Origin of the sequence: Streptomyces viridifaciens (assembly GCF_001888885.2) — a bacterium.
Taxonomy (GTDB): Bacteria; Actinomycetota; Actinomycetes; order Streptomycetales; family Streptomycetaceae; genus Kitasatospora; species Kitasatospora aureofaciens.
On sequence record NZ_CP090841.1, the window covers coordinates 624,174 to 681,034 of the forward strand.

General features: G+C 73.9%; 49 protein-coding genes and 4 pseudogenes (2 of these 53 cut by a window edge). 20 read left to right on the top strand and 33 right to left on the bottom strand.

What is annotated here, in order from left to right:
• The 14 genes and pseudogenes from BOQ63_RS10190 to BOQ63_RS10255 form a co-directional block, all read right to left on the bottom strand.
• A protein-coding gene (locus BOQ63_RS10190; RefSeq protein WP_030283376.1) for a Wzz/FepE/Etk N-terminal domain-containing protein crosses the window boundary here: on the bottom strand, window positions 1-880 show its 5' portion. Its footprint begins 650 nt before the window's first position; only the first 880 of its 1,530 coding nucleotides appear in the window; its start codon is at window positions 878-880; the stop codon falls past the left edge of the window.
• Window positions 877-2,262, bottom strand: a complete 1,386-nt coding sequence (locus BOQ63_RS10195; protein ID WP_030283374.1) for a Wzz/FepE/Etk N-terminal domain-containing protein — start codon at window positions 2,260-2,262, stop codon at window positions 877-879. The genes BOQ63_RS10190 and BOQ63_RS10195 overlap by 4 nt, the downstream gene beginning before the upstream one ends.
• Complete coding sequence (locus tag BOQ63_RS10200; protein WP_072654108.1) at window positions 2,259-3,527, bottom strand: glycosyltransferase family 4 protein; 1,269 nt, start codon at window positions 3,525-3,527, stop codon at window positions 2,259-2,261. The genes BOQ63_RS10195 and BOQ63_RS10200 overlap by 4 nt, the downstream gene beginning before the upstream one ends.
• Complete coding sequence (locus tag BOQ63_RS10205; RefSeq protein WP_030283370.1) at window positions 3,517-4,833, bottom strand: nucleotide sugar dehydrogenase; 1,317 nt, start codon at window positions 4,831-4,833, stop codon at window positions 3,517-3,519. The genes BOQ63_RS10200 and BOQ63_RS10205 overlap by 11 nt, the downstream gene beginning before the upstream one ends.
• A gap of 76 nt (window positions 4,834-4,909) precedes the next feature.
• Complete coding sequence (locus BOQ63_RS10210) at window positions 4,910-6,406, bottom strand: sugar transferase (protein ID WP_030553518.1); 1,497 nt, start codon at window positions 6,404-6,406, stop codon at window positions 4,910-4,912.
• 648 nt (window positions 6,407-7,054) lie between these two features.
• A complete protein-coding gene (locus tag BOQ63_RS10215) occupies window positions 7,055-7,813 on the bottom strand; it encodes a class I SAM-dependent methyltransferase (RefSeq protein WP_072654109.1) in 759 nt (252 codons plus the stop codon).
• A 3-nt stretch (window positions 7,814-7,816) separates the two neighbouring features.
• Window positions 7,817-8,575, bottom strand: coding sequence for an SDR family oxidoreductase (locus tag BOQ63_RS10220; protein WP_030283364.1), 759 nt, complete (start codon window positions 8,573-8,575; stop codon window positions 7,817-7,819).
• The gene (locus tag BOQ63_RS10225) at window positions 8,563-9,432 is read right to left on the bottom strand and encodes a TauD/TfdA family dioxygenase (RefSeq protein ID WP_030283362.1); all 870 of its coding nucleotides are present in this window, start codon (window positions 9,430-9,432) and stop codon (window positions 8,563-8,565) included. Before BOQ63_RS10225 ends, BOQ63_RS10220 begins: the two co-directional genes overlap by 13 nt.
• On the bottom strand, window positions 9,429-10,700 hold the full coding sequence (locus BOQ63_RS10230) for an aspartate aminotransferase family protein (protein ID WP_072654110.1): 1,272 nt from the start codon (window positions 10,698-10,700) through the stop codon (window positions 9,429-9,431). Before BOQ63_RS10230 ends, BOQ63_RS10225 begins: the two co-directional genes overlap by 4 nt.
• A 62-nt stretch (window positions 10,701-10,762) precedes the next feature.
• The gene (locus BOQ63_RS10235; protein WP_318299357.1) at window positions 10,763-13,186 is read right to left on the bottom strand and encodes an SDR family oxidoreductase; all 2,424 of its coding nucleotides are present in this window, start codon (window positions 13,184-13,186) and stop codon (window positions 10,763-10,765) included.
• A gap of 16 nt (window positions 13,187-13,202) precedes the next feature.
• A pseudogene (locus tag BOQ63_RS10240) lies at window positions 13,203-13,262 on the bottom strand (hypothetical protein); the annotation flags it as partial.
• Window positions 13,263-13,895: 633 nt separating this feature from the next.
• A pseudogene (locus BOQ63_RS10245) lies at window positions 13,896-14,957 on the bottom strand (AMP-binding protein); the annotation flags it as partial.
• Window positions 14,954-15,523: a DUF6309 family protein gene (locus tag BOQ63_RS10250; protein WP_030283355.1), complete on the bottom strand. Its 570-nt coding sequence runs from the start codon at window positions 15,521-15,523 to the stop codon at window positions 14,954-14,956. The pseudogene BOQ63_RS10245 and the gene BOQ63_RS10250, both read right to left, overlap by 4 nt.
• 20 nt (window positions 15,524-15,543) lie before the next feature.
• Window positions 15,544-16,341, bottom strand: coding sequence for a phytanoyl-CoA dioxygenase family protein (locus tag BOQ63_RS10255; protein ID WP_223885889.1), 798 nt, complete (start codon window positions 16,339-16,341; stop codon window positions 15,544-15,546).
• A 383-nt stretch (window positions 16,342-16,724) separates the two neighbouring features.
• On the opposite strand from BOQ63_RS10255, the gene BOQ63_RS10260 reads away from it, so the two are divergent.
• The 3 genes from BOQ63_RS10260 (at window position 16,725) to BOQ63_RS10270 (ending at window position 18,490) form a co-directional block, all read left to right on the top strand.
• Complete coding sequence (locus tag BOQ63_RS10260; RefSeq protein ID WP_030553527.1) at window positions 16,725-17,396, top strand: TetR/AcrR family transcriptional regulator; 672 nt, start codon at window positions 16,725-16,727, stop codon at window positions 17,394-17,396.
• 123 nt (window positions 17,397-17,519) lie between these two features.
• Window positions 17,520-17,714 (top strand): DUF1918 domain-containing protein, encoded by a 195-nt coding sequence (locus tag BOQ63_RS10265; RefSeq protein ID WP_030283350.1) that lies wholly within the window; start codon window positions 17,520-17,522, stop codon window positions 17,712-17,714.
• A 53-nt stretch (window positions 17,715-17,767) separates the two neighbouring features.
• Window positions 17,768-18,490, top strand: a complete 723-nt coding sequence (locus tag BOQ63_RS10270) for a DedA family protein (protein WP_150475794.1) — start codon at window positions 17,768-17,770, stop codon at window positions 18,488-18,490.
• Here the strand turns inward: BOQ63_RS10270 and BOQ63_RS10275 are convergent.
• Entirely contained in the window at window positions 18,487-19,227 is a 741-nt protein-coding gene (locus tag BOQ63_RS10275) for a PIG-L deacetylase family protein (protein WP_030283344.1), read from the bottom strand. The genes BOQ63_RS10270 and BOQ63_RS10275 overlap by 4 nt on opposite strands.
• Window positions 19,228-19,424: 197 nt before the next feature.
• Here BOQ63_RS10275 and BOQ63_RS10280 point away from each other — a divergent pair, with 197 nt between their 5' ends.
• Both BOQ63_RS10280 and BOQ63_RS10285 read left to right on the top strand, forming a co-directional pair.
• Complete coding sequence (locus BOQ63_RS10280) at window positions 19,425-20,444, top strand: MDR family NADP-dependent oxidoreductase (protein WP_150475795.1); 1,020 nt, start codon at window positions 19,425-19,427, stop codon at window positions 20,442-20,444.
• Window positions 20,445-20,460: 16 nt separating this feature from the next.
• A complete protein-coding gene (locus tag BOQ63_RS10285; RefSeq protein ID WP_030283339.1) occupies window positions 20,461-20,856 on the top strand; it encodes a MerR family transcriptional regulator in 396 nt (131 codons plus the stop codon).
• 70 nt (window positions 20,857-20,926) lie between these two features.
• On the opposite strand, the gene BOQ63_RS10290 is transcribed toward BOQ63_RS10285, so the two are convergent.
• The 5 genes and pseudogenes from BOQ63_RS10290 to BOQ63_RS10310 all read right to left on the bottom strand — a co-directional run bounded on the left by BOQ63_RS10290 (window position 20,927) and on the right by BOQ63_RS10310 (window position 26,610).
• On the bottom strand, window positions 20,927-22,273 hold the full coding sequence (locus tag BOQ63_RS10290) for an MFS transporter (RefSeq protein WP_454131076.1): 1,347 nt from the start codon (window positions 22,271-22,273) through the stop codon (window positions 20,927-20,929).
• A gap of 41 nt (window positions 22,274-22,314) precedes the next feature.
• Window positions 22,315-22,704 (bottom strand): annotated as a pseudogene (locus BOQ63_RS10295) (GNAT family N-acetyltransferase); the annotation flags it as partial.
• Window positions 22,701-23,873 (bottom strand): type III PLP-dependent enzyme, encoded by a 1,173-nt coding sequence (locus BOQ63_RS10300; protein ID WP_030283333.1) that lies wholly within the window; start codon window positions 23,871-23,873, stop codon window positions 22,701-22,703. The pseudogene BOQ63_RS10295 and the gene BOQ63_RS10300, both read right to left, overlap by 4 nt.
• A gap of 365 nt (window positions 23,874-24,238) precedes the next feature.
• Window positions 24,239-25,552 (bottom strand): DUF6271 family protein, encoded by a 1,314-nt coding sequence (locus BOQ63_RS10305; RefSeq protein WP_030598034.1) that lies wholly within the window; start codon window positions 25,550-25,552, stop codon window positions 24,239-24,241.
• On the bottom strand, window positions 25,552-26,610 hold the full coding sequence (locus BOQ63_RS10310) for a phytanoyl-CoA dioxygenase family protein (RefSeq protein ID WP_030553536.1): 1,059 nt from the start codon (window positions 26,608-26,610) through the stop codon (window positions 25,552-25,554). Before BOQ63_RS10310 ends, BOQ63_RS10305 begins: the two co-directional genes overlap by 1 nt.
• 512 nt (window positions 26,611-27,122) lie before the next feature.
• Here BOQ63_RS10310 and BOQ63_RS10315 point away from each other — a divergent pair.
• On the top strand, window positions 27,123-29,060 hold the full coding sequence (locus tag BOQ63_RS10315) for an FUSC family protein (protein WP_223885890.1): 1,938 nt from the start codon (window positions 27,123-27,125) through the stop codon (window positions 29,058-29,060).
• Window positions 29,061-29,076: 16 nt separating this feature from the next.
• Here BOQ63_RS10315 and BOQ63_RS10320 read toward each other — a convergent pair whose 3' ends face one another.
• Window positions 29,077-30,480 (bottom strand): amidase, encoded by a 1,404-nt coding sequence (locus BOQ63_RS10320; RefSeq protein ID WP_030553539.1) that lies wholly within the window; start codon window positions 30,478-30,480, stop codon window positions 29,077-29,079.
• Between the two features lie 271 nt (window positions 30,481-30,751).
• Between BOQ63_RS10320 and BOQ63_RS10325 the strand changes: the two genes are divergently transcribed.
• The gene (locus tag BOQ63_RS10325) at window positions 30,752-32,101 is read left to right on the top strand and encodes a cytochrome P450 (protein WP_050366389.1); all 1,350 of its coding nucleotides are present in this window, start codon (window positions 30,752-30,754) and stop codon (window positions 32,099-32,101) included.
• Between the two features lie 104 nt (window positions 32,102-32,205).
• Window positions 32,206-32,925, top strand: coding sequence for a rhomboid-like protein (locus BOQ63_RS10330; protein WP_050366390.1), 720 nt, complete (start codon window positions 32,206-32,208; stop codon window positions 32,923-32,925).
• A gap of 19 nt (window positions 32,926-32,944) precedes the next feature.
• Here the strand turns inward: BOQ63_RS10330 and BOQ63_RS10335 are convergent, their stop codons facing one another.
• Complete coding sequence (locus BOQ63_RS10335; RefSeq protein ID WP_030283320.1) at window positions 32,945-33,526, bottom strand: DUF421 domain-containing protein; 582 nt, start codon at window positions 33,524-33,526, stop codon at window positions 32,945-32,947.
• 58 nt (window positions 33,527-33,584) lie between these two features.
• Window positions 33,585-34,415, bottom strand: coding sequence for a LysR family substrate-binding domain-containing protein (locus tag BOQ63_RS10340; RefSeq protein WP_072654116.1), 831 nt, complete (start codon window positions 34,413-34,415; stop codon window positions 33,585-33,587).
• A gap of 58 nt (window positions 34,416-34,473) precedes the next feature.
• On the opposite strand from BOQ63_RS10340, the gene BOQ63_RS10345 reads away from it, so the two are divergent.
• The 3 genes from BOQ63_RS10345 to BOQ63_RS10355 all read left to right on the top strand — a co-directional run bounded on the left by BOQ63_RS10345 (window position 34,474) and on the right by BOQ63_RS10355 (window position 38,053).
• Window positions 34,474-34,893: a DUF5997 family protein gene (locus BOQ63_RS10345; RefSeq protein WP_030283316.1), complete on the top strand. Its 420-nt coding sequence runs from the start codon at window positions 34,474-34,476 to the stop codon at window positions 34,891-34,893.
• A gap of 186 nt (window positions 34,894-35,079) precedes the next feature.
• Window positions 35,080-36,777 carry a DUF885 domain-containing protein gene (locus BOQ63_RS10350; protein WP_046386084.1) on the top strand — a complete coding sequence of 566 codons (1,698 nt, stop codon included), beginning with the start codon at window positions 35,080-35,082 and terminating at the stop codon, window positions 36,775-36,777.
• Between the two features lie 535 nt (window positions 36,778-37,312).
• On the top strand, window positions 37,313-38,053 hold the full coding sequence (locus BOQ63_RS10355; protein ID WP_030553553.1) for a hypothetical protein: 741 nt from the start codon (window positions 37,313-37,315) through the stop codon (window positions 38,051-38,053).
• An 89-nt stretch (window positions 38,054-38,142) separates the two neighbouring features.
• On the opposite strand, the gene BOQ63_RS10360 is transcribed toward BOQ63_RS10355, so the two are convergent.
• From BOQ63_RS10360 to BOQ63_RS10370, 3 genes are all read right to left on the bottom strand, one after another.
• Complete coding sequence (locus tag BOQ63_RS10360; protein WP_079183544.1) at window positions 38,143-39,366, bottom strand: glycosyltransferase; 1,224 nt, start codon at window positions 39,364-39,366, stop codon at window positions 38,143-38,145.
• A 179-nt stretch (window positions 39,367-39,545) separates the two neighbouring features.
• Window positions 39,546-40,313, bottom strand: coding sequence for an SDR family NAD(P)-dependent oxidoreductase (locus BOQ63_RS10365; RefSeq protein ID WP_030283302.1), 768 nt, complete (start codon window positions 40,311-40,313; stop codon window positions 39,546-39,548).
• Window positions 40,310-40,792, bottom strand: a complete 483-nt coding sequence (locus BOQ63_RS10370; protein ID WP_030283300.1) for an SAM-dependent methyltransferase — start codon at window positions 40,790-40,792, stop codon at window positions 40,310-40,312. Before BOQ63_RS10370 ends, BOQ63_RS10365 begins: the two co-directional genes overlap by 4 nt.
• Window positions 40,793-40,876: 84 nt before the next feature.
• Between BOQ63_RS10370 and BOQ63_RS10375 the strand changes: the two genes are divergently transcribed.
• A complete protein-coding gene (locus tag BOQ63_RS10375; protein ID WP_072654120.1) occupies window positions 40,877-41,206 on the top strand; it encodes a hypothetical protein in 330 nt (109 codons plus the stop codon).
• A gap of 21 nt (window positions 41,207-41,227) precedes the next feature.
• Here the strand turns inward: BOQ63_RS10375 and BOQ63_RS10380 are convergent, their stop codons facing one another.
• The 3 genes from BOQ63_RS10380 to ftsH form a co-directional block, all read right to left on the bottom strand.
• Complete coding sequence (locus BOQ63_RS10380) at window positions 41,228-42,172, bottom strand: ADP-ribosylglycohydrolase family protein (protein ID WP_072654121.1); 945 nt, start codon at window positions 42,170-42,172, stop codon at window positions 41,228-41,230.
• The gene (gene nadE, locus BOQ63_RS10385; RefSeq protein WP_150475797.1) at window positions 42,169-43,008 is read right to left on the bottom strand and encodes an NAD(+) synthase; all 840 of its coding nucleotides are present in this window, start codon (window positions 43,006-43,008) and stop codon (window positions 42,169-42,171) included. The genes BOQ63_RS10380 and nadE overlap by 4 nt, the downstream gene beginning before the upstream one ends.
• Window positions 43,009-43,101: 93 nt before the next feature.
• Window positions 43,102-45,243, bottom strand: coding sequence for an ATP-dependent zinc metalloprotease FtsH (gene ftsH, locus BOQ63_RS10390; protein WP_150475798.1), 2,142 nt, complete (start codon window positions 45,241-45,243; stop codon window positions 43,102-43,104).
• 509 nt (window positions 45,244-45,752) lie between these two features.
• Between ftsH and BOQ63_RS10395 the strand changes: the two genes are divergently transcribed.
• Window positions 45,753-46,340 (top strand): DUF1707 SHOCT-like domain-containing protein, encoded by a 588-nt coding sequence (locus BOQ63_RS10395; protein ID WP_072654123.1) that lies wholly within the window; start codon window positions 45,753-45,755, stop codon window positions 46,338-46,340.
• A gap of 87 nt (window positions 46,341-46,427) precedes the next feature.
• Here BOQ63_RS10395 and BOQ63_RS10400 read toward each other — a convergent pair whose 3' ends face one another.
• The gene (locus BOQ63_RS10400; protein WP_072654124.1) at window positions 46,428-47,066 is read right to left on the bottom strand and encodes a mycothiol-dependent nitroreductase Rv2466c family protein; all 639 of its coding nucleotides are present in this window, start codon (window positions 47,064-47,066) and stop codon (window positions 46,428-46,430) included.
• Window positions 47,067-47,124: 58 nt separating this feature from the next.
• Complete coding sequence (locus tag BOQ63_RS10405) at window positions 47,125-48,693, bottom strand: alpha/beta hydrolase (RefSeq protein ID WP_072654125.1); 1,569 nt, start codon at window positions 48,691-48,693, stop codon at window positions 47,125-47,127.
• A gap of 508 nt (window positions 48,694-49,201) precedes the next feature.
• Between BOQ63_RS10405 and BOQ63_RS10410 the strand changes: the two genes are divergently transcribed.
• Entirely contained in the window at window positions 49,202-49,945 is a 744-nt protein-coding gene (locus BOQ63_RS10410) for an NUDIX domain-containing protein (RefSeq protein ID WP_223885891.1), read from the top strand.
• A gap of 240 nt (window positions 49,946-50,185) precedes the next feature.
• Here the strand turns inward: BOQ63_RS10410 and BOQ63_RS10415 are convergent, their stop codons facing one another.
• Window positions 50,186-50,863, bottom strand: coding sequence for a DUF6461 domain-containing protein (locus tag BOQ63_RS10415; protein WP_046386810.1), 678 nt, complete (start codon window positions 50,861-50,863; stop codon window positions 50,186-50,188).
• 171 nt (window positions 50,864-51,034) lie between these two features.
• On the opposite strand from BOQ63_RS10415, the gene BOQ63_RS10420 reads away from it, so the two are divergent.
• The 6 genes and pseudogenes from BOQ63_RS10420 (at window position 51,035) to BOQ63_RS10445 (ending at window position 55,052) form a co-directional block, all read left to right on the top strand.
• Window positions 51,035-51,634: an ArsR/SmtB family transcription factor gene (locus BOQ63_RS10420; RefSeq protein ID WP_030283280.1), complete on the top strand. Its 600-nt coding sequence runs from the start codon at window positions 51,035-51,037 to the stop codon at window positions 51,632-51,634.
• Window positions 51,635-51,660: 26 nt separating this feature from the next.
• Window positions 51,661-52,020, top strand: a complete 360-nt coding sequence (locus tag BOQ63_RS10425; protein ID WP_223885892.1) for an MFS transporter — start codon at window positions 51,661-51,663, stop codon at window positions 52,018-52,020.
• Between the two features lie 82 nt (window positions 52,021-52,102).
• Entirely contained in the window at window positions 52,103-52,393 is a 291-nt protein-coding gene (locus tag BOQ63_RS10430; RefSeq protein ID WP_072653749.1) for a transposase, read from the top strand.
• A complete protein-coding gene (locus BOQ63_RS10435; RefSeq protein ID WP_150475799.1) occupies window positions 52,390-53,280 on the top strand; it encodes an IS3 family transposase in 891 nt (296 codons plus the stop codon). The genes BOQ63_RS10430 and BOQ63_RS10435 overlap by 4 nt, the downstream gene beginning before the upstream one ends.
• A gap of 36 nt (window positions 53,281-53,316) precedes the next feature.
• Window positions 53,317-54,240: pseudogene (locus tag BOQ63_RS10440) on the top strand (MFS transporter); the annotation flags it as partial.
• Between the two features lie 494 nt (window positions 54,241-54,734).
• A complete protein-coding gene (locus BOQ63_RS10445; protein ID WP_157846587.1) occupies window positions 54,735-55,052 on the top strand; it encodes a transposase in 318 nt (105 codons plus the stop codon).
• 666 nt (window positions 55,053-55,718) lie between these two features.
• On the opposite strand, the gene BOQ63_RS10450 is transcribed toward BOQ63_RS10445, so the two are convergent.
• A protein-coding gene (locus tag BOQ63_RS10450) for an IS256 family transposase (RefSeq protein ID WP_072654127.1) crosses the window boundary here: on the bottom strand, window positions 55,719-56,861 show its 3' portion. The gene runs 129 nt beyond the window's last position; 1,143 of the gene's 1,272 nt are visible here — the last part of the coding sequence; its start codon lies beyond the right edge, outside the window; the stop codon is at window positions 55,719-55,721.

Sequence of the window (56,861 nt, forward strand, 5' to 3'; positions counted from 1 at the left end):
GGCGCAGCTCGGCGATGACGGAGGCGCCGAGGTTCGCCGCGATCTCCCGGCGCAGTACGGGGCGGTCCGCCACCACCGCGCCGACGGCGGCCACCGCGATTCCGAGGACGAGCCCGAGGACGAGCCCGATCGCGGCGTCGGTCGCGGCGGTGGTGGGCAGGGACTGCCGCACCGCGCGCGGGGCGTCCACGATCCGGGTGCCGGCGACCAGCCGGGGCGTGCCGACCTGCGCCTCCGCCGCGCGCTGGCCGAAGTCGGTGATGCGGGAGGTGAGTTCGGCCCGGTTGGCGTAGAGCGACTCCAGGTTCGCGGACGCGTTCGGCCCGGTCTGCTTCGCGGCGTCGCCGATCGACTGGTTGACCTGGGCGAGCTGGTCCCGCAGCCGGTCGCGCTGGTCGAGCAGGGCCTTGGCCTCGGCGTCCGCGGCATCCTTGATCCGCTTCACGTGGTCGGCGACGAAGGCGTCGGCCAGCGCCTCGGCCCGGGCCACCGCTTCCGCTTCGCTGCGGCCGGTCACGGTGATCTGCAGCAGGTTGTTGGTCAGGCCGGTCCCCCCGTAGGTCCGCATGAAGTCCTCCGTTCTGTCCGGGGAGCCGAGGGACTTGAGGGCCTGGTCGGCGATCTCCGTGGTCTGGAGCAGGGCGACGTCGGTGCGGATCAGCGTTCCGGGGTCGTTCGGCTGGTCCGCCTGGTGGGCGACCAGCACCTTGGTCGCCGCGGTCGGCGGCGGCGGCCGCAGGAAGGCCACGGCCGCGCCGAGCAGCAGCCCGAGCAGCGCCAGGGAGCACCAGAGGCGGCGGCGCCTGCGCACGGCGACCACCAGCGCCTGGAGGTCCAGCAGCGGTGCGGGCGACGACTCGGCGGTCGTACTCGTCGTCACCCCGAACCTCTCCCCGGGTCGTCGCCGAGCGCGAGCACGGGCTCGGCGACCGTGGGCGCCGGCTCGTCGCCGTCCGGGCGCCGGCCCCGGGACCGCGCCGGACGCTCCCGGACCGGGCCGGCGACGACGACTCCGGCGAGTTCCTGCCCGGCGTCCTCACACGCCCCGGCGATTCCGGCGAGCTCCTCCGCCGTCCAGTTGCCCGCGCTGAGCACGACCAGCGCACCGGACTCGTCCTCGCGCTCCGGCAGCAGCGGCCGGGCGACCGGGACCCCGACCACCCGCAGCAGCGGATCGCTCCCCGCCTCGTCGGCGAGCTGCCCGGCGGCCCGGCGGGCCGTCTCGTCGCCGTCCGGGACGAGCACCAGCAGTCGCCCGGCGTCCGGGAGCTGCTCCCGGAGGCGGGCGCACACCCGCCGGCGGCGGAGCTGCCGGCTCGCCTCGCCGCCGGAGGTCTGCGGGGCCGGCAGGTCCCACCGGACGTCGAGGCCCAGCAACCGGCCGGTCAGGGCCCGCGGGCCACGCCCCCGCGGCCGGTGGGCGCCGCGTTCCGCGGGGACGTCGACGGTGCCGAGCAGCACCGAGCCCAGCGCCGCGGCGATCTCCGGCCCGGTGCGCAGCCGCCGGCTCGTCCGGGCCGCGGTGAGATGGCCGACGACGGCGAGCAGGAAGAACAACAGCGCGCCCGCGGCGACGAGTTGGGTCCTCGTCGGCGGTGCCTCGCCGGACGGCCGGGGCGCCGAGCCCATGACGACCATGTTGGCCTTGTTGGCGGCCGGGTCGGCCTGGTCCAGCTTCTTGATGGCGTCCTGGAGCGTGGTGCGCAGCTTCTCCAGTTCGGTGCGGGTCTGCACGCTCTCCACGGTCTGCCCCGGGTCGGCGGCGGCGGCCAGGTCGGTGATGCGGCGGCTGGCCTGCACCACCAGCTGCCGCAGCGCCTCGGGCTGGGCCGCCTCGGGGTCGGCGCTGTCGCCCGCGATGCGCCCGGCGAAGGTGACGAACTGCTGGGCCACCTGGTCGGAGAGCTGCTGGGCGCGCTCGGGAGTCTCGGCGGTGCCCGAGATCCTGATGATGTTCCCGTCCGCGGCCGTGGCGCTCACCTTGTCCCGCAGTGAGCTGCCACTGACCCCTGCCCAGCCGAGCGTGGCGGCGGCCCGGTCGACCACCACCGAACTGGTCGCGATCTCCGCCTGGGTCAGCAGCTCCCGGTCCTGCCACACCCCGGGCAGCAGGACCGAGGCCGACGCCGTGTAGCTCGGCGGGAACAGCAGCGAGCTGCCGTAGCCGACGAGCGCGCCCAGGACGGCGAGGACGGCGAGCAGCCGCCGGCGCCGGCGCAGGATCCGGCCGATCGTGACCAGGCGGATCGTGTCGTCGCTCAACGGCGCGCCCTGGGACGGCAGGCGGCGGCGTAGGCGGCGAGCAGCGAGCGCTGCGAGTTGCGCCAGGCGAGCGGCCCGTTGATCCGCTCCTGGCCCAGCTTGCCCATCCACGCCCGCCGTTCCGGATCGTCCATCAGCTCCGCGATCAGCCGGGCGAACTCGCCCTCGTCGTTCGCGGGGGCGTAGACGGCGGCGTCCCCGGCGGAGACCCGCGCCTCCCTGAGGTCGAAGGAGACGATGGGCCGGCCCATCACCATGTACTCCAGGACCTTGTTCATGGTCGACACGTCGTTGAGCGGGTTGCGCGGGTCCGGGGACAGGCACACGTCCGCGGTGGACAGGTAGCGCACCAGGTCGGCGTCCGGGACGCGGCCGGTGAACTGCACCAGCTCGGAGAGCCCCAGCCGCCGGGACAGCTCCACCATCGCGTCGAAGGTGTCGCCGCCGCCGACGAACACCGCGTGCCAGTCGCTGCGCCCGTACTCGTCGCGCAGCTTCGCCAGGGACCGCAGGGCGTAGTCGACGCCGTCCTGCGGGCCCATGACGCCGAGGTAGCACAGCAGGTGCGGCTTGCCGCGCTTCAGCTCCGGCTCCGGCGGCACCGGCCTGAACCGCTCGGTGTCGGGCGCGCTGCGCACCACGAAGACGTCCCCGGGCCGCCGGCCGCCGCGGCTGAGGGCGACGTCCCGGTAGCTCTCGTTGGTGGCCAGCACCACGTCCGCGGCCCGGTAGGTCCACCGTTCCAGCGCGCGCACGGCGCGGAAGAGCAGGTCCTCGCCGCGGTCGAAGCGGGAGAGGTACAGCTCGGGCACCAGGTCGTGCTGGTCGAACACGAACCGCGCACCGCGCCGCTTCAGCCACAGGGCGGGCAGGAACAGCAGGTCGGGCGGGTTGCAGGCGTGGACCACGTCGACCGACCCGACCCTGCGGGCCAGCCGGGCGGTGTGCCACAGCGCCGATCCGTACTCCTGGAGGTAGCCGGCCGGGCCGCCGGTGGCCGCGCGCAGCGGGTAGCGGTGGATCCGTACCCCGTCGACCACCGCCTCCGGCTCGGTGTCCCGCTTGCTCCCGCGCGGGCAGATGACGTCGACCGTCCAGCCGGCGTCGCGCAGCGTCGTGCACTCCTGCCACACCCGGCGGTCGAACGGCACGGACAGGTTCTCCACCAGGACCAGCGCGCGACGGGTCCGCCTGCCGCCGCCGACCGCGTCACCGAACGATGCGTCACCGAACGATGTGTCACTGAACTCTTCGTCACCAAGCAAGGCCCGCGTACCCCGGTTCGGCCCGGCGCGCGTCGGCGTCGGGGAGGTGGACGAGATCGACGATCACCGGGTCGTCGCCGTGCGGCAGCGCCGACAGCACGGCCGGGTCCCTGGTCCCGACCACGCACACCTCGGCGTGGTCGAGCACCTCGCCGACGGACTGCGCGAGCAGCTGCGCGAGGTGCGGCAGCCGGGTCTCGATGTACTCGCGGTTGGCGCCGAGCAGCCGGGAGAGGTTGACGTTGGGGTCGTAGATCCGCAGCTCGTAGCCCTTGCCGAAGAGCCGCTCGGCCAGTTCGACGAGCGGGCTCTCCCGGAGGTCGTCGGTGCCGGGCTTGAAGGACAGGCCGAACAGGCCCACCCGGCGTTTGCCGGTGCGCTCGACCAGCTCCACCGCGCGCTGCAGATGGTCGGAGTTGGAGGGCAGCACGTGGGACAGGATCGGCACCGAGACGTCGGCCCGCTGCGCCGCGTGGACCAGGCTGCGCAGGTCCTTGGGCAGGCAGGAGCCGCCGAAGGCGAAGCCGGGCCGCAGGTAGGCGGGGCTGATGTTCAGCTTGCGGTCGGCCAGGAAGACGTCCATCACCTGGTGCGAGTCGACCCCGAGCGCCTGGCAGACCGCGCCCAGCTCGTTCGCGAAGCCGATCTTGAGGCCGTGGAACGCGTTGTCCGCGTACTTGATCGCCTCGGCCGTCGGCACCGGCACCCGGAACACCTCGCCGGGCAGTCCCTCGTACAGTGCCGCGACCACGTCGCCGCTGGCCGGATCGAGTTCGCCGATGACGGTCTTGGGCGGGTCGAAGAAGTCCCGCACGCTGGTGCCCTCGCGCAGGAACTCCGGGTTGACCGCGACCCCGAAGTCCGTCCCGGCGGTGCCGCCGGCGTGCTTCTCCAGGATCGGCACCAGCAGGTTCAGGCAGGTGCCGGGGAGCATGGTGCTGCGGAACACGACGGTGTGCCGCCCGCCCCGCCCGGCCACCGCGGCGCCGATCTGCTCGGCGACCCGTTCCAGGTAGGTGGTGCACAGGCTGCCGTTGGGCTCCGACGGCGTGCCCACGCAGACCAGCGACACCTCGCTGCCCATCACCGCCTCGCGGACGTCGCCGGTGGCGCGCAGCGCTCCGGTCCGCACGACCTCGGCGATCAGTTCGCCGATCCGCTCCTCGACCACCGGGGCCCTGCCGTCGTTGACCAGGTCGACCTTCACCTGGTTGACGTCCACCCCGATGACCTCGTGGCCCAGGCCGGCCAGGCACGCGGCCGACACGCAGCCCACGTAGCCGAGCCCCAGGACACTGATCCTCATGAGCCGTTCCTCCCCTCGGGCAGGCCCTGCGGGCCGGCCATCCGCGCGCCGACCGGACGACGACGCCCCCCGGCCATCAGTAGGCCCCCTGGCCCTGGAGCACCGCACGCAGCGTCTTCCACAAGATCACCGCGTCCAGTGCGAGCGACCAGTCCTCCACGTACCGCAGGTCCAGCCGGACCGCCTCCTCCCAGGGCAGGTCACTGCGTCCGCTGATCTGCCACAGGCCGGTGAGCCCGGGTTTGACGAGCAGCCGGCGCCGGATGTCCGGGCCGTACGCGGCGGACTCCTCCGGCAGCGGGGGCCGCGGCCCGACGAGCGACATCGAGCCGGTGAGCACGTTGAGCAGCTGCGGCAGCTCGTCGAGCGAGTACCGTCGCAGCACTCCGCCGACCCGGGTCACCCGCGGGTCCCGGCGGAGCTTGAACAGCAGGCCGGCGCCCTCGTTGCGGTCGGCCAGCCCGGCCCGGGCCCGGTCCGCCCCGGCCACCATGGTGCGGAACTTGACCAGGGTGAACTGGCGGCCGTCCTTGCCGACCCGGTGCTGCCGGTAGAACACCCCGCCCGGGCTGTCCACCAGCACGAGCAGCCCGACGGCCACCATCAGCGGCGCGAACAGCACCAGCAGCAGCGCGGCGCCGAGCCGGTCGACGACCGCCTTGACCGCCCGCGGGCCCCCGGTGAAGGCGGGCATGCTGACCCGCAGCATCGGGATGCCGAGCACCGCGTCGACGTGCAGCCGAGGGCCGGCCACCTCCATCAGCACGGGCGCCACCACCATCTCGGCGTCGCCGCCCTCCAGGTTCCAGGCCAGCCGCTGCAGCCGGTCCGGCGACCAGTACGGGTCCGGGGTGATCGCGACGACCCGGTAGCCGTCGCGGCGGACGTGGTCGGCGACGTCCGTCAGCCGGCCGACGACCGGCACCCCGTCCAGCCGGTCACCGCCCGGGCCGAGCGCGTACGGCGTGCACACCGCCTCCACCCGCCAGCCGAGGTGCGGGAACTTGCGGGTCCGGGTGATCAGGTCGCGCACGGTGGCCGGGCTCCCGGCGGCGAGCACCGGGCGCAGGCACCGTCCCCGGTTGCGCTGCTTGTGCAGCCCCAGCCGCAGCACGTACCGCTCGGTCATGGTGACGAGCGTGATCGCCGGGATCGCGACGAAGATCCAGAGCTTGATGTTGTGCGAGGTGAGGGCGATCCCGCCGAGCGCCAGCACGACTGCCGCCGTGAACAGCGAGCGCCCGAGCCGGCGGAACTCCTCGGCGCCCTGGCCGAGTACGGCCGGGGCCCACCCGCGGGTCGTCGCCAGCGCGCCCAGCACCAGCAGTTCGGTGCCGAAGGCGAGGATTCCCCACTTCTCGTGCCAGTTGGCCGCGTCCCGGACCCCGAAGAAACCGCCGATCGCCGCCACCACGAAGGCGGTGGCCACGGTGTCGCTGATGATCACGGTACGGCGGTACTGCTGCTCCCAGTCGAGCTCGGGCTTGCTGAATCTCCCGTTCCTCGGGCGCCCGGGCGCCGGTGGAAACGGGCCGGCTAACTCCCCCTCCTCCTGCTCAACAGTCCCGTCCAGGTCGCCAGTGGGTTCGACGTGCTCGCTCCACACGATTCCTCCCCCCGGGAGGCCCGCGCCTCCCGCACCTGTGCGTTCCTCCCCCCGGAAGGCTGCTCCGCCTCCCGTGCCGCGCTGTTCCTGGTTCAGGGAGGCCCCGCCTCCCGCGCATGCCAAAACCGGCCGCTGCCGCGCTACTTGAACATCCGGACAGGCCCAGGGCCCGTTCCGGGCACCGAGCACCGCTCATCGAACACAAGCCGCCGGGGACGCGACCACGGACCGTCCGCAGCACCGGACCCGTAGTTCATGACTCGTCGCGCCTCGCGTCCTACCGTGCGAAGTGAAAATCAATCTAGAGCATCGGGGGGCACCGACGAGGGGGATATGTGAAACACGTGCACGATATTTGAAGCAGGCCGCACCAAATGATCACCACGGGGCCGTCCGGGAGCCGCGGACATACGGTGCGACCTGTGCAGACGCCCGGGCCGGGCCCGCGGACACCAGGTGAACGGGGGAAGTCCCGTGATCGGGCCGGGAGTTGGCGGTGGCGCCGCCCTCCACCGGCGCCACCGGCCCGTCACTCCCCCACGGCGTCGAGCAGGGCGCGCCGCCGGGGGCCGCGCTCTCCCGTCAAGCTCTTCGGGCAGCGCCGGCGGCGGGTCCTCAGTCGCTCCGCTCGCGGTGCCGCCACCGGACCGGGTCGACGGGCATCGCGCCGGGTCGGCCGGCACCCGGGGCGGTGCGCGCCGGAGGGCGGTAGCCGGTGCAGCCGAGCACCAGCATCTCGTCGGCCCCCGGCTGGAACTCGTACCGCACCCGCTCCAGCCTGCTGTCGATCCCGGCGCCCGCCAGCTCCTCGCGCAGCCGTTCCAGGCCGGGGTGGCGCTCGCCGGTGTCGTACACCGTCACCGGGAAGAGCCGGACCTCCCGGCGGGCCACCCGGGCGAGTTCCAGCAGGGCGGCCCGCTGGAACTCCTCGCCCAGCCGGTTGCCGTAGGAGAAGACCAGGTGCGAGCTGAGCACCAGGTCGAAGGAGCGGTCGGAGAAGGGGAGTTCGGGCAGCGCCCCGGCCACGTAGCGCTCCGGGCGGGCGGCGATGTCTGCCCGGAACAGCCGGGAGTTGGCGGTCCACTGCCGGATCTGGTCGTCCGCGTCGCTGTACCAGGACCGGTTGAAGCCCGCCGTCTGCTCCGCCAGCAGCTCGCGCTTGAAGGTGCTCTCCCGCTCGACCAGCAGGCCCAACTCCTCGCGGTGCACCGCGTACTCGCGGTCGACGGCGACCGCGTCGACGCCCCGCTGCCCGGCTTCGGCGACGAAGCTCGCCGCGCCGCCCGGGCAGTCCAGGATGCGCCGGCCGAGGTCGCGGTCCGTGAGCGCGAACATCGCGCGGTACTCGGCGAAGGAGCGGGCGCTGACCAGCACGGTTCATCCCCGCCCGACGAACGGCATGGTGGTCGGCAGCACCACCAGCGACTGGATGCTGGTGTCCGGCGGCTGCGAGGCCATCAGCAGCAGGGCCTCGGTGAAGCGGTCCACCGGGATGGTCGCCTCCACCGCCATCGTCCCGTCGGCCTGCATCGCGGCGGGCTGCGGACTGCCGTCCGGCGGGGCGATGTTGCCGACGTCGATCTGCCCGCAGGAGATGCCGTACGGGCGGCCGTCCAGCGCGAGCACCTTGGTGAGGCCGAGGACGGCGTGCTTGGCGGCGGTGTACGCCGGGGAGTTGGGGCGCGGCACGTGCGCCGAGGGCGCGCCGTTGTTGATGATCCGGCCACCTTGCGGGGTCTGGGTGCTCATCAGCCGGAAGGCCTCCCGGGCGCACAGGAAGCTGCCGGTGGCGATGGTGTCCAGGACGCGGTTCCAGTCGCCGAACGGCGTCTCGGTGATCGGCCGGCGCGGGGCGGCGGCGCCCGCGTTGTTGAACAGCAGGTCGAGTCGGCCGTACCGGTCGCGGACGGCGTCGAAGAGCCGGGCGACCTCCTCGGGGCTGCGGATGTCGGTCGGGACGGTCAGCACCCGCGCCGGGTCGACGTCCGCGAGCGCTGCGGTCTCCTCCAGGGCGTCCTTGCGCCGCCCGGCGAGCACCACCGTCCAGCCCGCCTCCAGCAGGGCCAGCGAGGAGGCCCGGCCGAGCCCGCTGCCGCCACCGGTGACCAGGGCGATCCTCCCGTTCAGGGCGTCCATGTCTCCCCCTCGTTCAGCCAGATCCGCAGCATCCGCCGGGCGTGCCGGCCGGGTTCGTCCACGTAGGCCGAACGCCCGTGCAGCACCCGGCTGTTGCGGATGATCAGCAGGTCCCCGGCGGCCATCGGCAGGCCGAAGGCGATCTCCGGCCGGTACAGCACCTCGTCCAGCACGCCCAGCGCCTCCCACTGGCGGTCCGTCAGTTCCGGCCCGCCCCGGTCCGGCGATGAGCGGACGGTCCGGGTCTGGTAGTAGCAGCCGATCGTCCCGTCCTTCCTCGGGTACAGGATCGGGGTGACGACCAGCTGCGGGCCCGCCCGGCCGGTCCGGTCGAAGGTCCAGTCCTGACAGAGGGTGGCCAGCGCGTCCGGGCGCTCCCGCCCGATCAGGTCGTGGACGTGCCGGGCGCTCGCCAGCTTGGTCAGCCCGCCGCCGTGGAAGGCGGGTTGGAGGCAGAGCAGGACGAGCAGGTCGCACGTGTCGCAGTGGAAGCCGAGTTCGGTGTTGCCGTCGCCGTCCTGGTCGCGCAGCACCGAGGTGAGGTCGCCGCGCCCGTTCTGCGGCACGATCCGGCCGTAGTCCCGCAGCAGGAAGGCCAGCGCCTCGGTGATCTCCTGCTCCGGCTGGGCCGGGTCGACCAGGTTGGCGACGTGGGCGAGCCCGACCGCGTCGATGCTCTCCCGCGTGAAGGACCGCAGCCGTTCGCGCACCGGCTCGCCCGCGCCCCAGCGTCCGGCCCGGGCGTCGGCCCAGAGCAGTCGCCGCTCCTCGTCGCCCAGCGGCAGCGACCACAGCTGCCGCCTGGCCTCCAACTCGAGGCTGCTCCATCCGATTTCGGCCACCGCGCGCTCGTTCACGCCGCCTCCTCCGGCCGGGCCCCGGCCGCGACGGCCTTGGACCAGAGCGCCAGCGCCTCGTCGATCTGCGCGGCCGTGACGACCAGCGCGGGGATCATCCGGACCACGTTGAGGTGGATCCCGCAGGTCAGCAGCAGCAACCCGAGGTCGGCCGCCGCCTGCTGGACCCGCCGGGCGGTGTCCTGGTCCGGCGAGCCGTCCGGGCGGCAGAACTCGCTGGCCGCCATCAGCCCGAGGCCCCGGACGTCGCCGATGCCCGGCGCCCCGGCGGCGACCGCCCGCAGGCCGTCCAGCAGCCGGGCGCCCTGCTCGGCCGCGTTCTCGACCAGCCGCTCCTCGCGCAGCACGTCCAGGGTGGCCAGGGCGGCGGCGCAGGCCACCGGGTTCCCGCCGTAGGTGCCGCCCTGCGAGCCGGGCCAGGCGCGCTTCATCAGCTCGGTCGGCGCGGCGATGGCGGACAGCGGGAAGCCGCTGGCCAGGCCCTTCGCGGTGATCAGCACGTCGGGCACCACCTCGGGTTCGTGCTGGTGGGCCCAGAACCGGCCGGTGCGGCCGAAGCCGGTCTGCACCTCGTCCAGCACCAGCAGGATGCCGTGCCGGTCGGCGCGCTCGCGCAGCCCGGCGAGGAAACCGGCCGGGGCGGGGACGTACCCGCCCTCGCCGAGCACCGGTTCGACGAACACGGCGGCCGTCTCGGCGGGCGCGGAGACGGTGGCCAGCGCCTCGTCCAGCCCGTGCAGGGCGTGCGCGACCGCCTCCTCCTGCGACAGTCCGAGGCGGAAGGCGGCCGGGAACGGCGCCACCGCGACCCCGGGCACCAGCGGGCCGATGCCCGCGCGGAAGCGGGTCCCGGCGGTGGTGAGCGAGGCCGCGCCCATGGTGCGGCCGTGGAAGGAACCCTCGAAGACGATCACGTTCTGCCGCCCGGTGGCGTGCCGGGCCAGTCGCAGGGCCGCCTCCACCGCCTCCGTTCCGGCGGTGGCGTAGAACAGCGAGTCCAGGCCGGGCGGCAGGACGTCGCCCAACCGCTCGGTGAGGGTGAGGAGTTGGTCGTGCAGGACGGTGGTGTACTGGCCGTGGAGCAGCCGGCCGGCCTGTTCGCGGACGGCCTCGACCACCTTGGGGTGGCAGTGGCCGGTGCTGGTCACCCCCACGCCGGAGGTGAAGTCGAGGTAGCGGCGGCCGTCGGCGTCGTAGAGGTGGAGGCCTTCGCCGCGCACGGCGACGACGGGGGTGGCCTGTTTCAGCACTGGGGAGAGCTGGGACAACGGAGTCTGCCTTCTCTCAGGAGCCGGTCGGATCGGGGCTGTCGGGGTGAGGGCTGCCGGGGTCAGGGCCGGCAGGTGGTGCGGTCTGCGGGCGGCAGGTAGCCGGTCCGGGCGGCCCGGTCGAGCGCGGCCGCCCACCACTGCGGGGTCGGCGCGCCGAAGCGCACGCCCAGCCGGTCCAGGACGCCGGTGGTGTAGCCGCTGTCCACCAGGACGTTGCGCTCCTCCTGCTGGGCCCAGGCGGCGGCCAGCCGGGCGGCGGTCGGGTGCCGCCGCTCGGCGCGGGCGATGGCGGCGGCGAAGGCCGCGTCGTCGACGAGCCGGACGGGGTGGCCCGACTCCGCCGTCCAGCGGATGAGTTCGTCGTGCGGCGTGGCGTACGGGGTCTCCACGTGGTAGGCGCCGGGTGCGGCGTACGGGTCGAGGGCGATCGCGGCGATCCCGGCGGCCACCGTGTCCACGTGCGAGAAGGCGAAGGCGGTGTCCGGCCGGCTGGGGGCGGCGCCGGCCAGCAGGTAGCCGCGGACGAGCTGGTAGATCCGGTTGTCGCCGATGTTGGCCTGGAAGGCGCCGGTGCGGCTGTGCGCGGCGATGTGGCCACTGCGGTACAGGTACACGGCGTGCCCGGTGGCCGCCCAGGCCCGGACGGCCTGCTCGGCCCGGTACTTGGTGCGCTCGTACGGGGTGCGGAAGTGCTGGCCGATCCACAGGTCGGCCTCGCTGAAGCGGCGCGGCGGCCCGTCCACGCCGCCGGACACGGCCAGCGTGGAGACGTGGTGCAGCCGGGCGTGCGGGGTGTGCTCGTCGACCCAGTCGAGCAGTCGGCGCACCGCGGTGTGGTTGGCGCTTTCCAGCTCGTCCGGTGAGGCGACCAGTCGGACGTCCGCCGCCGCGTGCACCACGATCCGGGCCTCGCGGGCCCGTGCCAGCCCGGCCGGCGAGAGGCCCAGGCCGCCCCGCTCGAGGTCCCCGGCGACGACCTGGGCCCGCCGGTCGGCCAGGCGCCGTACGGCTCCGGCGTCGTCGGCGGCCCGTACCAGGCAGGTGACCACGGCGCCGCGCTGCCGGAAGGCTTCCAGCAGGTGCCGTCCCAGGTAGCCGGTGGCGCCGGTGAGCAGCACCCGGGCCGGCTCGCGGACGCTCGCCCGGGCGGTGGGCGCGACCCGGGCGTGCAGCAGTTGCCCGGAGGTGGACAGCGGCGAGCGCTGCGGCCGGGCGGCCGCCGGTCCGGCGAGCGCCGCGGCGAACCGGCGGAGGATCCGCTCGGCGGCGTGGTGCGCCACCCCGGGCCACCCGTACACCAGGTCGGCGACCAGCCGCTGTTCCACCACCCTCGCGGTGAGCCGCAGTTGGTACAGCGGGTCGCCCCCGGCGCAGCGGGCCGCCCCGGCCTGCTCGTCGGCGACGGTCCAGTCGAGCGCGGGCTCCTCGGGCAGCCGGAAGGTCCCGAGGAAGTTGAACCCGACCACGGGTCTCCCGCCGGCCCCGTCGGCCCCCTCCGACGCGTCCATCGGCCGGACGGGGGCCTCGCGCAGTTGCCGCGCCGTCTCCTCCGGGCCCGCGGACGGGTCCAGCTCGATGTGCTTGACGGCGGTGAACCAGCCGACGGTGTCCAGGAATTCGCCCGGGTCGCCGGCCGTGTCCCGGCCGTGGGTCTCGACCTCCACCGCGAGCCGGGGCACGCCGTGCCACCGGGCGACGGCTCCGGCGAAGGCGTCCAGCAGAGCGGCCTCCAGTCCGGCCCCGCCACCGTGCCGGCCGACCAGCCGGGCGGTGGCGGCTGCGTCCAGCGCCCAGCTGAGCGCGCCGGGTTGGACGGGCGCGGCGGGCGCGGTGGCGTGGGCCTCCGGCGGGGCCGGTGGAGCGGCGGCCGCCCAGCGGTAGAAGTCGGCCGTCGGCGGCAGGTCGGGCCGCTTGCGGTCCAGCGCCGCGCGGTACGCGTGGGCGAGGTCGTCCAGCAGGATCCGCCAGGACAGCCCGTCGACCACCAGGTGGTGGGCGATCAGCGCGATCCGGTCGTCGGTGCCGGGCGGGCCGGTGAACAGGTGGGCGCGCAGCAGCCGCCCGGCCAGCGGGTCGAGGCTGCGGTGGAGTTCGGTGCAGACTCCGGCGACGGTGTCGGCGATCGCTCCGGCCGCGCGCGGGATGCGGGAATGGGAGAGCGGGTCGAGGTCCGCGACCGCCCGGGGTTCGCCGCAGCCGTCCGGACGGAGGGGCCGGCGCAGCGCCGGATGGCGCTCCAGGACGGCGGCGACCGCTGCCGAGAAGCGCGGCCGGGGCGACGGCGGCGCGGCAGCGCAGCAGCACCGACTGGTTCCAGTGCCGCACGTCCTGGAGGGACTTCTGCCGGTAGAGCCAGCGTTGCGCCGGGGCGAGTTGGCGACCTTCCAAAGTGCCGCCGGCCCGGGGGTCCGGGACGGCCGGGGCCACCGGTACCGCCACCCCGGCCAGCGCGGCCGCCGTGGGGTACCGGTAGAAGTCCTCATAGGCGACCCGCAGTCCGGAGCGCCGCAGGAGGGCGATGGTGCGCATGGCGAGGATGGAGTCCCCGCCGAGGTCGATGACGTCCGCCCGCGTCCCGATGGCGGGCAGTCCGAGCGCCCCGGCCCAGAACCGGGCGATCTCCCCGGCCAGGCCGTCCCCGGCCGACCCCGCCCCGGCCGGCCCCTCCCCGGCCGCGCCGGGCGGGCCGTCCGACTCCGCGCGGGATTCCACCAGCCGGGTCACCAGCTCGCCCAGCCGGGCCCGGTCCAGCTTGCCGTTCGGTCCGACCGGCAGCTCCGGCAGCACCAGGATCGGCTGCGGCACCGAGTAACCGGGCAGCCGGTCACGCAGGTACTCCCCGAGTCCGCCCACCTCGGCGGTCGGATCCAACAGCCGTACGACGCCCAGCAGTTGTTGGCCACCGGGCGCCTCCCGCAGCAGGGCCGCGGAGCCGGCCACGCCCGGGTACCCGTCCATGGCCCGTTCGACCTCGGCGAGGTCGACCCGGTACCCGCGGACCTTCACCTGGCGGTCCACCCGGCCGAGGAAGACCAGGTTCCCGTCCGTCCGCCGGCGGCACAGATCACCCGTCCGGTAGGTCCGTCGGCCGTCGTGCCGGACGAACCCCCTGGCGGTCTCCTCGGGCCGCCCGAAGTACCCGGCGCTGACCCCTCGCCCGCCGATCAGCAGTTCCCCCGCCGCGCCCTCGGCCACCGGCCGCCCAACGCCGTCCACCAGGCTGAGCAGCACCTCGCCGATCCCGCTGCCGATCGGCACGGTCGGTTCCCCGGTCGGCAGTTGACGGGCCGAGGTGGCCAGGAAGCAGGTCGCGCCGACGGTGGTCTCGGTCGGTCCGTAGTGGTTGACCAGCCGTTCGGTGACGCCGTCGTCGAGCAGGGCGGCGGCGAGCGGGCGCGGCAGGGCCTCGCCGCCGAGCAGCAGGGTGCGCAGCGGCGGGGCGCCGGCCGGGCGGCCCTCCAGCAGGGCGGTCAGGTGCGAGGGGGTGGTCTTCAGGGTGTCGACGCCGGCGCGGCGCAGCGCGGCCCAGAAGGCCGCGGGGTCGCGCACCTCGTGGTCGGGCACGAGGTGCACCGAGCCGCCGGTGGCCAGGGCGAGCAGCCAGGCGGTGTGCCCGAGGTCGGCGGCGAGGGTGGTGACGTGCGCGGTCCTGGGGGCGTCGGCCTCGGTGAGTCCGAGCCGGGCGGCCAGCGAGCGCGCGTAGTGCACGGCGTTGGCGTGGGTGACGGCCACCGCCTTGGGCTCGCCGCTGGAACCGGAGGTGAAGGAGAGGTACGCCGGGTCCTCACCGGCGGGCTCGCCGCCCTTCCAGTCGGGGCCGGCCGCCAGGACGTCCACCACCTCCACACCGGGCCCACCGGGCCCACCAGAGCCGCCGGACGCGCCGGGTCCGCCCTCGGTGGCCAGCACCCGCCCGACCCGGACGGCCGCCAGCCGCCGGGCCAGATCCGCCGCGGACCAGTCGGGATCGGTCAGCACGGCGGCCGCGCCGGAGCGCAGCACCCCGTGCAGCAGCACCAGCATCCGGGCGTCCCGGGGCCCGAGCAGGGCGACCCGGTCGCCCCGTCCGATGCCGCCGGCGGCCAGCCGGGCGGCGATCCGCCCGGCGGCGGCGTCCAGGGTGCGGTGGTCGAGGCTGCGGACGCCGTCGGTGACGGCGGGTCGGTCGGGGTGGGCGCGGGCAAGGTGCGACAGCAGGGCGGTGAGCGAGTCGGTGGTGGGGGTGGACCGGACGTACCGCGTCGCGGAGGTCACGCCGACTCGTCCCCCGTCCGTACCGCCGCGCCCGGTTGGGCGAGCACCCGGGGGTCGCCCGCCAGGTACCCGTCCAGCCCGGCGCCTTCGGGTAGTCGTCCGGCCAGCTCCCAGGCCAGCATGCGGTGCAGGCCGTCGATGTGGATCAGCCCGGCGCGCACCGCCAGGCTCGCGTAGTCGGGATGGTCGACGGGCGCGGTGCAGAGGTAGAGCGGCGTGAACGGCGCCCGGCGCAGCAGGTGGAGCTTGGCCGCGCAGACCGGGTTGGCCGCCGTCCAGGCGGCACCGCCTGCGCGGACCCGTTCGGCCGCGCGGGCGACGGTCAGCCCGCCCCGCGGGACGAGTTCGTGCTCGCCGCCCTCGCTGAGGTGCCAGGGCAGCACGACGCCGAGGACGTCGGCCCGGGTGAGCCGGACCCGCCACCAGCCGTCGGCGATCCGGTCGGCGCGTTCCAGGTTCTCCTCGCCGTACACGTTGGTGTTCGCCTCATGGCCCCGTTCCACCGGGTGGTCCCGCAGGTAGGCGTCGTGGACCTCGGAGTAGGCGACGGCGGTGACGATCTCCACGGCAGTGCTCCTCAGGCGGTTCAAACGGTTCCGGTGTACTCGGTGAAGTGGTGTTCCGCGAACAGCTCGGGCCACTGCCCGTCGGCCAGGTCCAGTTCGCGGGCCCGGGCGAGCATCAGCCGCCAGTGCGGCTTCACCGGGCGCCAGCGCGCTCCCACCTGGCAGTAGGAGGCGTCGATGAAGTAGCGGGGGTGCCCCGGCCCTTCGGGTGCCGGTCTGCGGGTGTGGAACAGCGCCGAGTTGAGCAGCACGGTGGTCCCGGGCGGCAGCCGGTCGAGGACCACCTCGCCGGGCAGCTCCGCGGTGCCGTGGTGGGCGTAGGCGTCCTTGCCGGCGGCGTGGCGGTGCGAGCCGGGCAGGACGGCCAGGCTGCCGACCTTCGCGTCCAGGCCACCGAGGTAGTGCAGGGCGTGGACCATCAGCAGCGACGGGTCGGAGCCGTCGTGGGGCTCGCAGTCGTGGTGCCACGGCTTTCCGGGGATGCCCGGGGACTGGCGGTCGCTGTGCAGGTGGTGGAAGACGAAGGACGGGCCGATCAGCCCGGTCAGCGCCAGCAGCAGCGGCGGGTGGGCGAGCAGCTCGCCGTGGGCGGGGAGCTCCAGTTCCAGCAGCGGGGGCGGCCCGTGCCGGTCGGGGTCGGTGCAGGCGGCGATCGAGCGGGCCCGCAGACCCTCGTCCACCCAGCGGTCCACCTCGGGGACGAGGCGTTCGCGCAGCGCCTCGGGCAGCAGTCCGGGCAGGACCAGGTACCCGGATTCCAGGAACTGACGGCGGTGCTCGGTGTCGAGGGCCTCACGCCCGACGGAGTGCACGGTCACCGAAGAGACCCCCTCCTTCCGGTCGACGGGGCGCACAAAGGGACGCGGTACGGGAAAGGGGGCACACGGGTCCGTCCAGACTTCGGGTGGCGGCGGTGGAGCCCGTCGTCGCCACGGACAGCTGAGTTCGGGTTCGCGTTTCGGGTCCGCGATCGGCAACGATCGCCACGAAGAGGCACGCGTCAACCACGCAAGGTGATCCGCCTCAGGAGTATGAACCGGCCATCGCGTCCACGACAAGAGCAAAGCCAACCCGTGGACACCTTCCCGCCACCGTGCCGTTCAGCTCCGGCCATCACTCGATTCCCGGCCCACCGGAAACTCCGGCGCTCCCCCGCCCCGGTGATTCGCCGTCGGAACAGCCGATGCGGCAGAGTTGCGACATGAGCGTCGATGCCCGGAGTCACCAGCACAGCCCCGGACCGGCCCGGCGGCGGCCGGTCCAACAGCGCAGCCAGGAGCGGTACGGCCGCATCCTGGACGCCTGCGCCGGGCTCCTGGACGAGGTCGGGGCGACCGCGCTCACCACCAAGGAGGTCGCCCAGCGCGCCCAGGTACCGATCGGCACCCTGTACCAGTTCTTCGCCGGCAAGGAGGACCTGCTGGCCGCGCTCGCCACCCGCAACCTCGACCACTACCTCCAGCGCCTGGACGCCCGGCTCGCCGGGTCCGCCCCGCTCGGCCCGGCCGGCTTCACGGACCTCGCGGTGGAGGAGTTCGTCGCGATGAAGCGCGCGGTGCCCGGCTTCGGGCAGGTGGACTTCGGCCTCGCCGGTACGGCCGTGCCCGCCGGGGTGCGGGACGAGACGCACCTGCTCGACGCGGGCGTGGACAACAACACCGCCGTCGCCCTGCGGCTGCAGGCGCTCGGCGGCGAGCTGTTCGAGACGGGCGACCCGGCGGCCACCACCCTCGCCCTGCGGGTCGCCCTGGAGGCGGCCGACGCGGTGCTCAAGCTGGCCTTCCGGGGGGACCCGCAGGGCGATCCGGCGCTGATCACCGAATGCAAACGGCTGGTGCGCGGTTACCTCGCGCAACAGCTGCCCACCGGCTGAGCCACCGCCCCGGGTGCCCGGCGCGTCCCGCCCGCCCGAGCCGTTGCGTGCCCGGCGCCCCGGCAGCAGAGTGGATAGCGGAACGGCCGTAGAGGCGGCCGCCGCGATCCGAGGAGCACGATCATGCACGCAGCGGTAGGTGACCAGCTCCACATCCACAGCAGGGCAGTGGGCATGGTGGACCAGAAGGGCGAGATCGTCGAGGTGCGCGGCACCGACGGCCAGCCGCCGTACGTCGTCCGCTTCGAGGACGGCCACGAGGGCCTGATCTACCCCGGCCCCGACTGCAACATCGAACCCCGCCAGGCGGGACTCTGACCGACCCCTCCGTCACTCCGCGCCCGCCGATCACTGCTAGGTGATAAGGCGCGGTGACCGCACCCCCGCCCCCGCTGCCCGGGGCGCTCGCCGGGCTCGCGCCACTGCTGGACCACTACGGGTACCTCGCGGTGGCGCTGCTCGTGCTGCTGGACAACTGCGGCGTCCCGGTGCCCGGGCAGACCATCCTGGTGCTCGCCTCCGTGTACGCCGGCACCGGACACCTCGACTTCATCGCCGTGCTGCTGATCGCGGCCGCGGCCGCCACCCTCGGCAACAGCATCGGCTACCTGATCGGCCGCACCGGCGGGCGCGCCTTCGTCCACCGCTGGGGCCGCTACGTGCTGCTCACCCCGGCCCGGATGGACCGCGCGGACGGCTTCTTCGCCCGGCACGGCGGCAAGGTGGTCCTCGTCGCCCGCTTCGTGGACGGGCTGCGGCAGTACAACGGCATCATCGCCGGGACCACCGGGATGCCCTGGCGCCGCTTCGCGCCCTTCAACCTGCTCGGCGCCGTGCTGTGGACGGCCGTCTGGGGCACCTTCGGGTACGTCGCCGGCGCCAACATCGGGACGGTGTACCGGACGGCGATCCGCTACCAGCTGTGGTTCGCGGTCGGGCTCGGGCTGCTGGTCGCCGCGTTGCTGCTGCGGCAGGTGCTGCGCTACCGGCGGAGGCGCCGGCGCCACGAGGGCACTGACGCCTCCGACGCCTCAGCCGGGTCCGACGGGTCCGACGGGTCCGACGGGTCCGACGGGTCCGAGGACGGTCCCTAACGCAGCGGGAACACTTCGAAGGGCACCGCGAAGCGCGTCCCCAGCCGGGTGCCCGCGCCCCGGCCGAAGCCCTCCAGGAACTCCCGGGCGTCCGCCATCGCGCCGCCCAGCCCGGCCAGGTAGGCCTTGTGCTCCTCCAGCGAGGCGACGCCCAGGTCGAAGGTCCCGGTGGTGTCCACCGCGTGCCGGGCCTCCGGCGAGGACGCCGCCCAGATCTGCCGGACACCGTTCCAGGGCTCGTGACCCTCGTCCAGCAGCTCGCGGAACACCCAGCGGTTCCCCGCGTCGCGCACGCCGTCCAGGGTGGCCCGGCCGACGGCGATGTGGTCGGCCTGGTTGAGGAAGACCCCGCCGTAGGTCTCCCGGAAGTTGCTGGTGATCACGATGTCCGGGCGGTGCCGGCGCACCACCCGGGCGATGTCGCGGCGCAGCGGCAGCCCGTACTCGACCACGCCGTCCGGGTAGCCGAGGAACTCGACGGTCTCCACTCCGACGACGCGGGCCGAGGCGATCTGCTCGGCCTCGCGCAGCGGTCGGCACTCCTCCGGGTCCATCGAGTCGATACCGGCCTCGCCGCTGGTGACCATCACGTAGACCACCGTCTTGCCCTGGCCGGTCCAGCGGGCGACGGCCGCCGCGCCGCCGTACTCCATGTCGTCGGGGTGGGCGACGATCGCCACCGCGGTCTGCCAGTCCTCGACGACGGGCTCGAAGGGCTCGGGGGCCTGCTCGGTCATGCTGCTCTCTTCCCTCTCACACGCGGTCGCGCTGGTCGTGCCGCAGGCGACTCTAGGAGATCGCCAACTCCCACGCACCGTCAGACACCGTCGGAGGCAGCAGCGCTTGCCCCTGACGCACGCGTCAGGGGTTACCGTCCGGGCGTCCCGCGGCGGCCCGACCGCCGCGCCCCCTCCCCTCCGCGAGGAGCACCGCCATGTCCCTGCCCACCACTGCCCGCGTCGTCCGGCTGGCCGCCCAACCGGACGGCTTGCCCACTCCCGAGGACTTCACCGTCGCCGAGGAACCGCTGCCCGCGCCCGGACCGGGCCAAGTGCTGGTCCGCAACCGGGCCTTCCTGGCCTTCCCCGGCCTGCGCACCCTGATCGGCGGCGGTGGCGTCGGCCTGCCCGTTCCCCACATCACCCCCGGAGACGCACTGTTCGGACCCGCCCTCGGCGAGGTGTTGGCCGCCCCGGACGGAGGGCCGCTGCGGGCCGGGGACCTGGTCACCCACCTGTCCGGCTGGCGGGACCAACTGGTCGCCGACGCAGGCCGGTTCACGCCCGTCCCGGCGGACTTCCCTGATCCGGTGGCGCTGCTGTCGATCGCCTCGGCCGGGTACGGCGGACTGACCCGCACCGCCGGGCTGCGGCCCGGGGACGTGGTGCTGGTGACCGGCGCGGCGGGCGCGGTCGGCAGCATGACCGGGCGGATCGCCCGGCTGCTCGGCGCCGCCCGGGTGATCGGCACCACCCGCTCGCCCGCCAAGGCCGAGCGGCTCACCGCCGAACTCGGCTACGACGCCGTTCTGGTACCCGGCGGCCGCCCGTTCGCCGAGCAGCTGGCCGAAGCCGCACCGGAGGGCGTCGACGTGGTGCTGGACCTGGTCGGCGGCGAACAGCTGACCGCCGCCGTGGACGCGGCCCGGCGCGGTGCCCGGATCGCCGTGGTCGGCGCCCTCGCCGGCCAGCTGGACCCGGCGACTCCGGGCGGCCACGCGCCCGCCGTCATCGACAGCTTCCGGGTCTGCACGCTGGGCCTGAGCCTGCGCGGCTTCACCGGCACCGACCACCCCGACCTGGAGGCCGAATGGCGCGAGCGCCTCGGCGGCTGGCTGCGCGCCGGGGAGCTCACCTTCCCCTGGACCTCGGTCGCGGGCATCGATCGGGCGCCCCACGCGTTGGCCATGCTGTTCACCGGAGACACCTTCGGAGCGACCGTCGTGGAGCTCTGAGCACCGAGGAGGCGGGATGCGGATCGGCGACGCGGCGGCCGCGGCGGGCACCACCCCCAGGGCCCTGCGCTTCTACGAACAGCGCGGCCTGCTGCCCCCGCCGACCCGCACCCCCTCCGGCCAGCGCGAGTACGGCCCCGGCGAGGTCGCCAGGGTCCGGGCCATCCGCCAACTGCTGGCCGCGGGGCTGACGGTGGACGACCTGGTCAGCCGGGCGCACCGGTTCGACCTGCTGGACGAGGACCCGCCACGTCGCTGCTGCGCCGCGGACTCCGGGCCCGAGACCTTCGCCCCCGTGGTGTCCGCCCGCCTCGCCGCCCTCGACGCCGAGATCACCCGGCTGACCTCCCTGCGCAACAAGCTCGCCCGGCTCGCCGCGACGGGGGACACGGACGAACCGGACGAGGACTGAGGAGTGGTCAGCCGACCCGAGGGCCGCCTTCGAACCCGCTCCCTGCGGCGCGCCACCGCAGCGGCGGTGGTCAGCCCGTCTCGGGGGTGAGCTGGGCAGCCGGGGCGGCCTGGGGGCGGGGCCAGCTGATGCGGGTGGCGCACAGGGAGACGACGGCGGCGGAGGCGGCGACGGCGGCCATGCCCCAGACCAGGCTGGTGCCGCCGGCGATGAAGCCGATCAGGGCGGGGCCGGCCAGCAGGCCGGTGGTCCCCATGGCGGCGACCAGGGAGAGCGCGTCGGAGCCCTGGCGGGCGGCGGCGACGTAGACGCACGGGGTGACGGCGGCGACGCCGAGTCCGACGCAGGCGAAGCCGAGCAGCGTGGGCACCACGCCGCCCGCCAGCAGGGCCAGGGCGAGGCCGAGACCGGCCAGCAGGCTGCCGGTGCGGACGATCCGGCCGTCGCCGAAGCGGGTGCGCCAGCCGTCGGCGAAGATCCGGGCGCAGACCATCATCACCGAGACCACGGCGATGCCCATCGGGGCGAGTCCGGCGCCGGCGTGCACCACGTCCTTGAGGTAGAGCGCCGACCAGTCGTTCATCGCGCCCTCGGTGACGGTGCCGAAGACCATCGCCAGGCCCATCCAGAGGGTGGCCGCGGCGGGCAGCGCGAAGCCGCGGCGTTCCTTCTTCCGCTCCTCCCGAGAGGCGGCTTCCGGCGGCGCGTCGGCCAGCAGGCCGGGCCGGGCGGCCGCCACCAGCACGGCCAGCAGCAGTGCGGCCAGCCCGAAGTGGACGGCGAGGGTGCCGGTGAAGGCGTTGACGCCGGAGGCCAGCAGGGCGGCCAGCAGCGATCCGGCGCTGAAGGTGGCGTGCAGCCTGGACATGGTGGTGCGCCCGTGGCGGGCCTCCAGCGCGGCGCCCTGGGCGTTCATCGCGACGTTCAGGCAGCCCACCGCGACGCCGTCGCAGAACAGCACCAGCAGGGTGACGGGGTAGTCGGGCACCACCGACAGTGCCATCAGGATCACGCCCAGGGCGAGCGCGGACAGCACCGAGAGCAGGCGGGAGCCGAGCCGCCGCATCAGCACCGCGACCAGCGGGAAGGACACGGCCGCGCCGATCCCGCAGGTCATCAGCAGCAGACCGATCTGGGCCTCGCCCAGGTCGAGCCGGGCCTTGAGCGCGGGCACCCGGGACACCCAGGTCGCGTACTGGAACCCGAGGACGAAGAACAGTGCGCCGATGGCCAGTTGGGAGCGGCGGAACTCGTCGCGTGCGCGGGACATGTGCATCAGCCCACTTCGGCTCTGGAGGGGGAGGGGACGGTGTCGGCCGAGGGGCCTGCCAGGGACTTGGCCATGTAGACCGCCTCGGTGCCGTAGCTGGCGGGCAGCCCGATCTCGGGCCGGGCGCGGTAGCCCAGCCGGGACCACAGCACCTGCGAGCCGCGGACGGCGACCAGCGAGAGGGTTCGGTATCCGGCCTGCCGACCGGTCTCCTCCAGGTGGAGCAGCAGCAGGTCGGCGAGGCCGCGGCCGCGGGCCCGCTCGGCGATCACCAGGTCGTGGGCGTGCAGGTTGCTCCCGCTACTCCCGCCGATCCCGCTACTCCCCCGTCCGGCGCCGTCGGCCTCGGCCCGGCTGAGGTCCGGGCAGCGGAACAGCGGGTACGGCAGGGCGAGCAGGTAGCCGCAGAAGCCGTCCGCGTCCTCCAGCACGAAGCAGGTCGACGGCGAGGCGCGGTGCCGGGAGCGCAGTGCCGCGCCGCCCTCGGAGAGGCCGCTGGGGGCGTAGGCGCGTTCCTCGGCCGCGATGACGTCCGGCCAGTCGTCCTCGTGGAGCAGCCGGATCCGGGTGTCGCTCATGCGCCGGCTCCTCGGTCGCCGGAGCCGCCGATGCAGGTGTACGGCAGCGGCGGGAAGCCGTTGAACCCCCGGGTGGCGTAGGCGGTGGCGTACGCGCCGCAGGAGTGGATCCACACCGGGTCGCCGGAGGCGATCGCGTGCGGGACGCGCACCGGGCCGTCCTCCTGGGCATAGGCGTCGTCGCTGTCGCAGGTCGGGCCGGCCACCACGGCGTTGACGAACTGGCCGCCGGGGTGGGTGGGGAACTCCAGCCGGTACTGCAGCTGGTCCATCTCGTACAGGCCGTTGAACTTGCCGCAGCTCAGGTAGAGCCAGTCCGCGCGGGTGCCGTCGAGCTGGTGGCGGGAGGTGAGCCGGGCGACGTGGGCGCGGATCGCGCCGTGGTCGGCGACCAGGTGGCGGCCGGGTTCGAGCAGGAACTCCAGCGGGGCGGCGTTGACGGCGCGCAGCCGTTCCATGCCTTCGCGGATCACCGTGAACATCTTGTCCAGCGGCGGTTCGAGGGGGCGTCCGCCCCGGTCGAGCACGCCCAGGGCGGGCAGTCCGCCGCCGAGGTTGACCCGGGTCGGGGTGATGCCGCGCCAGTTGAGCGTTTCCAGGACGGCGGCCAGCGAGTCGATCGCCGCGGTCCAGGCCTCGGCGGTCATCTGCTGGGAGCCGACGTGGACGGACAGACCGGAGGGCACCAGCCCGGCGGTGCGGGCCGCGCCGAGCACCCGCAGCGCGTCCTCGGGCGAGCAGCCGAACTTGTGGCTCAGGCCCCACAGGGCGCCCTCGCCGGTGGTCGCGACGCGGCAGAACACCCGGGAGCCGGGGGCGTGTTCGGTGATCGCGGCGACGTCCTCCAGGCTGTCGGTGGCGAAGTCGCGCACGCCCATCCGGTAGGCCTCGGCGATGTTGCGGTCGGACTTGACGGTGTTGCCGTAGTGGATCAGTTCGGGGGCCACCCCGGTGCGCAGCGCCTGGGCGATCTCCTGGGGGCTGGCCGCGTCGAAGCCGGAGCCGAGCCCGGCCAGGTGGTCGAGCACCTCGTCGACCGGGCAGGCCTTCATCGCGAACCGGACGGCCACGTCGGGCAGTTCGGCGCGCAGCGCGGCGTACTGGCGGCCGATGCCGTCCAGGTCGTAGATGACGGTGTCCTCGGTGGCGGCGGCGAGCGCGGCGCGCAGGGCGGTGCGGTCGTGCGGATCGGGGCGGGGCGCGGCGTCCGCGTGCCCGGCGACCTGGGCGGTCGGGGCGCGGTGGCCCGCCCTCCCGTGGTCGGCCCGCCGGCGCTCCTCGGCGGGGTGGCGCGGTTCGGTGGAACGGCGCGGTTCGGTGGTCTGGGGTATCACGTGTGAACTCCCGGTGCGGCAGGGCGTGTCTTGTGGATCTTGTCGGATCAGGCCGCGGCGTTGGGGTGCGTGCATCGCAAGGCGGAGGTGGGGGTACCTCCCGGCCGGAGGCTGGGGGCGGAGCCACTGCGGTGGGGGTACCCCCCGGCCGAAGGCTGGGGGGAGCGTCGCGGCCCCGGCAAGGATCCGCAAGACACGCCCTACCGCGGCAGCCGGTCGGCGGGGGTGGCCCTGCTCGCCCGCACCAGCGGACCCCACGCGTCGATCAGCAGGGCGAAGTCCTCGATGTCCGCCTGCGCCTCGTCGAGCAGACGCGCCCTCGCGGGCGCCAGGTGGTCGGCGAACTCGGCGTACTTCCCGCCCAGTCGCCGGTAACAGCGGTCGAGTTCGGCGAGCCGCCGGTGGTTCTCGGCGCGGTCCGTCGCGGCGCTGCGGCGGGCGGAGTCGGCGATCGCCTCGGGGCGGACGTGGTGGTGCTCGTCGAGCAGGGCGTCGCCGGCCCGCTCCATGTCGGCGTAGACCGGGTGGAGGTAGAGCATCGAGAGCAGGAACTTGGCGTAGCGCTCCTGGTAGGCGGTGAAGCCGGAGCCGGTGCGCCGTTCCGGCGTGTAGTAGTTGACGATGTGCCGGTTGTGGGTGACGCCGGGCAGGGTGGCGTCGTGCACCAGGTGGTGCAGGAAGTAGTCGCTGCCGATGGTGTCGGTGGCGGGCGGCAGCGGGACGCGCTCGTACACCTCGTGGTCGAGGGCGATGTTGCACATGTCGATCCGCCAGATGTCGGGGCGGTCGAGCACGGCGCGGTCGGCGGTGAAGGGCTTGGTGCCGGCGCCGGTGAAGGACTCGGCGACGAGTTCCCGGCGTTCCTCCTCGGTGGCCCCGGTGGGCGCCCAGAGCGCCACCACGTCGTGGTAGGTCTCCGGGTCGAGTTCGCGGATCTCGCCGAGGTCGACGGAGAGTTCGCCGATGAAGGAGGCCCCGACCAGGGCGACCGGCTTGTCGGCGTGCGCCGGGTCGAGGGTGTGCTCGGTGACGGCGGCGGCCGCGTCGGCGGCCTTGAGCCCGATGGTGGCGAGTTCGTGCTCGATCGGGAACACCGGCGCGCCGTCGTGCCACTGGTAGCGGCTGTCGGAGTCGCGGCGGTGCACCGAGGTGCAGCCGAGCGCGGCGGCCAGCAGGAAGGCCCGGTTGGTGCAGGCGCCGTAGGAGACGGCGTCGGGCAGCATCAGGTCGAGCAGCCTGTCCGGTCCGGGGAGGCCGGAGCGCTCGATCGCCCCGCGCAGGAAGGCGCGTTGGGCGTCCTCGTCCAGGTGGTGGACGACCACGCCCTCGACGGGCGGCAGCGCGGCGGCAGCGGCGGCGTGCCGGGCGCGCGCCGCCGGGTCGGCGGAGTCGAGCACCAGCAGGTGCACCCGGACGCCGAACCGCCGGGCGGCGTGGGCGGCTTCGGCGCCGACCGCGGTGACGGTGTCCGCGCACTCGCGGTTGGTGGGCAGGGCCAGGCAGACGGCGCGCACTACCGCTCCCCCGCAGGCTGCTCGAAGCCCTGCCCGGTCCAGGACCGCAGGCCGAGCAGCTTCTCGCCGAGTTCGGTCAGTTCGGCCCGTCCGTAGCGCAGCGCCTCGGGCCGGTCGGCGTCCCCGACCAGGGTGCGGTTCCAGTCCGGGGTGGCGAGGGTGCGCCAGGACTCGACCCGGGAGCGGCGCAGCGGCTCGGCCTCCTCCAGGGCGGGCATCATGGACAGGTACTGCACCGAACGCACGCCGTCCTCCGAGGTGTTGGGGGCGACGCCGTGGGCGAGCAGCCCGTTCCAGATCAGCAGGTCACCGGCCTTCAACTCGGGTCGGACCACCGGGAACTCGGCGCGGTCGACGGCCGGGCGGATCGGGTCGCGGTCGGCGGGCTGGGCGGCCTGCCACTCGTTGAAGCGGCGGAACAGCTCCGGGTTGCACTGGAAGCCGCCGTGGTCGGGGGCGGTGTCGTTGAGCGCGATGATGCCCTGGACGCGCTGCGGCAGCATGCCCCGGGTGGTGTCGACGTCCCAGTGCAGTTCGATGTCGAAGCCCTTGTCGGTGGGTTCGATGAGGGCGCGGTCGCGGTTGCGCACGTTCGGCGGGTTGAGGTTGAGCCGGTCGAGGGTAACCCACAGCTCCTCGCAGTCCCACACGTCGACGAAGGCGTCGTAGACGCGCTGCGCCTGGCGGCTGTCCCAGATGAGCTGGTGGTGGTAGGCCTCGACGAAGCCGTAGATGTGCAGGTGTCGGTCGAGTTCGTCGCGGTACTCGCGCGCGCGGTACCAGTCCTGCGGGCGGTCGGGCGACAGGCCCTGGAACTCCCAGGTGAAGTCGAGCAGTCGCCGCGCGGCGTCGGCCGGGATCGCCTGCTCCACCACGACGTAGCCGTAGGTCTGCCAGTACGCGAAGTCCTCCTCGGAGAGCACCCGCAGCGGGAGCTTCTTGCGCAGTTCGCGCAGGGCGGTCCGGGCGAGGTAGCTCTCCGTGTCGGCGCTGAAGTAGGGGCGCTCGGAGGCGGCCCGGTACAGATATTCCTCTGGGTGTTCGTCAGGGCTCGGCATGGGCGGTCACTCCGTGGTTCGTGGTCGATGCAGCGCGTCCTCGGACGCCCGTCGCGGGCACGGCGAGCCGACGGCCTGGCAGCGGCCGGAAGGGGAATCCGGGGCGCGGACGGGACGACCGTCCGCATGCGCTCCTTGTCGCCTCGGCCCCCGAGCAGCGCACAGCGCCACGTCAGGGGGCCAACTCGCCCGTCCGGCAGGGGCACTCACCCCGCATCAGTCTTCGCCGGACCGCGCTCTCCATACGTTGGACTAGACCAACTAATGGTGTCAACCCTTTCCCGCGGGTTGCCGATTGGGAAATCCGCGCAGTTCACAGCGCCTCCGGAGCCTCGCTTTATGTTTCGGAGACTGACATAAGGCCGGGTACGTTTCGGTAATTGACACAAATGCGAAGAGGATGAACCCCCGGCGGCTCCCCGTCCGTTACACCCGGCCACGACCACACCCGGGGCCGCAGCGGGCCGCGCCCGCACCGGGCCACCGCCGCCCGCCCGCCGTACGTTGGGACTGTGGCACGCACCCGACTGGCCCCGCCCGGCTGGCTGACCGAGAGCCTGCGGCCCCGGGACGCGCCGATCCCCTGGGCCGCGGCGGCCCGCGCCTCGGTGGCGCTCGCCGCCCCGCTCGCCGTCGGCACCGCCACCGGCCGGACCGGCTACGGCGCGCTGGTGTCGATGGGCGCGCTGTCCGGGGTGATCGGGGACTCCGCCGACGCCTACCGGATGCGGGTGTTCAACATCGCCGTGCCGCAGCTGCTCGGCGCCCTCGGGGTGCTGGTCGGCACCCAGGTGTACGGCTCCGGCTGGACGGCGGTCCTCGCGCTGACGGCGGTCGCGCTGGTCTCCGGGATGATCTCCTCGATCGGCGCGGTCTCCTCCGTCTCGGGTCTGCTCCTGCTGCTCAACGCCGTGGTCGGGGCCGGCCTGCCGCTGCCCTCCCCCTGGTGGCTGCCACCCGCCCTGCTGCTGCTCGGCGGCCTGCTCGTCCTCGCCCTCACCCTGCTCGCCTGGCCGCTGCGCGGCGCCACCCCCGAGCGCGCCGTGGTCGCCGACACCTACCGGGCGGTCGCCGGGCTGCTGGAGGCCACCGGATCACCGGGCTACGAGGACCGGCGCCGCGCGCTCACCCAGTCGCTCAACCACTCCTACGACCTGCTGCTCGCCCGCCGCGCCCGCCGGCACGGCCGCTCCGCCACCCTGGTGCGCCTGCTCGCCCAGCTCAACGCGTTGATCCCGGTGGTCGAGGGGGCGGCCGCGGCCCACCTGCGCCCGCCCGGGTACGGTCCGCTGTCGCCCGCCTACCCGGCCGCCGTGCGCGAGCTGGCCGAGGCCGTCGAGCGGGGCCGCACCGGCCCGGCCCCGCCGCCCGGGCTGCCCGAGCCGCGCGGCCCCTCCACCCGCGCGCTGGCCGAGGCGATCGGGCACGCCGCCGACGTCGTGAACGAGGCCTCGCCCGACCCGTACACCGCCGACGACCGGCTCGGCCGACCCGCCGGCCTGGAGGTCCGGACCCGCCGGGCGGCCCGCGCGCTGCTGCTGTCCGGCGCCTCCTGGCGGTACGGGCTGCGGCTGGCGCTGTGCATCGGGCTGGCCCAGGTGCTGGTCTCGGCGATCGCCGTCCCGCGCTCCTACTGGGTGACGCTGACCGTCACCTTCGTGCTGAAACCGGACTTCGGCTCGGTGTTCTCCCGGGCGGTGCTGCGCGCGCTGGGCACCGCCGCCGGGCTGCTGATCGCCATGCCGGTGCTGGCCGAGGTGCCGCACGGCTGGTGGGACGTGCCCGTGATGGCGGTGCTCGCCACGCTCATCCCGGTGCTCTCCGCCAAGGGGTACGCCTTCCAGACCGCGGCCATCACCCCGGTCATCCTGATGCTCTCCGACCTGCTCAACCACCAGGGCTTCCACCTGGTGCTGCCCCGGCTCTACGACTCGCTGATCGGCTGCGGCATCGCCCTGCTGGCCGGCTACCTGCTGTGGCCGGAGTCCTGGCACACCCGGATCGGCGACCGGCTGGCCGACGCCGTCCAGGACACCGCCTCCTACGTGTCACTGGCCTTCACCACCGGGCCGGGGCGGGACGAGCCGGCCCGCGCCCGCTACCGGCGGCGGCTCTACCGCGACCTCTCGGCGGTGCGAAGCGAGTTCCAGCGGGCGCTCACCGAGCCGCCGCCGGTCGGCGCCCGGGCCGAGGCCTGGTGGCCGCTGGTGATCGCGGTGGAGCGGATCGTGGACACCACCACCGCGACCCGGGTGCGGATCGAGCACGGCGCGCCGGCGCCGACCGAGGCCGCGGTCCGCGCCGTCACCCGGGAGCTGACCGACCTGGCCGAGGCGCTGCGGACCGGTGCCCCGCCGCCCGGGGCCGACCCGGACGCGCCGGCGCCCGACTGCGCGCTGGCCCGGCTGCGTCACGAGGTGCACGCGGCCCGGTCGGTGGCCTACCCGTGACGGCGGTGCCCGGGGGTCAGTCCTGGATCCGCCGCCAGGGCCGGTCCGCCTCCAGCGCGTAGGCCAGCTCCAGCAGCACCCGCTCCTGCCCGTGCGCGGCCGACAGGTGCACCCCGATCGGCAGCCCGCTCGGCGCCGCGCCGGCGGGCAGGGAGATGCCCGGGCCGCCGGTCACGTTGTTGACCGGGGTGAAGGCGACGTAGCGCAGCAGCCGATCGACCAGCTCGTCGAAGGCGACGTTCGGGCTGAGGTGCCCGATCGGCGGGGCGGTGTGGGCGAGCACCGGGGAGAGGATCGCGTCGTGCTCGCGGAAGATCCCCGCGTACACCGCCTCGGTCCGGCGCAGCCGCCGCAGCACGCCCGGGGTGCGCCGGAACTCGGCCTGGAAGCTGCGGCGCAGCCCGGTGGTCAGCCCGTCCAGCTTGCCGGCCCGGAAGCCGGGGTCGAGCACCAGCCGGCCGGTGAGCGCGATCACCCAGGCGATGTAGCCCCAGTACGCGAGGAAGTCCCGGGAGAACTCCTCGCCGAACGGCAGGGTGGTGGGCACGACCCGGTGGCCCATCGCCTCGAGCCGGGCGGCGGTCTCCTCGACGGCCCGGCGGGTCGCCTCGTCGGTCTTGGCGGTCGGCGAGTCGACGACCAGTCCGATCCGCAGCCGGCGTTCCCCGGGGCCCTCGACCAGGCCGAGCGGGGGCAGCTTCGGGTTTCGGTGGTGGCGTTCGGCGGCGGCGAAGAAGGCGGCGGTGTCGCGCACCGAGCGGGTCACCACCCCGTCGGTGACCAGGTCGATCGGCAGCTTGCCGCCCTGGGCGTTGGTCACCAGCCGGCCGCGGGTGGGCTTGAGGCCGACCAGGCCGCAGCAGGCCGCCGGGATGCGGATCGACCCGCCGCCGTCGTTGGCGTGGGCGATCGGCACCACGCCGGCCGCCACCAGGGCGGCCGCGCCGCCCGAGGAGGCGCCGGGCGAGTGCGAGGTCTTCCAGGGGTTGCGCACCGGCTGGGCGGTGGCGAACTCGGTGGAGGCGTTCAGTCCGAACTCGGGCAGCCGGGTCTTGCCGAGCACCGCCAGGCCGGTGGACAGCAGTTGGTCGGTGAAGCGGGCGTTGCGGCGGGCCGGGCGGGCGCGGAAGGCCTCGCTGCCCATGCCGGTGGGCAGGCCGCGCAGGTCGACGTTGTCCTTGAGGTAGGTCGGCACGCCCCAGAGCGGTCCGCCGATGCCCTCGCGGCTGATCCGGGGCCGGTCGTAGGAGGCGTGGGCGACGGGCAGCAGCGCTCCGTCGATCCGCCCGGCGCGGGCGACGGCGGCCGCGACCAGCTCCCGGGGGCTGACCTCGCCGGAGCGGACCAGGGCGGCCAGCGCCACCGCGTCGTGCGCGCCGAGGGCGTCGTCGGTGAACGCGTGGACCCGCTCGTCGGCCATCCCAACTCCCAACCGGTAGCACCAAGTAGCCGTACCGGCAGGTATACCGGCCGGTAATCGCACGGAGCTTCGCAGTGTAGGCGCGCGGCACCGCCCCCGGAAACCCCTGCGCCGGGCGGCCCCGGGCGAGCCGTCAGACCGAGGACGGCGCACGGGCGTTCGGCACGCGCCCCCGCGTTCACCCCACCCGCCGGGCACGGACCGTTTCGCCGCCGGGCGCCGGGAAAGATCACGATCGCCCGATGAACCGGCCCTCCCAGAGGTGACGCCCGTGACCACCCAGTACCACCCGACCGCCCAGTACACCTCGGTCACCGCGCCCGGCGCGCTCCCCCTCCTCGGTCACGCCCCCGCCTTCATCCGCAGCCCGCTGGACTTCGTGGCCGGCCTCGCCGCCCACGGCGACCTGGTCCGGCTGCGGCTCGGCCCGCTCGACGCCTACGTCGCCTGCCACCCCGACCTGGTGCGCCGGCTGCTCACCGAGGACCGCACCTACGACAAGGGCGGCATCATCATCGAGAAGGCCCGCGAGGCCTTCGGCAACGGCCTCGCCACCTGCCCCGCACGTGCCCACCGGCGCCAGCGCCGGATGCTCCAGCCCGCGTTCCACCGCGACCGGCTGCCCGGCTACGCCGCCATGATGGCCGAGGAGATCGCCGGCGCCACCGCCCGCTGGCGCGACGGCGACGTGGTCGACGTGCCCGCCGCGATGTACCGCCTCAGCACCGCCGTCACCGCCCGCTGCCTGTTCGCCGCGCACGAGCGGGCCGGCACCCTGCCCGTCCACGACTCCATGGACGTGGTCACCCGCGGCGTCGCCCGCCGGATGATGCTGCCGCTGCCCGGCGCCGACCGGATCCCCACCCCCGGCAACCGCCGCTTCGAACGCGCCCGGCAGAACCTGCGGGAGATCACCCGGCTCCTGATCGCCGACTACCGCGCGGCCGGCACCGACCACCAGGACCTGCTCTCCGTACTGCTCAGCGCCCGCGACGAGCACGGGCGGGGCCTGTCCGACGGCGAGATCCACGACCAGGTGGTCACCTTCCTGCTGGCCGGCATGGAGACCAGCGCCGCCACCCTCTCCTGGGCCTGGACCCTGCTCGCCGCCAACCCCGCCGTCCGCGAGCGCCTGCACACCGAACTCGACACCGTCCTCGACGGCCGCCCCGCCCGCCACGAGGACCTGCCCGCCCTGCCACTCACCGCCAGGATCGTCAACGAGACCCTCCGGCTCTACCCGCCCGCCTGGATCCTCAGCCGCACCGTCACCGCCGACACCGAACTCGGCGGCCACCGCCTCCCGGCCGGCGCCACCGTCCTCTACAGCCCCTACCTGCTGCACCGCCGCGCCGACCTCTTCCCCTGCCCCGACCGCTTCGACCCCGACCGCTGGCTCACCACCGCCCGCCCCGCCCCCGGCACCTACACCCCCTTCGGCCTCGGCGCCCGCCGCTGTATCGGTGAGGCCTTCGGCACCACCGAGGCCGCCCTCGCCCTCGCCACCATCGCGGCCCGCTGGACCGTCACCCCCACCCGCGGCCGCCCCATCCGCCCGCACCGCAGCTCCTCGCTGTCCCCCCGCTCCTTCACGGCGACGCTCAACCGCCGCATCCGCTGACGGACGCACCGCTCCGGTGTCCGCCGGGGTTCGGTACTGTCCCGGGACGGGCGGTCGCATCCGGGCCGACCCGACCCTCCGCTCGACCGGGACACCATCAGCACATGAACGTTCGACGCCCGTCGGGGCTCCTCACCGGGCTGCCGCGCGCCCTCCGCACGTACCCGCGGCGCTCACCGCTGACGCTCGTCTACGTCGTCCTGCTGCTGCTCGGACACGCCTGGGTCGAGTACGGACTCTCCGGTCAGCAGGCCGACGACCTGCGCGGCTACATCAGCACCAACCTGGACAACCTGCACGACCACCCGGTCCGCGCCCTGATCGGCAGCGCCCTGCTGTACGACGGCACCCTCACCGACATCGCCTCCACCGGCTTCGGCGGCACCCTGATCACCCTCGGCCTCGGCATCGTCGTCGGCCTCGCCTGGGCGGAGCGCCGCTACGGCACACCGCGCGCCGCCGCGGTGTTCCTCGCCGGGCACGTCGGCGCCACCCTGATCACCGCCCTGGTGATCCTCCTCGCCCTGCACCAGGGCTGGTACCCGGCCGACGTGCGGGAGGCCTCCGACTACGGCATCAGCTACGGCGCCCAGGCCTCCCTCGCCTTCGCGGTCCTCGCCCTCCCCCGCTGGGTCCGCCTGCCCTGGGCCGCCTTCGTCCTCGCCTGGCCACTCGCCGGCGACCACGAATGGCCCGGCCCCATCCCCGAGTTCACCACCGTCGGCCACCTCCTCGCCGCCGCCCTCGGCTTCACCCTCGCCGCCACCACCGCCGCCCACCACCGCCGCACCACCGCCCTTGCCACCGCGAGCAGCGGCGGGTGAGAGCCGCCGGGGCCGCCCGTCAGTGCGGCGGGCGGCGGTCGGCGGCGAGGGTGGTCAGCAGGTGCTCGATCGCCGCCAGACGCTCCCGCAGCTCGTCGACGTCGCCCTTGGTGGCGCTCTGCCCGGCCGCCTTGAGGGTGACCAGGAGCTGGCCGTCCGGCTCCAGCCGGGCCCGGGCGACGTCGCTCAGGTTGTCGCCGTTCTGCAGCCGGACGGCGTGCTCCAGCTCGGACGGGCGCAGCGCCAGCTCGCGCAGCGCGCCGGGCACCAGCTTGCCGTCGCGGACGACCGTGGTGGGTTCGCCCTCCAGGACGCGGGCGGCGCGCGGGTCGCGGGCCAGCCAGCGGGTCACGAGGGAGTTCACCACCACCAGGGTGACCGCGCCGATCGCGCCTCCGACCAGGCTGTTGTCGTTGCCGATGATCGCGTTCTGCACCACGTTGGAGAGCAGGAACACGACCACCATGTCGAAGGTGTTCAGCCCCGCCAGCCCCCGCTTCCCGGCGAGCCGGAACAGCACCAGGATCAGTGCGTAGACGGCAACCGTCCGGAGGATCTTCTCCACGATCGGAATCTGGACGACCAGCAGGTCATGCCACACGGCCCCGCTCCTCCCACCACGACTTCCGGAACGGGGCCGACGCTACTCTCCGGTGCCGCTACGAGCGCCGCTTCGGCTTGCCCCGCCGGGCCGCCGCGGCCGGGCCGCCACCTCGGCCCTTCTGCGGACCGGGCTTCTGGCCACCCGCCTTCTGCCCGCCGGTCCTCTGCCCGGCCGCCTTCTGCCCGCCGGCCTTCTGCTGCTGGGGCTTGCGCGGCGCCGCCGCCTTCCCGGGCTGCTCCTTCGACGGAGCCTCGGCCGCCTGCCCGGCCCCGCGGCCGCGCGAGCTGTTCACCGTGCGCCCCCGGACGATCCCGATGAACTCCTCCACCAGGTCCGTGGTCCGCTCCTGCGGCCAGGACAGCGCCACCTGCGACTGCGGCCCCTCCGCGACCGGCCGGTAGGTGAGGTCCCGCCGATGGTGCAGCCGGGCCAGCGACTGCGGGACCAGCAGCACGCCGACGTTGGCCGCCACCAGCTCGACCGCGTCCGCCGTGGTGTCCGGGCGGGCGATCGCCGGGCGCCCGGGGAGGGTCTCCGCGGTGAAGCCGAGGGTGTCGTCCAGCGGGTGGAAGACCACCTCCTCGGCGAGGTCGCCGAGGGCGACCTCCTCGGCGGCGGCGAGCCAGTGGTCCTTGGGGAAGACCACCACGGTGGTCTCGGTGTACAGCGGGATCGCGCTGAGCACGTCCTTGTCGACCGGCAGCCTGACCAGTCCGGCGTCCACCTCGCCCTCGCGAACCGTCCGCTCGCCCTCGGTGGAGGGCACCGCGACCAGGTCGAGCGGGACGTCCGGGAGCCGCTCGATCCAGACCCGGGCCCATTTGCCGGGGGTCACGCCCGGGACGTACGCGAGCCGGAAGGACGGGTTCACCTGCATGTCTGTCACAGGGCAAGGCTACCGACCGTGACGGGAAGCGCTCGCGCACTCCCTTACCCTTGTCACCATGACATCGCTCAAGCAGAAGACCAGCCAGACCATGAAGCCGGCCACGGCGGCCAAGAAGCTGGGGATCTACCTCGCCGCTGCGCCGACCGACTTCCAGGAGGGCGTGGTCTCCCGCGAGGAGCTCAACGCGCTGCAGGCCGAGCCGCCGCAGTGGCTCCAGGAGCTGCGCAAGAACGGCCCGCACCCGCGCCCGGTGGTCGCCGCCAAGCTCGGCATCTCCATCTCGGGCCTGGCCCGCGGCGGCGTGACCGAGGCGCTCACCACCGCCGAGATCGACGCGATCAAGGCCGAGAACCCGCTGTGGCTCCAGCACGAGCGCGCCAACCAGGTCGACGTCCGCAAGGAGGAGGCCCGGATCAAGGCGAAGCACGAGAAGGAGGCCGCCGAGAAGGCCGCCAAGGAGTCCCGGGGCCACTGAGCCTCCCACGGCGTTCGGAGGAAGGGGCGGGCCTTTTTCGAGCCTGTACGGCGCCTGTTCCGAGCCGGTTCGGCGCCCGGGATCCCGAATTCCGGTTCGGCGGCGGTGCGTTCACATCGGGCGGAGGGAACTTCCCTCCCCCGTAGCGTATTGACCGCACCGCCGCCGACTCCGAATAATCGCCCAATGACCGACCAGCCGGGCGACAGCCCGACCGCGCCCACCGCTCAGGACGAACTCGCCGCCCTCGCCGAGGAGTTCTTCGCGGCCGAGAACGCCCACGACCCCTTCGGGGCGACCCTCGGCGGCATCGAGGGCTACGCCCACGAGGTACCCGACCCGTCCCGCGCGGCCGCGCTGCGCCACCGCGAGGTGCTCCGGGCCTTCCGTGCGCGCCTGGCGGCGATCCCACTGGACGGACTGGCCGGCGAGGACCGCCTCACCCACCGGGTGCTCGCCCGGCTGATCGAGAACAACAGCGGCTGGATCACCCACGGACTGGATGACTTCAGCGTCTCCGCGTCCATCGTCGCCCCGCACAACACGGTCTTCGCCACCTTCGCCATGACCGCCGTCGACCAGGAGGGCGCCGGCGCGTACCTGGAGCGGCTGGCCGGCCTGCCCGGCTACTTCGACGCCGTCCTGCAGCGCAGCCTGGACGCCGCCGCCGAGGGCCGGCTGCCGCTGCGCAGCGGAGTGGACGCCGCCGTCACCCAGCTGGACGGCTACCTGGCCGCCGACCCGACCGCCGACCAGCTGCTGCGCCCGCTCCGGGGCCGCCCGGAGTACGAGCGGGCCCGGGCGATCGTGCGCGAGGGCGTCCGGCCGGCGGTGGCCCGCTACCGCGCCGGGCTGGCCCAGCGGCTGGCGCCGACCGCCCGGCCGGACGCCGAGGCCGGGGTCTGCCACGTGCCGGGCGGCGCCGAGGGCTACGCGGACGCCGTCGGCCGCTTCACCCGGCCCGGGCTCGCCCCGGAGGAGGTGCACCGGATCGGCCTGGAGACGGTGGCGGCGCTGCGCGAGGACTTCGCCGAGCTGGGCGCCAAGGTGCTCGGCATCAGCGGCACCGACGCCGTACTGACCGCGCTGCGCGAGGACCGGTCGCTGCGCTTCGGCAGCGCGGCCGAGATCGTCGCGCTGGTGGACGGCGCCCTGGACCGCGCGCGGAGCGCCTCGGCCGACTGGTTCCGCCCGTACCCGATCGCCGACTGCGTGACCAGGGAGATCGATCCGCTGGAGGCGGAGACCGCGCCGCTGGCCTACTACCAGCCTCCGGGCCCGGGCGGACTGCCCGGCACCCACTGGATCAACACGCTGAACCCGGAGAGCCGGTTCACCTACGAGTACGAGGCGATCGCCTTCCACGAGAGCGTGCCGGGTCACCACTTCCAGCTCGCGGTCGCCCAGACCCTGCACCACCTGCCGCGGTTCCGGCAGCGGGCGACCGCCGCACTGACCGCGCACGTCGAGGGCTGGGGCCTGTACACCGAGCGGCTGGCGGACGAGATGGGCCTGTACGGCTCGGAGCTGTCCCGCTTCGGCATGCTCTCGATGGACGCGCTGCGGGCGGTACGCCTGGTGGTGGACACCGGGATGCACCACTACGGATGGTCCCGGGAGCGGGCGATGGCCTACATGCGGGAGAACACCGCGACCCAGGAGTCCAACGTCCGCAACGAGATCGACCGCTACATCGCCTGGCCGGGCCAGGCCACCGCCTACCTGATCGGCCGTCGGGAGATCGTCCGGCACCGCGAGCGGGCGCAGGCCGCGCTCGGCGGGCGCTTCGACGTCCGGGAGTTCCACCACGAGGTGATCGGGCACGGCAGCCTGCCGCTGGACGTGCTGGACGACCTGATCACGGACTGGATCGCGGCGCGGTAGACCCGGCGGCGGGCGGCGGTGCCGGTGGGGCCGGGCCCCACCGGCACCGGCGGGCTCAGAACCGGACGGTCTTCAGCACCGAGTCGACGCCCATGCCCGAGGTCAGGTACAGGGTGTGCCCGTCCTGGCCGAGGAAGGCGTCGGTGACGGACGGCAGACCGAAGTCGGTGACGGTCTCCCCGGGTTCGTACCGCGACTTCGCCGCGACGAGGTCACGCTACGGCACGGTCGCGAGCGCCGGGGGCGAATTGTTCGAACCCTGTCCGAACACGACCCCTTCACGGTTCGGGCAGATCGGGAACCGGCCGTCGAACGCCGCCGGGCGGGGCGGTGGCAGACCTGCCGGGGCGTCAACCTGAGCGTCAGCCGGGGTGTCAACAGTGCGGAAACGATTCCGCGCGCCCGCGACAGACCTCCCGCGCCGGACGTCGCGTCACCCGTTCGGCCCTGTCGACACGGTAGTGTCCGCTGACGCGGCCTCCGGCACCCTCGCCGGCGGCCCGCCCGTACCACCGCAACGACCTGGAGGAACTCCGTGCCGGCTCCCGCCCGAGGCGCCATCGCCATAGCCGCGGCCGTCCTGCTCGCCGCAGCCGCAGGCTGCTCGTCCGGCGGCGGCCACACCGCCAAGGACGGCTCGCACTCCAAGGACGGCGCCCACGGCTCCGCTCCGGCGGCCGCCGGCGACGCCGCCCAGCCCGCACCGGCCAAGATCGTGACCGGGCCCGGCCCGAAGAGCTCCTACGACGCCCAGCCGCAGCCCGCGGCGGGCAGCTGCCACTACCACTACACGGCGGACAAGCAGCCGCTGCCCGACCCCAACTGCACCCCGGGCGCGATCAGCCCGGCCGTCAACCAGGGCAACATCAACGACACCATCTGCAAGCCGGGCGGCTACACCTCGACCATCCGCCCGCCGGCGAACATCACCGGCAAGGAGAAGGCCGAGAACGCCAAGTCCTACGGCTACACGGGTCCGATGGGCGACGCCGAGTACGACCACCTGATCAGTCTGCAGCTCGGCGGCGACCCCAACGACCCGCGCAACCTGTGGATCCAGCCGCCCTCCCCCGGCCACGTGCCGGGCAAGGGGCCGAACAACCCCAAGGACTCGGTGGAGACCCACCTGCACACCGCGATCTGCAAGGGGCAGGTCACCCTGACCGCCGTCCAGCAGGCGATCGCCACCGACTGGACGACGGCCGAGGTGAAGCTCGGCATCAGCAAGGGCGCCACCGCCGCGCCCACCGCGGAGGCGGACGCCGACGGGGACTGACACTCCCCGCCGGCCTCCGGCGAATCGTTTCAGCTCGTGCCGCTCCCGGTCAGGCCCCGCTGCGCGCGGTCAGCCGTGGCCGCGTCCGGTCAGCCGTCGCTGCGCCCCAGCGTTTCGACCAGCTCGGCGATGGTGTCGAACGGCCGGTACTCCGCGAACTCCGCGCCCAGCGCGCGGGCCCGCTCGCGGAACCGGCCCTCGGCCAGCACCTGCTCGACCGCCCGGCCGACCGCCTCCGGCGCCGGGCGGCCGGTGCGCAGGTCCAGCCCCACGCCGGCCCACTGCACCCGGGCCGCCACCTCCGGCTTGTCCTCGCTCGCCCCGGCCACCACCAGCGGCACCCCGTACCGCAGCGCGGTCTGCACCCCGCCGTAACCGCCGTTGCTCACCAGCACGTCGGCGTACGGCAGCAGCCGGTCGAACGGCACGTACCCGGCGGCGCGGACGTTGCCCGGCAGGCTGCCGCCGAGCAACTCGGCCAGCGCCCGCGGCCCGTCCGGACGGGCGGTGGTGGCCACCACCAGCACGTCCCGGTCGGCCAGGGCGCTGACCGTCGGCGCCACCAGCTCGCCGAGGTCGTCATTGGCCAGCGTCCCCTGGGTCACCACCACGACCGGCCGTCCGCCGTCCGTGACCTCGTCCCACCAGTCGGGCAGCGGCCGGTCCTCGCCGACGTTCCCCGGCAGCGCGCCGATCAGCCGGTACGAGGCGGGCGCGTCGCTGCGCGGGTACTCGAAGCCCGGCACGGTCAGCTGCAGGAACACGTCCGGCACCGCCACCTGGACCCGCCCGCGCGGCCCCTCCGGCAGCCGGACACCCAGCTCCGCGAACACCTTCTCCGCGTACCGCTGCAACGGCTCGCCGCGCCGGTCCGCCTCCTCGCGCAGCTCCCGCATCCGGGCCCGGCCCTCCTCGCCGGGCAGTGGCGGCACGCCCGGCCCGAACGGCGCGGTGTCCACGCTCGGCAGCATCGACGGGCTGATCCCGACCCCGATCAGTGCCGGGCGCTCCGCCCGCGGCCGGCTCAGGGCCAGCGGCAGCGCGCCCTGGACGAAGGCGTCGGCGATCACCACGTCGGCCCCGAACTCCTCCAACAGCCCGAGCAGGGCCCGGTGCTGGTACGGGATCGGGTCGAGGAAGACGTGCTGCACGTCGAAGGCGATCCGCGACGGACCGGGCGGCAGGTCCGCCCGACCCGGGAAGGACGCGTCGAGGTCGCGGTCGTCCCAGTCCGCCTCGGCGGGCAGTGCGGCGAAGCGCACCCCCGCCCGCTCGGCGGCGACCGCGAAGCGCGAACCGCCGAGGAAGACCACCTCGTGGCCGCGCGCGGCGAGGTCGGCGGAGATCGCCAGCAGCGGGCTGGCGTGGCCGTGCGCGGGCAGGGCGGTGGTGATGATCCTGGACAGCGGAACCTCCTGTGTTCGGGCCCGGTGCGTTCTGCTCGTTGCTGGAACTCACCGTAGGCAGAAGCGGTGGACGACCGATGAACAGCTCATCTGCCCAGTACCGCACCGCCGTTCAGACCGATCACCTGCCCGGTGAGGTAGCCGGCCGCCGGGGAGGCGACGTAGGCCACCGCCTCGGCCACGTCAGCGGGGGTGCCGGCCCGGCCGACCAGGGTGTCGGCGACCTTCCGGGCATGGAACTCCTCGTTCCAGTCGGCCCCGAAGATCTCGGTGTCCACCACGTAGCCGGGCGCCAGCACGTTCACCGTGATCCCGTCCGGCCCCAACTGCCGCGCCAGGCCGAACGCCCAGCCGTGCAGGGCCGCCTTCGCGGCCGCGTACGAACCCGCCGAGTGCGGCCCGGCACCACCGCGCTGGGCGGCCGCCGAGCTGATCACCACCAGCCGGCCGCCGGGGCGGCGCAGCGCGCCCTGGAGCGCGGTGGTCAGCAGCACGGCGGTGAGCAGGTTGGTGTCCAGGTCCCGCCGCCAGGAGGCGGCCAGCGCGGCCAGGCCGGCGTCCTCGGGCGGGGTGATGATGGCACCCGCATTGTTCACCAGCACGTCCACCGGCCCGAGTTCACCGACCCGGGCGGCCACCTGCTCGACCACCGCCGGATCGGTCAGGTCCCCGGCCACCGGCACGACCGCGCCCGGTCCGGCATCCCGCTCGATCCGTGCCCGGGCCTCCTCCAACACCGCCGCCCGACGCCCGAGGACCGCCACCCGGTACCCGTCCCCGGCCAGCCGCGCGGCGATCGCCCGCCCGATCCCGGTACCCCCGCCGGACACCACCGCGAGCCGCTCCCTCGTCACCGCTCGGCCCCGCCCTCGTAGTAGGTGCGCATCAGCTCGGTCGACCACGCGGGCTGGCGGACCTCACCGCGCGGCCCGAACTCGGCCAGGTACGGCTTGATGTCGAGCACCGGCGTGCCCGCCACCGCGTCCAGCCCGGTGACGTGCAGGTCCAGCCCGTCCACCCGCACCAGCGCGCAGCGCGAGACGCCGATCCGGTTGGGGCGGTTCTTGCCGCGCTGGGCGAAGATGCCCACCAGCGGCCAGTCGGTGTTGCCGCGCGGATGCCGGGCGCCGCTCTCGACCTTCCCCTCCGGGACGCGGTCGAAGTGGTACACCACCTCCAGGTGCGAGAACTCCGCCAGCCCGTACAGCGCCTCCTCGGTGAACCGGGTGCCGTCCACCCGGATGACCGCCGCGACGCTCCCCCAGCCGTCGTCGCGCACCTCCTCGCGCCCCCCGACCACCCGGGCCACCGGACGCACCGTCACTTCGCCCATGCCGTTTCCCCCTTCGACGTCGAACCGTTCACTCGGTACGGTAGCGATCCGAACGCGCGGACGATCAAGGGGGGCGGCGAGGCGGTGACGGACAGGGAGATCCAGGGCCTGGGCACGGAGCACGGCGACACGGTCGGCGCCGCGGTGTTCGGTGTCCTGACGGTCGCGCTAGACGTCCTCCTGTTGACCCGGATCTGGCGCTGGGCGGGCGAGCAGACCGCCTCCGAGCACCGGGCGGCGGCGAAGCAGACCGGCATCCTGATCGGAGCCGGCCTCTTCGCCGCCCTGCTCGGCGTCGCGATCGCCGGCCAGTGGTCCACGCCGCACCGGCGCCGGCGCTGCGCGATGCTCAGCGCGCTGGGCTCACACCTGCTGCTGCCGCTGGGACTGCTCCTCGTGCTTGCGAGCCGCTGAGGCTGCCCGCGGTGGCGCCGCTCAGGCCGCCAACTGCTCAGCGATCCACCCCAGTTCGGCCGCCCGCAGGACCCGGCCGCCGAACCCCGGCAGGGGCACGTGCAGCGGCTCCGTCCAGCGCCGCGGGACGGCCGCCAGTCCGTACCGGGCGCCGGCCAGGCCGCCGGTGACGGCGGCGACGGTGTCGGTGTCTCCGCCGAGATCGACGGCGGCGCACAGGGCCTGCTCGAAGCCGTCGGTGGTGCGCAGGGCCCAGACGGCCGAGCCGAGGCAGGGCCAGACGGCACCGTTGGCCTCGGTGGCACGGCCGGGGTGCCAGTCGGGGGCGAGGACGACGGCGTAGCGCTCGCGGTGGTCGGGGTGTACGGCGGCCAGGACAGCAGGGAGTTCGGCGAGCGGGTCGGCGCCGTCGAGCGCGAGGCGGACGAGTTCGTGGAAGATCGCCGTGCCCTCCCAGGCGGCCCGGTCGCCGTGGGTGAGCGCGGCGATCCGGCGGGCGGCGTCCATGGTCGCCCGCCGTCCAGCGTGGGCGAAGGCGACGGCGGAGGTCGCGGCGCGCATCAGCGAGCCGTTTCCGGCGGCGTGCAGGGTGCCGTTGAAGTGGATGGCCGCGGCGAGATCCCAGGGGTGGCCGCTGGTGAGGACGGACTCGGTCTGGATCCCGATGTCCTTGGGGTCGGCGGCGGCCCAGCGGCGGAACCGGCCGAAGATGTCCGGGAGGTCCAGCTCCCCCCGCTCGATGAGGGATTCGGCGACCAGGACGGCCATCTGGGTGTCGTCGGTGGCCTCACCGATCTCCCAGCCGCCACCGGCGACCAACTCGACGTTCCCCGCGGGGAAGCGGGCCGAGAGGCCGCCGGCCGGGCCGAACTCGTAGGGGGCACCGAGGGCGTCGCCCACGGCGGCCCCGAGCACGGCACCGGCCGCGCGGCCGGCCCGGCCGGTCTGGGCGGCCGGGTCCGTCACGCCTGGCCCGGGGTGATGGGCAGGCCGCGCTTGTGCTCGGTGCGGCGGTAGTGACCGACGACGGTGTCGAAGACCTGCTCGCCGACCTCGCGGCCCTCCAGGAAGTCGTCGAGGGCGTCGTACTCGACGCCGAGCGCGTCCTCGTCCGGCTTGCCGGGGGCGAGGTTCTCCAGGTCCGCGGTGGGGACCTTGCCGACCAGCTCCTCGGGAGCCCCCAGGTGCGCGGCCACCGCACGGACCTGACGCTTCGTCAGACCGGAGAGCGGCATCACGTCGGCCGCGCCGTCGCCGAACTTGGTGAAGAAGCCGACGGCCGCCTCGGCGGCGTGGTCGGTGCCGACGACCAGGCCCCCGGCGGCGCCCGCCGCCGCGTACTGGACGACCATCCGCTGGCGGGCCTTGACGTTGCCGCGCACGAAGTCCTCGTGGGCGTGGTCGCGGAAGGTGACGCCGGCCGTCAGCAGGGCGTCGAAGGCGGCGTCGGTGGCGGGCTTGATGTCGACGGTGAGCACCTCGTCGGCGCGGATGAAGTCGAGCGCGCGCTGGGCGTCCGCCTCGTCCGCCTGGACGCCGTACGGCAGCCGCATCGCCGTGAAGGCCGCCCCGTATCCCTCGGCGCGCAGCCGCTCGACGGCGAGCTGGCAGAGCCGCCCGGTGGTGGTGGAGTCCACCCCGCCGCTGATGCCCAGCACCAGGGTGCGCACGCCGGAGGCCCGCAGCTGGTCGGCGAGGAAGGCCACCCGGCGCTCGGCCTCCTTCGCGGGGTCGGTGACGGGCACCACCCCGAGGGCCAGTGCGATCTCGCGCTGGACGTCCGCGGGCAGGGTCTCGGTCATGGTCGGCTCCTTCAAGTCGGTACCACGACATCATCCACCCGGGCCGCGGCCGGGCCGTCGGCGGGCCCGGCCCCGGGGCCGGGCCCGCAGGCCTCAGGCCGCCGTGCCCGGGTCCGGCTCCGCCTCCGCCTCCGGGGCGGCGTGCGGCTCCACGTCCGGAGCGGCGCCCGGCTCCGCCTCCGGGGCGGCGCCCGGCTCCGCCTCCGGGGCGGCGCCCGGACCCCCGCCCGGACCCCCGCCCGGACCGACGTGCGGCTCCGCGCCCAGGGTCCGGCCCGCCTCCGGTGCCGGGTGCCCGAGGATGTCGAGCACGACGCGCCCGTCCACGGTCTCCTGGGCGACCAGCAGCGCCGCCAACTCGTCCAGGTGGTGCCGGTGTTCGTGCAGCAGTCCGACGGACCGGCGCTCGGCGCCGCGCAGCAGGGCGGCCACCGCCTCGTCCACCGCGCGCTGGGTCTGCTCGGAGTAGGGGCGGCGCAGCAGGTCGTCGGGGTGGTCGCCGAGGTACTGCGGGGAGCCGCTGGAGTAGCCGACCGGTCCGAGGTCCGGGGAGAGCCCGAACTCGCGGACCATCCGGGTGGCGACCGAGGTGGCGTTGGCGAGGTCGTTGGCGGCGCCGGTCGAGCCCTCGCCGAAGACGACCAGTTCGGCAGCCCGTCCGCCGAGCTGGACGGTGAGCAGGTCGGTCAGGTAGCTCTCGCTGTAAAGGTGCCGTTCGGCCTCGGGGAGTTGCTCGGTGGCGCCGAGGGCGACCCCGGCCGGGAGGATGGTCACCTTGGCGACCGGGTCGGCGTGCTCGCACAGCGCGGCCATCAGGGCGTGCCCGGACTCGTGCACGGCGACGGCGTGCCGCTCCTCGGGCAGCAGCGCGTTGGAGGACTCCCGGCGCCCGAGCAGCACCCGGTCGCGAGCCTCGTCGAGGTCGGCGGCGGTGATGGTGGCGCGTTCGGCGCGCACGGCGTTGATGGCGGCCTCGTTGACCAGGTTGGCGAGGTCGGCGCCGGAGAAGCCGGGGGTGCCGCGGGCGATCCGGTCCAGGTCGGCGTCGGGGGCGATGGTCTTGCCGCGGGTGTGGACGGCGAGGATGGCCGCCCGTTCGGCCTGGTTGGGCAGCGGCACGGTGACCTGCCGGTCGAAGCGCCCGGGGCGCAGCAGCGCCGGGTCGAGGGCGTCCGGCCGGTTGGTGGCGGCGATGACGACGATGCCGGTGCTCTGGTCGAAGCCGTCCATCTCGGAGAGCAGCTGGTTGAGGGTTTGCTCGCGCTCGTCGTTGCCGCCGATGCGGGTCCCGCCCGCGCGGCGGCCGCCGACGGCGTCGATCTCGTCGATGAAGATGATCGACGGGGCTCGTTTGCGGGCCTCCTCGAAGAGGTCGCGGACCCGGGAGGCGCCGACGCCGACGAACATCTCGACGAAGCCGGAGCCGGTCACGGAGAGGAACGGCACCGAGGCCTCGCCGGCGACGGCCCGGGCGAGCAGCGTCTTGCCGGTGCCCGGCGGCCCGACCATGATCACCCCGCGCGGCCCCTTCGCCCCGGCGGCGGCGTAGCGCTCGGGGCTGCGCAGGAAGTCGACCACCTCGCTGACCTCCTGCTTCACCCCCTCGTACCCGGCCACGTCGGCGAACCCGGTGGCGGGCCGCTCGGCTTCGATGATCTTCGCCCGGGAGCGGCCGATCGCGCTCAGCCCGCCGCCGAGCGAGCGGGCGGCCATCCTTCCGGACCAGAGGAACAGTCCGCCGAAGATCAGTAGCGGCAGGAACAGCAGCAGGGTGGACCAGATCGAGCTGCCGCCGCCGCTCCGGGTGCCGGTGACGTTCACGTGCTGGTCGGAGAGCGCACGGCTGAGCTGGGAGGTGTCCAGGGCGGTCGGGATCTGGCTGGTGAAGTGGGTGCCGTCCTTGAGCGTGCCGGTGACGCCGCCGGTGTCGGTGACGTCCACGGTCTGCACCTGGCCGGTGTCGACCCGGTTCAGGAAGTCGGTGTAGCCGTAGCGGGGGCCGGTCGGGGGGGACTTGGAGAACAGGACCAGGAGGAGCAGGGTCACCAGCACCGCGACGGGCAGCAGCCAGCGGCGCAGCGGGGACGGAGACGGGGGCGGCTTGGGCGGGGTGCCGCCGGGGCCGGGGCCTCCGCCGGGGCCGGGGGGCGGCCAGCCTCCGGGGGCGCGGCCGGGACCGGAGCCGGGCGGGGTCGCGGGGTGGCGGAGGGCACGCAGACGCGTTCGTACGATCATCCACGATCACCGCCTCTCGCTTGCACTGCCCGGGGCCTGCTCCGGGCCTTCCTCTCCATGGTCGACCCCTCCGGTCCCGGACGGGAGTCGAGCAGGTCCCGGCTGGACGCGAACGGCCCCGGGACCCGAGCCTCACCGTGCCTCCCGCCGCATCCTGTGGCTACCCGAGAGCGGGGAACCACCCCCCGCGCGGGGTGCCCGCCGACGGGCGCCGCACGGTTCGGCGGGGCCACTCCGGCGCCCGCGTCGCCGCGCCCGCGAGCAGCACGCGCACCGCCGTCACCGCCGTCAGTATGACCGCGCCGGCGCGGTCCCGCCGCTCCGCGCGTCCCACCCGGCTCGGACTGGTCCCCCTACTCCCTCACCGCGACCGGCATCCTCATCGGTGCCGCCCTTCTGGTGCTGCTCGCGAGCGCTCGCCGCGACCCTCATCGACCCGCGCCGGAACGGGAACTGAGCCCCCGTCGACCGGCGTGAGCCCGGGCCCGACCGGGGACTACAGTCCTCCTATGAGCGATGCTGACCAGCTGCCGATTCCGGCGTCCCCCGAGCCACGGGTGGAACCCCGCGCCGGGGACGCCGACCGCGAGGCAGTGGCGGACCGACTGCGGAGCGCGGCGGGCGAAGGCCGGATCGACCTCGGGGAACTGGAGGAACGACTCGACCGCGCCTACGCGGCCAAAACCTACGGCGAACTCGACACCCTGGTGGCGGACCTGGGCGGCCGACCGGCCGACGGGGCGGACTCCGCCGACGACGTCCTCGTTCTCAAGCCCAAGCTGGCAAACATCCGGCAGAGCGGGCGGTGGACGGTACCGTCCCGGATCGTCGCCGAGTGCCGGATGATGCACATCGAGATCGACTTCACCGAAGCCGTCTGCCCGCACCGCGAGGTCACCGTCGAGGCGACGTGCGGTGCGGGTCACATCCGGCTGGTCGTCCCGGCCGGGTGGGGCGTACGGGTGGACGGGTCGAGCACCAACACCGGCCACATCGTCAACAAGGCGACCGAGGCCCCCGAGCCCGGGGCCCCGACCGTGACCGTCGTCGGCCATCCCCGGTCGGGGCTGATCAAGATCAAGCAGCGCCGCCACTGATCGCACGGGCCCCGACGCGGTGCGCGAGCCCCCACGCGGCAGCCGGGGCCCCGCGCACCGAACGGGCGTCGGCGCGCCCGGTGGGCGTCACGAGAAGTCGAGCGACCCCGTCCGGGTCCGCTTGAGCTCGAAGAACTTCGGGTAACCGGCCAGCAGCCGGACTCCCTCGAAGACCCGCAGCGCGTCCTCGCCGCGCGGGATCGCGCTCAGCACCGGGCCGAAGAAGGCGACGCCGTCCACGTGGATGGTCGGGGTGCCGACCTCCTCGCCGACCGGGTCCATGCCCTCGTGGTGGCTCTTGCGCAGCGCGATGTCGTACGCCGTGCTACCGGCCGCCTCGGCCAGCTCCTCGGGCAGTCCGGCCGCCACCAGTGCCTCGCGGATGACGGTGTCGTCGGCCTCCCGGTCCTGGTCGTGCAGGCGGGTGCCGAGCTCGGTGTACAGGTCGCGCAGCACGTGCTCGCCGTGCTGCTCGGCGGCGGCGATGCAGACCCGGACGGGGCCCCAGCCGGTGGTCATCAGTCGCTGGTACCGCTCCGGCAGGTCGGTGCGGCCCTCGTTGAGGACGGACAGGCTCATCACCCGGAAGTTGAGGTCCAGCTCGCGCTGCTTCTCGACCTCCAGGATCCACCGGGAGGTGATCCAGGCGAAGGGGCAGACGGGGTCGAAGTAGAAGTCGACCTTGGTGGCGTTCTCGTTCGCGTGCGTGTTCACGTCGATGATCATAGGTTGCGATTGGACCAGTCCCCAGGGCCAATCGCAGACCCTTGCCCTGGGCCACTTCTCAGCTGCAGGTGGTCCCGTCGGCCGGTACCGTACCGTCCAGCAGGTAGGCGTCCACGGTCTTCTTCAGGCACGGGTTGCCGGTGTTGTAGCCGCCGTGGCCCTCGCCGTTCAGGGTGACGGTGACGCCGACCCCCGCGCCCAGCTGCTGCGCCATCGCGCGGGCGCCCTCGAGCGGGGTGGCCGGGTCCCCCGTGGTACCGACCACCAGGATCGGGGCGGCGCCCGCGGCGGAGACGTCCGGGTGGTCGGACTTGCCGGGGACGGGCCAGCCGGTGCAGGCGGTCAGGCCCCAGGCGGTGAAGGTGCCGAACACCGGGGAGGCGTTGCGGAACTGCGGCAGCTGCTGTTCGACGTCCTGGTCGGAGTAGCGCTGCCGGGAGTCCACGCAGCTGATCGCCCGGTTGGCCGCGTTCAGGTTGTTGTAGTGCCCCTGCGGGTCGCGGCCGAGCAGCGAGTCGGCCAGCTGGAGCAGGGTGTCCCCGGTGCCCTGCTGCATGGCCTCGGTGAGCCCGGAGGCCAGGGCGGCCCAGGTCTGCTGGCTGTACAGGCCGGCCGCGATGCCGGTGATGGCCAGGCCCTCGGTGAGCTTGCGGCCGCTGCTGGTGGGCAGCGGCGACTGCGACAGCTTCTGCAACAGGCCGGTGATCTTCGCCGTGCCCTCGGCTCCGCCGGGGCCGGTGGGGCAGCTGGGGTCCTGGGTGGCGCAGGCCTTCATGAAGTCGTTGAGGGCGAGCTGGAAGCCCTGGGCCTGACCGAGCGCGCTCTGCTGCGGGTCCTTGGTCGGGTCGACCACCGAGTCCAGGACCAGCCGGCCGACCTCCTGGGGGAACAGGTGCGCGTAGACCCCGCCGAGTTCGGTGCCGTAGCTGATGCCGAAGTAGAAGAGCTTCCGGTCGCCGACCACCTGACGCATCAGGTCGAGGTCCCGGGCGGCGCTCTCGGTGTCCACGTACGGCAGCACCGGGCCGGAGTTGTGTTCGCAGGCGGTGGTGAACTGCGCGTTGCTGGCGTCCAGGGCCATGACCTCGCCCGGGCTGTCCGGGGTGCTGTCGACGGCCGCGTTGGCGTCCATCGCCGGGTCGTCCAGGCACTTCACCCCGGCGCTGTTGCCGACCCCGCGCGGGTCGAAACTCACCAGGTCGTAGCGGGTGTTGAGGGAGGCGTACGCCGGGGCCAGGGCGGGCAGGGTGGCCACGCCGGAGGCGCCGGGGCCGCCGAAGTTGAAGAACAGCGAGCCGATCCGGTGCTGCTCGTCCTTGGCCCTGCTGCGGATCAGGGCGAGGTCGATGGTCCTGCCGCCCGGCTTGGCGTAGTCCAGCGGGGCCTTGAGGGTGGCGCACTGCCAGTCGCTCGCGGGCGCGGTACCGCCGCCCTGCGCGGTACTCGGGGCCGGGCACGGGCGCCAGTCCAGCCGCTGGGTGGCCAGGCCGGAGAGGCTCGGGCCGGTGGCCGGGGAGGTCGGCGCCGGGTCGGCGACGGAGCGGTCGGCGCCCTGGCATCCGGAGACGGGGGCGAGCAGCAGCGCGGTCAGGCCGAGCGCGCCGGCGCCGCGGACGACGGTGTGCATGGGGCAGGTCCACCTCTCGGGTTGGCCGGGCGGGGTCGGTCCGCCGCTCCGGCCCGGCGGGTCGGTCTCCCCGGTCCGGCGGGTCGGGGCTGCTGGACGGGTGTCCCGGACGGGGTTTCGGGACGGGGTCTCCGGACGGGGCTTCCGGACGGGGGTTCTGGACGCACCGGCGCGCGGTGAGACGGCGTGCGCCCCGGCGCTCGGCACCGTCGGCGCACCACAGACCCTAGGGGCCACGGGGCGGCGACGCCCGTCGGAATCCCCGGACGGGCGGATCGCGCCGAACCGACTGTCACCGGCCGACCGGGTGAGGGTTCAACCGGCCCACCGGGTGGCAGCCTTACCGCCGGCCGACGGCCGCGGGCGCCCGCCCAGCGCGGACCGGTCGCGTCGCGTCGTGTCGCGTCGCGTCGTGTCGTGTCGCGTCGCGTCGCGTCGCGTCGCGTCGTTTCGCGGAACGGACCTGGAGTCGAGCGGACCCGGAGTGGATGTGAACCCGCAGGACACCTTGAGCACCGACGATCCCGGCGTCGTCAGCGTGGACGTCTTCATCACCACCAGCCGGCAGGAGGTGCTGCTGCAACTGCGCGACGATCAGCCGGACATCCGGTGGCCCGCCCACTGGGTCGTCCCCGGCGGGCACCGCGAGCCCGGCGAGACCCCCCACCAGGCCGCCGTACGCGAACTGCTCGAGGAGACCGGGCTGCACGTGCCCGGCCTGCGCCCCTTCCACCCGGTGCCGGCCGAGACCGGCCTCCGCGGTCCCCGGCGGCGCGCCTTCCACGCCCGGGTCGACGTCGACCCGGCCGAGCTGGTCCTCGGCGAGGGCCAGGAGCTGCGGCTCGTCCCGTTCGCCGAGGCGCAGCGGATGAAACCGCCACCCGCGCTCAAGGGCTACCTGCGCCAGCTGGAAGCCCGGCTGACCGCCGGGCGGACCCCGGAGTGGGCCGTGGCCGACGACATCCACCGCCATATCTCGGCCCATCGGGCCGGGCTCGGCCTGTCGCTGCTGCACCTCCAGGTGGTGAAGATCCAGGAGGAGGCGGGGGAGGTCGCCGAGGCCCTGCTCGGCGTGCTCGGCGCCAATCCGCGCAAGGGCGTCAGCCCCACCGTGGCGGACCTGCAGGGCGAGCTGTGCGACGTGATCACCGCCGCGATGGTCGCGCTGCGCGCCACCACCGCCGACCCGGGCACCGTCCTCGCCGAACACCTGGCGCGCTGGCAACCGTCGCGGCTCGATCCGGAGGGGTAGCCGCCGGTTCAAGGCTCTTCCGTCGCGCTGGACCCACCGCGGTTGCCCTGGCCGATCGGCACCCCTGGTGGGGGAAATCCGGAGGTCGGAACCTCCCGATCGGCACATGTGCGGGGAATGCGCGGCGGGCGAGGATGACGGTCATCGGGGCCCCGCCGGTGGGGCCCGGGAAGGAGCCCTGCCATGACCGCCCTCCTCGTCTCTCCCCTCGTCTCTCCCGTCCTCTCGCCCCGGCTCACCTCAGGGCAGTTCCAGCCCCGGGCGGCCGCGCACAACGTACGCCGGCAACCGCAGCTCGCCCAGCACCGCCCGGGGCAGCCTCAGCCCGAACCGCCGCCCGACCACACCGAGGGTCCGCTGCCACGCGCTCGGGTACGGCACGGCCCCGGGGGCGCAGCGGGTGACGCCGTCGGCCTCCAGGACGTTCGCAGCGACCAGTTCCGGGACGAGCAGGTCGGGCTCCTGCCCCCAGCGCCAGCGCTCCTCTCCCAGGCCGAACCCGCACAGCACGGCGCCGTCCCGGGCGTAGTCGAGCAGGGCCGGCGGCTGGTCCGGCATCGGCCGGAAGTGGACGACCTCGACGCCGCCGCGCGCTATCTCGGTGAGCAGTTCGCCGCCGGTCGAGTCCCCGTACTCGATAGCGAAGGACCACCCGTCCGTCTCACCGACCCGGATCACGCCGTCGCCGTCGTCACCGGGGCGGTAGACCTCGATGTCCAGGCCCCAGATCTCGGTCCCGCTGATCGGCCCGGTGGCGGCAGCCGGATCGGCGCCCATGCGGCGGGCGAGTTCCTCGGGCGGGATTCCACGCGCAAAGATCACGCCGTCCACTTCCCCGCCCGCGTCGGCCAGCCACTGGATGCCCTCACCGTCCTGATCCTCGGCCTCGCGCGAACCGTCACCGATGACGCCGATCATGACGCCCCTCCCCTCGCGCCGGCCCTGCGGTGGCCAGACGCAGCCGGTCCGCACCCTAACGGAGATCACCGACACCCCTCGCCGAACCCGGTCAGCCGCGCCCCGCCCACCAACGCCGTCGCAAAGTCTGAGAGTTGACTCTCACGTATTATGAGAGAACACTCTCATAATATGGAACACGGGAATCGCCTGGGCGACATCGAGATCACCGATCCGAAGGCCATGCGAGCGTTGGCGCATCCGGTGCGGCTGGCGATCCTCGAACGGCTGCAACGGCACGGGCCGGCGACGGCGACGCAGTTGTCACCGGACGTCGGAGCCACCCCGTCCGTGACCAGCTGGCACCTACGACACCTGGCGGGCTTCGGGCTGGTCCAGGACGCCGAGGCGGCGGCGGACCGGCGGGAGCGGCGATGGGAGGCCGTGGCGCGCGGCTTCCGCTTCGGGATGCCGGCGGACGAAGCGGGCCAGTCGGCCGCCCGGATGCTGTCCCGAGAGATGTTCGCCCGCTCCGCCGATCTGCCGCACCGGTGGGTGACCGAGACAGAGCCCGAACTCGATCCAATGTGGCGCAAGCCCGCAGGGCTGGCAAACACCCGCGTGGTGGTGTCCCCCGACGAACTCGCCGCCATCGAGGACGCGATCCAAGGCGTCCTCGCGCCCTATGTGACGCGCGACCCGGCGCAGCGGCCGAGCGGAAGCCGTGGTGTCCGGCTGCTCCGCTACGTCCTGCCGGAGGCCGACGAGGAGCGGGCGGGTGAGTCGGCGTGAACTCCTTGGCGGACACTGCCGCTCCGGTGTCCCTGTGGCAGGACGGACGCTTCGTCCGCTTCTGGGCCGGGCAATCGGTCTCCCAGTTCGGTGACCGGATCTCGGAGCTGGCGTTACCCCTGATCGCCGTGGTGTCGCTGGATGCCTCGGCTGGGCAGGTCGCGTGGCTGACGGCGCTCGCTTGGGCTCCGAATCTCCTCGCCATCGTGCTCGGAGCCTGGGTGGACCACCGGCCCCACAAGCGCCGCCTGATGGTCGCGGCTGATCTGGTCCGCGCGTGCGTGCTACTCACCCTGCCCGCGGCCTGCCTGTGGGGCACGGTGACGCTTCCCCACCTGTACGCGGTGGCACTGCTGACCGGCGCGGCAGCGGTGCTCTTCAACTGAAGTTCCACCCTGGGGCTGGACACCTGGAGACTGGGACATGTGAGCCCAGAGGAAGCAGTTTCAGGTGGGAAGCAACGGCAACATGAGTAAGCGGTACACGGCGGAGTTCAAGAGGGACGCGGTCGCGCTCGTCCGGTCTTCTCCGCACCGGAACGTCACCGAGATCGCCCGGGAGCTGGGGGTCAGCCCGGAGGGGCTGCGGGGCTGGGTCAAGCAGGACCGCACCGACCGGGGCGAGGGCCGGCCTGGTGACCTGACCAGCCCCGAGCGCGAGGAGCTCGCCCGACTTCGTCGGCAGAACCTCGAGCAGCAGAAGACGATCGAGATCCTGCGCAAGGCGGCCGCCTATTTCGCGGCCGAGACGAATCGGTGATCCGCTTCCGTTTCGTTGAAGACCACCACGGCGCCTTCGGCGTCAAGCGGATCTGCCGGGCGCTGGGGATCGCCCGTTCCTCCTTCTACGCCTGGCGGGCCGGCGAGAAGGACCGTCGCGCCCGCGAACGGGCCGAAGACCTCCTCGCCGCGGAGATCGCGGTGATCCACCTCGCCTCCCGGGGCGCCTACGGCGTCCCGCGCGTCCACGCGGAACTTCGCCGCCAGGGCCGGGCGGTGAACCGGAAGAAGGTGGAACGGATCATGCGCGAGCGCGGGATCACGGGCGTCACCCGCCGCCGGCGCCGCGGTCTGACCCGCCAGGCCCGCAAGCCGGTGTTCGCCCCGGACCTTGTCGGGCGCGACTTCACCGCGCCCCGCCCGGGGATGCGGCTCGTCGGCGACATGACCTTCCTGCCGACCGAGGAGGGCTGGCTCTACCTGGCCACCTGCATCGACCTGGCCACCCGCGAGGTGGTCGGCTACGCGATGGCCGACCACCACCGCGCCGAACTGCCGGTGGCCGCGCTGCGGATGGCCGCCGGCCGAGGCGGTCTGGAGCGCGGCTGCGTCTTCCACACGGACCGCGGCAGCGAATATACGTCGAGTGAATTCCGCACCGAGATAAGCAAGTTAAACATGAGGCAGTCGATGGGAAGGGTCGGCTCCTGTTACGATAACGCCGCTGCCGAGAGCTTCTTCGCCGTACTGAAGGCGGAGATCGGCACCCGGGTCTGGCCCGACCGCGCCACCGCCCGGGCGGAGGTCTTCTCTTTCATCGAGACCTTCTACAACCGCAGGCGCCTACGCAAACACCCCGAGTGGGGCTACCTCACGCCACTCGAGACCCGCCAGCGGCACCGGCAAGGTCACACCCTCGCAGCGTAGACGGAGAGTGTCCAACCACAGGGTGGAACTTCAAACACCGCCTACCCGCCCTTCTTCGCCCACCTCGTACCGCGCTCCTCCTACGTCGACGCCAACAGCAAACTCAGCGCCAGCCGGTCCGCCTCCTTCGTCGCGGGCCCTGCCGTGGGCGGTGCCCTCGTCCAGGCCCTGACCGCACCGGTCGCCGTGGTCGCCGACGCACTGTCCTTCCTGGCCTCGGCCGCCCTGCTCGGGCCGGTCCGGGGCGACGAACCAACCGTCCCCGCCGCAGGAGCGGCAGAGCCCTCACTGCTGCGGCGGGCCAGGGAGGGGCTGGTCTTCGTCCTCCACCACCCGGTGCTGCGGGCGAGCCTCGGCTGCGCGACGACCGTCAACTTCTTCACCTTCATGGCGGGTTCCGGCCTGACCGTCCTGTTCGCCGAACGGGAACTCGGTCTCTCTGCGGGGACCATCGGGCTGGCCTTCGGTATCGGATCCACCGGAGCCCTCGCGGGCGCGATGATCGCCCCGAGGATCTCGCAACGCATCGGCGTGGGACGCAGCATCGCGGCGGGCGCCGTACTGTTCCCGGCCCCCATCGCCATCGCCGCCAGTGCGAGCGGTCCTACCTGGTCCCGCGTGGGGGCCCTGGGGCTTGCCGAGTTCCTCTCCGGAATCGGCGTGATGCTGTTCGACATCAACCTCAACTCCCTGCAAGCCGCCGTCATACCGGACGGCATGCGCAGCCGGGTGGCCGGCGCCTACAGCACGGTCAACTACGGCACTCGCCCCATCGGCGCCCTCGCCGGAGGCCTGCTCGCCACTCTCCTGGGACTCACGCCCACCCTGATCACAGCCGCCCTCGGAGGAACCCTGTCCCTCCTCTGGCTACTCCCCTCCCCGATCCCCCGCATCCACTCCCTCACCCTCACCCCAACCCCCAACACCCCCGAGCCAGCCACCCGCCCCACACCCCAATAGCCCCGGCCGCCTCAGCCGACCCGCGCCCGATCACACCCACGCCATCGCCGTCCGGCGCGTCAGCAGGAGGTGCAGCACACCAGCCACCACAATCCCGCCAGCTCCACACCCGCCAGACCAGCCACCACGAATCCGCGCCACGGCCCCAACCGACCAACGCCCCGACAACGCCCACCGCCGCAACCAGCGACACCCCACCCATGACCCAACCCGCCCCACACGTCACGCGCTTTCGCACATCACCACGAATCCGCGCCTCGGCCCCCGCCACCCGGCACCCCGACCACACCCGGTACGGGGCACACCCGCGCACGGGAAGTCGGCCGGTCGAACCTGCAGGCGAAGTCGGTTGGGGTGGTTGTGGGACAGTAAGCGTCCGCCGATTTGGGTGAACAACGCACCCAGCGCGTCCTCTCCATACCGCCGAAGAAGAACGGCCTGCTCCGCGTCGCCTTCCCCCGCGCAAACCGCTGCCCCTGCCCGATCCGCGCCCAGTGCACCACCGGTGTCTCCCTCTCGGCCGGGTCCTGGAGATCCATCCCGAACCGATCCATATCGCCCGGACACGGGTGCAGGCCGAACAGGATACCCCCGAGTGGCGCGAGGCCTACCAGGCCCGTGCCGGCATCGAGGGCACCGTCTCCCAAGCGGTCCGAGGCCCCGGCCTGCGACGATCCCGCTACCAGGGCCTCGCCACAACCCACCTCCAGAACGTCCTCATCGGCTGGCCATCAACCACCGCCCAGACAGATCGCCGTCCCACCCGCATCCACGCACTCTGCACCCAACACGACATCGCAACGGCAGCCTGAGCCTGACCTGGAGCAACTACTTCGCCAGCAGAGTCGCCGGATCCGACTTCCCGCGCACGGCCCAACCCCCCGGCCGGTCAAGCGCCTTCGCGCGCCACCGCCACCCGCCGCATCAGCAGGACACACACCCACAACAGCCACCCCCGACGCCCGACACATCCGACGACACCCGCCGTAATACACGCCAACGCGGGAAGTCGGACCCGCCGACTTCCCGCGCACAGCCCAACCACCCCCGCACATCAGGCCCTTTGCGCGCCACCACGAAGGCGCCCGCCCCCGACGGCCCCCAGTTGGCCAGCACTGCCATCACCCCCGGCCTTACGACACACCAACGCGTGAACTCGAGCCCACCGACCTCCCGTCCAGCCCACCCCCAGGGCCAGGCCATTTCGCCCGCCTCACCACGAGGACAAACGGCGCAACAGCCACCACGATCACCACCGCCGGTTCCACACCCGCCGAACCAGCCACCACACATCCGCAGTACAGCCCGCCGCGTACACGCCAGCGCAGGAAGTCGGGCTGGCCGACTTCCTGCGCACAGCCCCCGTCGGTCATGGCGCGTTCGCGCGCCGCTGCCGTCCGCCGCATCAGCAGGGCGTACACCGCTGCCGCCACCACGATCCCCGGGCGTGTAAGCGATCTCGTGTAAGTGCCTCGTAGTTATCGGATGCTGAGCCGGTCCTCGAAGAAGAGCGAGAACTGGTTCAGCGCCTCCTTCCAGTGTGCGGCGACGTGGTTGATGTCGCGGGCCCTGGGACTGATCTGCTCCCGGACGGCGAGGTAGAGCACCTTCAACGCGGCCTGTTCCGAGGGGAAATGACCCCGGTTGCGAGTGGCCTTCCGCAGTCGGGAGTTCATCGACTCGACCATGTTCGTGGAGTACACGACCTTCCTTATCGCGGCTGGGAACGCGAGGTAGGGCGTGAACTCGCCCCAGGCCGCCCTCCAGGTGCGGACCACGGCCGGATAGCGTTCGCCCAGCTCAGAAGCGGCCAGCTCGTCCAGGGCCCGCTCGGCCGCCTGCTCGGTCGGTGCGCCGTAGATCGCCCGCAGCGCCGGCACCAGGGCGCAGTGGTCCCTGCCCGAGGACAGCCGCAGCGAGGCGCGAATCAGGTGGATCACACAGGTCTGCACCGTCGCCCGCGGCCAGGTGGCCGTCACCGCGTCCGGTAGCCCCTTCAGGCCGTCGCAGCAGACGATGCACACGTCCTCGACACCTCGGTTGCGCAGTTCGGTCAGCACCGTCATCCAGGCGGTGGCGCCCTCGCCCTCGGCGCCGATCCACAGGCCCAGGACGTCCTTGCGGCCGTCCATGTCCACCCCGACCGCCACGTAGACGGGCTTCGAACTCACCGATCCGGAGCGGATTTTCACCCACAGGGCGTCGATGTAGATGATCGGCCAAACAGCGTCCAGCGGCCGGTTCTGCCAGGCGGCCAGCTCGTCCGTCACGGCATCGGTGACTTTGCTGATCAGGTCGGCGCTGACGTCGACACCGTAGATCCGGGCGAGGTGGGAGCGGATGTCGCGCACCGACATCCCGCGCGCGTACAGCGACAGGATCCGCTCGTTGAAGCCGGCCAGACGCCGCGCGTTCTTCGGGATCAGCCGGGGCTCGAACTCGCCGTTGCGATCTCTGGGCACCGCGACCGTCACCGCCCCGACATCGGTCAGCACGGTCTTCGGCGACGTCCCGTTGCGGCTGTTGCCCCAGCCACGGCCAGCCGGATCATGCTTCTCGTAGCCCAGGTGCTCGGTCATCTCCGCGTCCAGGGCCCGCTCCAGCACCGCCCGGGTGACCTG

What these genes read in the sequence shown, in the direction of transcription:
- BOQ63_RS10205 (WP_030283370.1), bottom strand. Translation starts at nt 4,833, where the DNA reads ATGAGGATCAGTGTCCTGGGGCTCGGCTACGTGGGCTGCGTGTCGGCC.
- BOQ63_RS10220 (WP_030283364.1), bottom strand. Translation starts at nt 8,575, where the DNA reads ATGGACGCCCTGAACGGGAGGATCGCCCTGGTCACCGGTGGCGGCAGC.
- BOQ63_RS10235 (WP_318299357.1), bottom strand. Translation starts at nt 13,186, where the DNA reads ATGAGGACTTCTACCGGTACCCCACGGCGGCCGCGCTGGCCGGGGTGG.
- BOQ63_RS10260 (WP_030553527.1), top strand. Translation starts at nt 16,725, where the DNA reads ATGAGCGTCGATGCCCGGAGTCACCAGCACAGCCCCGGACCGGCCCGG.
- BOQ63_RS10265 (WP_030283350.1), top strand. Translation starts at nt 17,520, where the DNA reads ATGCACGCAGCGGTAGGTGACCAGCTCCACATCCACAGCAGGGCAGTG.
- BOQ63_RS10275 (WP_030283344.1), bottom strand. Translation starts at nt 19,227, where the DNA reads ATGACCGAGCAGGCCCCCGAGCCCTTCGAGCCCGTCGTCGAGGACTGG.
- BOQ63_RS10280 (WP_150475795.1), top strand. Translation starts at nt 19,425, where the DNA reads ATGTCCCTGCCCACCACTGCCCGCGTCGTCCGGCTGGCCGCCCAACCG.
- BOQ63_RS10285 (WP_030283339.1), top strand. Translation starts at nt 20,461, where the DNA reads ATGCGGATCGGCGACGCGGCGGCCGCGGCGGGCACCACCCCCAGGGCC.
- BOQ63_RS10310 (WP_030553536.1), bottom strand. Translation starts at nt 26,610, where the DNA reads ATGCCGAGCCCTGACGAACACCCAGAGGAATATCTGTACCGGGCCGCC.
- BOQ63_RS10320 (WP_030553539.1), bottom strand. Translation starts at nt 30,480, where the DNA reads ATGGCCGACGAGCGGGTCCACGCGTTCACCGACGACGCCCTCGGCGCG.
- BOQ63_RS10330 (WP_050366390.1), top strand. Translation starts at nt 32,206, where the DNA reads ATGAACGTTCGACGCCCGTCGGGGCTCCTCACCGGGCTGCCGCGCGCC.
- BOQ63_RS10345 (WP_030283316.1), top strand. Translation starts at nt 34,474, where the DNA reads ATGACATCGCTCAAGCAGAAGACCAGCCAGACCATGAAGCCGGCCACG.
- BOQ63_RS10350 (WP_046386084.1), top strand. Translation starts at nt 35,080, where the DNA reads ATGACCGACCAGCCGGGCGACAGCCCGACCGCGCCCACCGCTCAGGAC.
- BOQ63_RS10370 (WP_030283300.1), bottom strand. Translation starts at nt 40,792, where the DNA reads ATGGGCGAAGTGACGGTGCGTCCGGTGGCCCGGGTGGTCGGGGGGCGC.
- nadE (WP_150475797.1), bottom strand. Translation starts at nt 43,008, where the DNA reads ATGACCGAGACCCTGCCCGCGGACGTCCAGCGCGAGATCGCACTGGCC.
- ftsH (WP_150475798.1), bottom strand. Translation starts at nt 45,243, where the DNA reads ATGATCGTACGAACGCGTCTGCGTGCCCTCCGCCACCCCGCGACCCCG.
- BOQ63_RS10395 (WP_072654123.1), top strand. Translation starts at nt 45,753, where the DNA reads ATGAGCGATGCTGACCAGCTGCCGATTCCGGCGTCCCCCGAGCCACGG.
- BOQ63_RS10400 (WP_072654124.1), bottom strand. Translation starts at nt 47,066, where the DNA reads ATGATCATCGACGTGAACACGCACGCGAACGAGAACGCCACCAAGGTC.
- BOQ63_RS10405 (WP_072654125.1), bottom strand. Translation starts at nt 48,693, where the DNA reads ATGCACACCGTCGTCCGCGGCGCCGGCGCGCTCGGCCTGACCGCGCTG.
- BOQ63_RS10415 (WP_046386810.1), bottom strand. Translation starts at nt 50,863, where the DNA reads ATGATCGGCGTCATCGGTGACGGTTCGCGCGAGGCCGAGGATCAGGAC.
- BOQ63_RS10420 (WP_030283280.1), top strand. Translation starts at nt 51,035, where the DNA reads ATGGAACACGGGAATCGCCTGGGCGACATCGAGATCACCGATCCGAAG.
- BOQ63_RS10430 (WP_072653749.1), top strand. Translation starts at nt 52,103, where the DNA reads ATGAGTAAGCGGTACACGGCGGAGTTCAAGAGGGACGCGGTCGCGCTC.